59 protein-coding genes, 2 pseudogenes and 2 riboswitches (2 of these 63 running past the window's edge) are annotated in these 53750 nt (G+C 67.7%); of the genes and pseudogenes, 30 read left to right on the top strand and 31 right to left on the bottom strand.

The window, feature by feature from the left end; all coding sequences use genetic code 11:
* From SL003B_RS07510 to SL003B_RS07500, 3 genes are all read right to left on the bottom strand, one after another.
* Positions 1-185, bottom strand: the 5' portion of a protein-coding gene (locus SL003B_RS07510) for a threonine ammonia-lyase (RefSeq protein WP_013652232.1). The gene continues 799 nt to the left of window position 1, outside the view; 185 of the gene's 984 nt are visible here — the first part of the coding sequence; the start codon lies at positions 183-185; the stop codon falls past the left edge of the window.
* A 77-nt stretch (positions 186-262) separates the two neighbouring features.
* Positions 263-1297, bottom strand: coding sequence for a glycosyltransferase family 4 protein (locus SL003B_RS07505; protein WP_013652231.1), 1035 nt, complete (start codon positions 1295-1297; stop codon positions 263-265).
* Complete coding sequence (locus tag SL003B_RS07500) at positions 1294-2100, bottom strand: UDP-2,3-diacylglucosamine diphosphatase (RefSeq protein ID WP_013652230.1); 807 nt, start codon at positions 2098-2100, stop codon at positions 1294-1296. Before SL003B_RS07500 ends, SL003B_RS07505 begins: the two co-directional genes overlap by 4 nt.
* Before the next feature lie 194 nt (positions 2101-2294).
* Here SL003B_RS07500 and SL003B_RS07495 point away from each other — a divergent pair, with 194 nt between their 5' ends.
* Entirely contained in the window at positions 2295-3074 is a 780-nt protein-coding gene (locus SL003B_RS07495; protein ID WP_013652229.1) for an SDR family oxidoreductase, read from the top strand.
* Positions 3075-3378: 304 nt separating this feature from the next.
* Here SL003B_RS07495 and SL003B_RS07490 read toward each other — a convergent pair whose 3' ends face one another.
* Together SL003B_RS07490 and SL003B_RS23965 are read right to left on the bottom strand one after the other, a co-directional pair.
* Positions 3379-4428 carry an OmpP1/FadL family transporter gene (locus SL003B_RS07490; RefSeq protein WP_013652228.1) on the bottom strand — a complete coding sequence of 350 codons (1050 nt, stop codon included), beginning with the start codon at positions 4426-4428 and terminating at the stop codon, positions 3379-3381.
* The gene (locus SL003B_RS23965; RefSeq protein ID WP_277914619.1) at positions 4425-4805 is read right to left on the bottom strand and encodes an outer membrane protein transport protein; all 381 of its coding nucleotides are present in this window, start codon (positions 4803-4805) and stop codon (positions 4425-4427) included. The genes SL003B_RS07490 and SL003B_RS23965 overlap by 4 nt, the downstream gene beginning before the upstream one ends.
* A gap of 351 nt (positions 4806-5156) precedes the next feature.
* Between SL003B_RS23965 and SL003B_RS07485 the strand changes: the two genes are divergently transcribed.
* Positions 5157-5999 (top strand): fumarylacetoacetate hydrolase family protein, encoded by an 843-nt coding sequence (locus tag SL003B_RS07485; RefSeq protein ID WP_013652226.1) that lies wholly within the window; start codon positions 5157-5159, stop codon positions 5997-5999.
* A gap of 43 nt (positions 6000-6042) precedes the next feature.
* Here the strand turns inward: SL003B_RS07485 and SL003B_RS07480 are convergent, their stop codons facing one another.
* Genes SL003B_RS07480 through thiM form a run of 3 tightly spaced genes read right to left on the bottom strand, consistent with a single transcriptional unit; the run spans position 6043 to position 8762 of the window.
* Positions 6043-7167 carry a TRAP transporter substrate-binding protein gene (locus SL003B_RS07480; RefSeq protein WP_013652225.1) on the bottom strand — a complete coding sequence of 375 codons (1125 nt, stop codon included), beginning with the start codon at positions 7165-7167 and terminating at the stop codon, positions 6043-6045.
* The gene (gene thiD, locus SL003B_RS07475; protein WP_013652224.1) at positions 7160-7972 is read right to left on the bottom strand and encodes a bifunctional hydroxymethylpyrimidine kinase/phosphomethylpyrimidine kinase; all 813 of its coding nucleotides are present in this window, start codon (positions 7970-7972) and stop codon (positions 7160-7162) included. Before thiD ends, SL003B_RS07480 begins: the two co-directional genes overlap by 8 nt.
* 31 nt (positions 7973-8003) lie before the next feature.
* Complete coding sequence (gene thiM / locus SL003B_RS07470) at positions 8004-8762, bottom strand: hydroxyethylthiazole kinase (protein ID WP_013652223.1); 759 nt, start codon at positions 8760-8762, stop codon at positions 8004-8006.
* Positions 8763-8839: 77 nt separating this feature from the next.
* Positions 8840-8950: riboswitch (TPP riboswitch) on the bottom strand.
* 125 nt (positions 8951-9075) lie between these two features.
* On the opposite strand from thiM, the gene SL003B_RS07465 reads away from it, so the two are divergent.
* Both SL003B_RS07465 and SL003B_RS07460 read left to right on the top strand, forming a co-directional pair.
* A complete protein-coding gene (locus SL003B_RS07465; protein WP_041375938.1) occupies positions 9076-9312 on the top strand; it encodes an Lrp/AsnC ligand binding domain-containing protein in 237 nt (78 codons plus the stop codon).
* 17 nt (positions 9313-9329) lie between these two features.
* Positions 9330-9740, top strand: a complete 411-nt coding sequence (locus SL003B_RS07460; protein WP_013652221.1) for a hypothetical protein — start codon at positions 9330-9332, stop codon at positions 9738-9740.
* A gap of 10 nt (positions 9741-9750) precedes the next feature.
* On the opposite strand, the gene SL003B_RS07455 is transcribed toward SL003B_RS07460, so the two are convergent.
* Positions 9751-10764, bottom strand: coding sequence for a DMT family transporter (locus SL003B_RS07455; protein WP_013652220.1), 1014 nt, complete (start codon positions 10762-10764; stop codon positions 9751-9753).
* A 402-nt stretch (positions 10765-11166) separates the two neighbouring features.
* Between SL003B_RS07455 and sbmA the strand changes: the two genes are divergently transcribed.
* Positions 11167-12180, top strand: a complete 1014-nt coding sequence (sbmA, locus tag SL003B_RS07450) for a peptide antibiotic transporter SbmA (protein ID WP_013652219.1) — start codon at positions 11167-11169, stop codon at positions 12178-12180.
* Positions 12181-12270: 90 nt separating this feature from the next.
* Here sbmA and SL003B_RS07445 read toward each other — a convergent pair whose 3' ends face one another.
* Positions 12271-14565 (bottom strand): xanthine dehydrogenase family protein molybdopterin-binding subunit, encoded by a 2295-nt coding sequence (locus SL003B_RS07445; protein WP_242390347.1) that lies wholly within the window; start codon positions 14563-14565, stop codon positions 12271-12273.
* Positions 14566-14739: 174 nt separating this feature from the next.
* Complete coding sequence (locus SL003B_RS07440) at positions 14740-15387, bottom strand: TetR/AcrR family transcriptional regulator (RefSeq protein WP_013652217.1); 648 nt, start codon at positions 15385-15387, stop codon at positions 14740-14742.
* A gap of 201 nt (positions 15388-15588) precedes the next feature.
* On the opposite strand from SL003B_RS07440, the gene SL003B_RS07435 reads away from it, so the two are divergent.
* From SL003B_RS07435 to SL003B_RS07425, 3 genes are read left to right on the top strand one after another with little or no spacing between them, the layout of a single operon-like run.
* Entirely contained in the window at positions 15589-16749 is a 1161-nt protein-coding gene (locus SL003B_RS07435) for an HlyD family efflux transporter periplasmic adaptor subunit (RefSeq protein ID WP_013652216.1), read from the top strand.
* A 24-nt stretch (positions 16750-16773) separates the two neighbouring features.
* Entirely contained in the window at positions 16774-17949 is a 1176-nt protein-coding gene (gene devC / locus SL003B_RS07430; protein ID WP_013652215.1) for an ABC transporter permease DevC, read from the top strand.
* 11 nt (positions 17950-17960) lie between these two features.
* Positions 17961-18683: an ATP-binding cassette domain-containing protein gene (locus tag SL003B_RS07425; RefSeq protein ID WP_013652214.1), complete on the top strand. Its 723-nt coding sequence runs from the start codon at positions 17961-17963 to the stop codon at positions 18681-18683.
* On the opposite strand, the gene SL003B_RS07420 is transcribed toward SL003B_RS07425, so the two are convergent.
* From SL003B_RS07420 to SL003B_RS07395, 6 genes are all read right to left on the bottom strand, one after another.
* Positions 18655-19251, bottom strand: a complete 597-nt coding sequence (locus SL003B_RS07420) for a c-type cytochrome (protein ID WP_013652213.1) — start codon at positions 19249-19251, stop codon at positions 18655-18657. The genes SL003B_RS07425 and SL003B_RS07420 overlap by 29 nt on opposite strands.
* A complete protein-coding gene (locus tag SL003B_RS07415) occupies positions 19251-20510 on the bottom strand; it encodes a PQQ-dependent sugar dehydrogenase (protein WP_013652212.1) in 1260 nt (419 codons plus the stop codon). The genes SL003B_RS07420 and SL003B_RS07415 overlap by 1 nt, the downstream gene beginning before the upstream one ends.
* 88 nt (positions 20511-20598) lie before the next feature.
* Positions 20599-22170: a GMC family oxidoreductase gene (locus SL003B_RS07410; RefSeq protein ID WP_013652211.1), complete on the bottom strand. Its 1572-nt coding sequence runs from the start codon at positions 22168-22170 to the stop codon at positions 20599-20601.
* A gap of 13 nt (positions 22171-22183) precedes the next feature.
* Positions 22184-22708 (bottom strand): twin-arginine translocation pathway signal, encoded by a 525-nt coding sequence (locus tag SL003B_RS07405; protein ID WP_041375428.1) that lies wholly within the window; start codon positions 22706-22708, stop codon positions 22184-22186.
* 33 nt (positions 22709-22741) lie between these two features.
* Positions 22742-23137: a VOC family protein gene (locus SL003B_RS07400; protein WP_041375427.1), complete on the bottom strand. Its 396-nt coding sequence runs from the start codon at positions 23135-23137 to the stop codon at positions 22742-22744.
* A 94-nt stretch (positions 23138-23231) separates the two neighbouring features.
* Positions 23232-23522 (bottom strand): ribbon-helix-helix domain-containing protein, encoded by a 291-nt coding sequence (locus SL003B_RS07395; protein WP_013652208.1) that lies wholly within the window; start codon positions 23520-23522, stop codon positions 23232-23234.
* Between the two features lie 563 nt (positions 23523-24085).
* On the opposite strand from SL003B_RS07395, the pseudogene SL003B_RS22255 reads away from it, so the two are divergent.
* A pseudogene (locus tag SL003B_RS22255) lies at positions 24086-26068 on the top strand (HAMP domain-containing methyl-accepting chemotaxis protein); the annotation flags it as partial.
* A gap of 404 nt (positions 26069-26472) precedes the next feature.
* Positions 26473-27477 carry a DMT family transporter gene (locus SL003B_RS07385; protein ID WP_013652206.1) on the top strand — a complete coding sequence of 335 codons (1005 nt, stop codon included), beginning with the start codon at positions 26473-26475 and terminating at the stop codon, positions 27475-27477.
* Between the two features lie 40 nt (positions 27478-27517).
* Here SL003B_RS07385 and SL003B_RS07380 read toward each other — a convergent pair whose 3' ends face one another.
* Both SL003B_RS07380 and ade read right to left on the bottom strand, forming a co-directional pair.
* Positions 27518-29179 carry a long-chain-fatty-acid--CoA ligase gene (locus SL003B_RS07380; RefSeq protein ID WP_049792561.1) on the bottom strand — a complete coding sequence of 554 codons (1662 nt, stop codon included), beginning with the start codon at positions 29177-29179 and terminating at the stop codon, positions 27518-27520.
* A gap of 262 nt (positions 29180-29441) precedes the next feature.
* Complete coding sequence (gene ade, locus SL003B_RS07375) at positions 29442-31160, bottom strand: adenine deaminase (protein ID WP_013652204.1); 1719 nt, start codon at positions 31158-31160, stop codon at positions 29442-29444.
* A gap of 249 nt (positions 31161-31409) precedes the next feature.
* On the opposite strand from ade, the gene zwf reads away from it, so the two are divergent.
* From zwf to SL003B_RS07355, 4 genes are all read left to right on the top strand, one after another.
* Positions 31410-32882 carry a glucose-6-phosphate dehydrogenase gene (gene zwf, locus SL003B_RS07370; RefSeq protein ID WP_013652202.1) on the top strand — a complete coding sequence of 491 codons (1473 nt, stop codon included), beginning with the start codon at positions 31410-31412 and terminating at the stop codon, positions 32880-32882.
* Positions 32883-32924: 42 nt separating this feature from the next.
* Complete coding sequence (gene eda / locus SL003B_RS07365) at positions 32925-33563, top strand: bifunctional 4-hydroxy-2-oxoglutarate aldolase/2-dehydro-3-deoxy-phosphogluconate aldolase (RefSeq protein ID WP_013652201.1); 639 nt, start codon at positions 32925-32927, stop codon at positions 33561-33563.
* A 136-nt stretch (positions 33564-33699) separates the two neighbouring features.
* Positions 33700-33996 carry a hypothetical protein gene (locus SL003B_RS07360; protein ID WP_013652200.1) on the top strand — a complete coding sequence of 99 codons (297 nt, stop codon included), beginning with the start codon at positions 33700-33702 and terminating at the stop codon, positions 33994-33996.
* 54 nt (positions 33997-34050) lie between these two features.
* Positions 34051-34995, top strand: a complete 945-nt coding sequence (locus tag SL003B_RS07355) for a calcium/sodium antiporter (protein WP_013652199.1) — start codon at positions 34051-34053, stop codon at positions 34993-34995.
* A gap of 9 nt (positions 34996-35004) precedes the next feature.
* On the opposite strand, the gene SL003B_RS07350 is transcribed toward SL003B_RS07355, so the two are convergent.
* Positions 35005-35409, bottom strand: a complete 405-nt coding sequence (locus SL003B_RS07350; protein ID WP_013652198.1) for a rhodanese-like domain-containing protein — start codon at positions 35407-35409, stop codon at positions 35005-35007.
* Positions 35410-35617: 208 nt separating this feature from the next.
* Between SL003B_RS07350 and SL003B_RS07345 the strand changes: the two genes are divergently transcribed.
* Positions 35618-36211 (top strand): PhnA domain-containing protein, encoded by a 594-nt coding sequence (locus SL003B_RS07345; protein WP_013652197.1) that lies wholly within the window; start codon positions 35618-35620, stop codon positions 36209-36211.
* 11 nt (positions 36212-36222) lie between these two features.
* On the opposite strand, the gene SL003B_RS07340 is transcribed toward SL003B_RS07345, so the two are convergent.
* Complete coding sequence (locus tag SL003B_RS07340) at positions 36223-36660, bottom strand: YqaA family protein (protein ID WP_013652196.1); 438 nt, start codon at positions 36658-36660, stop codon at positions 36223-36225.
* A 187-nt stretch (positions 36661-36847) separates the two neighbouring features.
* A riboswitch (cobalamin riboswitch) is annotated at positions 36848-37056 on the top strand.
* 100 nt (positions 37057-37156) lie between these two features.
* On the opposite strand from SL003B_RS07340, the gene nrdH reads away from it, so the two are divergent.
* The 4 genes and pseudogenes from nrdH (at position 37157) to nrdF (ending at position 38894) form a co-directional block, all read left to right on the top strand.
* Complete coding sequence (gene nrdH, locus SL003B_RS07335) at positions 37157-37378, top strand: glutaredoxin-like protein NrdH (RefSeq protein ID WP_013652195.1); 222 nt, start codon at positions 37157-37159, stop codon at positions 37376-37378.
* Between the two features lie 3 nt (positions 37379-37381).
* A complete protein-coding gene (locus SL003B_RS22725) occupies positions 37382-37645 on the top strand; it encodes a class Ib ribonucleoside-diphosphate reductase assembly flavoprotein NrdI (RefSeq protein WP_083812067.1) in 264 nt (87 codons plus the stop codon).
* Positions 37570-37908, top strand: a pseudogene (locus SL003B_RS07330) (class 1b ribonucleoside-diphosphate reductase subunit alpha); the annotation flags it as partial. The gene SL003B_RS22725 and the pseudogene SL003B_RS07330, both read left to right, overlap by 76 nt.
* Positions 37909-37916: 8 nt before the next feature.
* Positions 37917-38894, top strand: a complete 978-nt coding sequence (gene nrdF / locus SL003B_RS07325) for a class 1b ribonucleoside-diphosphate reductase subunit beta (RefSeq protein WP_013652193.1) — start codon at positions 37917-37919, stop codon at positions 38892-38894.
* A gap of 10 nt (positions 38895-38904) precedes the next feature.
* On the opposite strand, the gene nikR is transcribed toward nrdF, so the two are convergent.
* A complete protein-coding gene (nikR, locus tag SL003B_RS07320) occupies positions 38905-39378 on the bottom strand; it encodes a nickel-responsive transcriptional regulator NikR (RefSeq protein WP_013652192.1) in 474 nt (157 codons plus the stop codon).
* Positions 39379-39539: 161 nt separating this feature from the next.
* Between nikR and SL003B_RS07315 the strand changes: the two genes are divergently transcribed.
* From SL003B_RS07315 to SL003B_RS07295, 5 genes are read left to right on the top strand one after another with little or no spacing between them, the layout of a single operon-like run.
* Positions 39540-40313 carry a DUF4198 domain-containing protein gene (locus tag SL003B_RS07315; protein WP_013652191.1) on the top strand — a complete coding sequence of 258 codons (774 nt, stop codon included), beginning with the start codon at positions 39540-39542 and terminating at the stop codon, positions 40311-40313.
* Positions 40314-40319: 6 nt separating this feature from the next.
* Complete coding sequence (gene cbiM, locus SL003B_RS07310; protein ID WP_013652190.1) at positions 40320-40934, top strand: cobalt transporter CbiM; 615 nt, start codon at positions 40320-40322, stop codon at positions 40932-40934.
* On the top strand, positions 40931-41554 hold the full coding sequence (locus tag SL003B_RS07305; RefSeq protein ID WP_013652189.1) for a hypothetical protein: 624 nt from the start codon (positions 40931-40933) through the stop codon (positions 41552-41554). The genes cbiM and SL003B_RS07305 overlap by 4 nt, the downstream gene beginning before the upstream one ends.
* Entirely contained in the window at positions 41551-42267 is a 717-nt protein-coding gene (gene cbiQ / locus SL003B_RS07300) for a cobalt ECF transporter T component CbiQ (protein WP_013652188.1), read from the top strand. Before SL003B_RS07305 ends, cbiQ begins: the two co-directional genes overlap by 4 nt.
* Entirely contained in the window at positions 42264-43016 is a 753-nt protein-coding gene (locus SL003B_RS07295; RefSeq protein WP_013652187.1) for an energy-coupling factor ABC transporter ATP-binding protein, read from the top strand. Before cbiQ ends, SL003B_RS07295 begins: the two co-directional genes overlap by 4 nt.
* A gap of 48 nt (positions 43017-43064) precedes the next feature.
* On the opposite strand, the gene SL003B_RS07290 is transcribed toward SL003B_RS07295, so the two are convergent.
* Genes SL003B_RS07290 through SL003B_RS07280 form a run of 3 tightly spaced genes read right to left on the bottom strand, consistent with a single transcriptional unit; the run spans position 43065 to position 44665 of the window.
* Entirely contained in the window at positions 43065-43784 is a 720-nt protein-coding gene (locus SL003B_RS07290) for a hypothetical protein (RefSeq protein ID WP_013652186.1), read from the bottom strand.
* A gap of 9 nt (positions 43785-43793) precedes the next feature.
* Positions 43794-44318 (bottom strand): hypothetical protein, encoded by a 525-nt coding sequence (locus SL003B_RS07285; RefSeq protein WP_013652185.1) that lies wholly within the window; start codon positions 44316-44318, stop codon positions 43794-43796.
* 20 nt (positions 44319-44338) lie between these two features.
* On the bottom strand, positions 44339-44665 hold the full coding sequence (locus tag SL003B_RS07280) for a hypothetical protein (RefSeq protein WP_013652184.1): 327 nt from the start codon (positions 44663-44665) through the stop codon (positions 44339-44341).
* Positions 44666-44900: 235 nt separating this feature from the next.
* Here SL003B_RS07280 and pgi point away from each other — a divergent pair, with 235 nt between their 5' ends.
* From pgi to SL003B_RS07260, 4 genes are all read left to right on the top strand, one after another.
* Positions 44901-46526, top strand: a complete 1626-nt coding sequence (gene pgi, locus SL003B_RS07275; protein WP_013652183.1) for a glucose-6-phosphate isomerase — start codon at positions 44901-44903, stop codon at positions 46524-46526.
* A 365-nt stretch (positions 46527-46891) separates the two neighbouring features.
* Positions 46892-47161 (top strand): glycine zipper domain-containing protein, encoded by a 270-nt coding sequence (locus SL003B_RS07270; protein WP_013652182.1) that lies wholly within the window; start codon positions 46892-46894, stop codon positions 47159-47161.
* Positions 47162-47227: 66 nt separating this feature from the next.
* Positions 47228-47497, top strand: coding sequence for a glycine zipper domain-containing protein (locus tag SL003B_RS07265; RefSeq protein WP_013652181.1), 270 nt, complete (start codon positions 47228-47230; stop codon positions 47495-47497).
* 76 nt (positions 47498-47573) lie between these two features.
* Positions 47574-47843, top strand: coding sequence for a glycine zipper domain-containing protein (locus SL003B_RS07260; RefSeq protein WP_013652180.1), 270 nt, complete (start codon positions 47574-47576; stop codon positions 47841-47843).
* A gap of 67 nt (positions 47844-47910) precedes the next feature.
* Here the strand turns inward: SL003B_RS07260 and ald are convergent, their stop codons facing one another.
* Entirely contained in the window at positions 47911-49029 is a 1119-nt protein-coding gene (ald, locus tag SL003B_RS07255; protein ID WP_013652179.1) for an alanine dehydrogenase, read from the bottom strand.
* A 153-nt stretch (positions 49030-49182) separates the two neighbouring features.
* On the opposite strand from ald, the gene SL003B_RS07250 reads away from it, so the two are divergent.
* Together SL003B_RS07250 and SL003B_RS07245 are read left to right on the top strand one after the other, a co-directional pair.
* The gene (locus tag SL003B_RS07250) at positions 49183-49665 is read left to right on the top strand and encodes an Lrp/AsnC family transcriptional regulator (RefSeq protein ID WP_013652178.1); all 483 of its coding nucleotides are present in this window, start codon (positions 49183-49185) and stop codon (positions 49663-49665) included.
* Positions 49666-49759: 94 nt separating this feature from the next.
* Positions 49760-50641 carry an SMP-30/gluconolactonase/LRE family protein gene (locus tag SL003B_RS07245; RefSeq protein WP_013652177.1) on the top strand — a complete coding sequence of 294 codons (882 nt, stop codon included), beginning with the start codon at positions 49760-49762 and terminating at the stop codon, positions 50639-50641.
* 24 nt (positions 50642-50665) lie between these two features.
* On the opposite strand, the gene SL003B_RS07240 is transcribed toward SL003B_RS07245, so the two are convergent.
* The 5 genes from SL003B_RS07240 to SL003B_RS07220 all read right to left on the bottom strand — a co-directional run.
* Positions 50666-51259, bottom strand: a complete 594-nt coding sequence (locus SL003B_RS07240) for a hypothetical protein (RefSeq protein WP_242390346.1) — start codon at positions 51257-51259, stop codon at positions 50666-50668.
* Positions 51260-51435: 176 nt separating this feature from the next.
* Positions 51436-52209 carry an oxygen-dependent tRNA uridine(34) hydroxylase TrhO gene (gene trhO / locus SL003B_RS07235; RefSeq protein ID WP_013652175.1) on the bottom strand — a complete coding sequence of 258 codons (774 nt, stop codon included), beginning with the start codon at positions 52207-52209 and terminating at the stop codon, positions 51436-51438.
* Positions 52210-52335: 126 nt separating this feature from the next.
* On the bottom strand, positions 52336-52641 hold the full coding sequence (locus SL003B_RS07230; RefSeq protein ID WP_013652174.1) for a RebB family R body protein: 306 nt from the start codon (positions 52639-52641) through the stop codon (positions 52336-52338).
* A gap of 344 nt (positions 52642-52985) precedes the next feature.
* A complete protein-coding gene (locus SL003B_RS07225) occupies positions 52986-53315 on the bottom strand; it encodes a RebB family R body protein (RefSeq protein WP_013652173.1) in 330 nt (109 codons plus the stop codon).
* Between the two features lie 131 nt (positions 53316-53446).
* A protein-coding gene (locus tag SL003B_RS07220) for a hypothetical protein (RefSeq protein WP_013652172.1) crosses the window boundary here: on the bottom strand, positions 53447-53750 show its 3' portion. 251 nt of this gene lie beyond the right edge of the window; the window shows 304 of its 555 coding nt (coding positions 252-555); its start codon lies off the right edge, out of view; it ends in the stop codon at positions 53447-53449.

Here is a 53750-nt window from a genome sequence, read left to right as displayed (position 1 = left end):
AGGCGGTTGAAGGCGCCGCGGAACTTGAACGAGCCGGTGCGCTGCAGGCATTCGGGCTTGACCAACACGCGTCGCCCTGACGCCTCGTCGAGGACGGGAAAGCTCAGCAACGGCGTGCGCACGGCCATGCCGCGCAGGCGTTCGCGCGCATTGAGGATGTCCTGCCGTGTAACCGCCTCTGCCATCGGGTGCCTCCGTGCCGTATCCTTCCGCACGTATCAGCGCCCGCAGAGCTTGGCAAGCAAGGCAACGGAGGCCGGTTTCAGGCCGCTCCGCGACAACCGGCCGCCTGCTGGGCGGCCAGGACATTGGACAGGAAAGCGTCGGCGCTGGCCGCCCAGGTGTAGTGCAAGGCGACCCGGCGGCAAGCCGCGCGCGAGACCTCAAGCGCATCCAGCGCCGCCTGGCGCAGGTCTTCCGACAGCACGCCCGCGTCGGTGCCGCCGATCACGTCGAGCGGCCCCATCACCGGGAACGCGGCGACCGGAATGCCGCAGGCCAATGCCTCCAGCAGCACGTTGCCGAACGTGTCGGTCAGCGACGGGAACACGAAGACGTCGGCGGAGGCGTAGTGGCGGGCGAGATCCTCGCCGACCTTGGGCCCGGTGAACAGCACGTCCGGGTAGGCCTTGCGCAAGCTGTCGAGTTGCGGTCCGGCGCCGACCACGACCTTGCTGCCCGGAAGATCCAGATCGAGAAAGGCGGTGATATTCTTTTCCACCGCCACGCGACCGACGTTCATGAACACCGGGCGGGGCAGGTCATCCGGGAGCACCGAGTCGTGGTAGGGCTTGAACAGCGTCTCGTCGACGCCGCGCGACCAGCGCATCAGGTGGGTGAAACCGCGTGCCCTGAGATCGTCTTCCAGCGAACGGGTCGCCACCATGCAGCCCTGGCCGGCGTTGTGGAACCGCCGCAGCCAGGCGTAGGACCACGACAGCGGGACCGGCAGCCGCGCGGACAGGTATTCCGGGAACCGTGTGTGATAGCTGGTGGTGAACACCCGGCCGGTCTTCAGCGCGGCTGCGCGCGCCATCATGCCGAGCGGCCCCTCCGTGGCGATGTGGAGATGGTCGCACGCCGCCGCCTCCACGCGCTGGAGCACCGTGGCGGCGGTGGTCAGGGACAGGCGGATTTCCGGATAGGTCGGGCACGGCAGGGTGCGGAACACCGCCGGCGTCAGGAACTCGATGCGCAGTCCGCGCGCGCGCAGTTCCTCAGCCGTCCGCTCGAGCGAGCGCACGACGCCGTTGATCTGGGGATGCCAGGCATCCGTGACGATCAGGATGGATGTCATGCCGCGACGGGGCGCTCCTGCACCGGCGCAGGCAGGCTCCCGGCAACCGTGCGGTCGCTCCATCGGATCACCTCGAAGGTCCCGTCGTGGTGTTCGGCAACGGCCGTGCAGCTTTCCACCCAGTCGCCGGTGTTGATGTAGTGGATGTCGTAGGCGTCGTGGCTGGCCGCATGATGGATGTGGCCGCAGATCACGCCGTCGGCGCCGCGCCGCCTGGCTTCCTCGGACAGCGTCTGTTCGAACCGGCCGATGAAGTTGACCGCGTTCTTGACCTTCAGCTTCGCCCAGGCCGACAACGACCAGTAGGTCAGGCCGACACGGCGGCGCATCGCATTCACGGTGGTGTTGAGCGCGAGCGCGGTTACATAGGCCCTGTCGCCGAAGAAGGCCAGCCACTTGGCATGGCGGATCACCACGTCGAACTGGTCGCCGTGTATGACCAGATACTGACGCTCGTCGGCCGAGGTGTGGATGATGCTGTCGGCGACCTCGACGCCGCCGAAATGCGTGCCGAGGAAGTCGCGCAGGAACTCGTCGTGATTGCCGGGGATGTAGACGACGCGGGCGCCCTTGCGCGCCTTGCGCAGGATCTTCTGGATGACATCGTTGTGCGACTGCGGCCAGTACCAGGCCCGCTTCAGCCGCCAGCCATCGACGATGTCGCCGACCAGATAGATCATCTCGGCATCGTTGTGCTTGAGAAAATCCAGAAGAAGATCTGCCTGACAGCCTCGGGTACCGAGGTGAATGTCGGAAAGGAACAGGGCCCGGTAGTGCCGCGCTTCGTCACGCGCCGTCATCATCTGCACTCCCACATCAGAATTGTGCGGGTTAGACGCGATTCAGGTTGCAGGAATATGACACTGCGCAGCGAACACCTGATTTCCGCAGCGTCCGCCGCCGCGGCCTGACCGAAGCGGACCGGGCCGGCCTTGCCCCCTCGCCGCCAGCGCGCCATTGTGCGCCCGCTTCCCCTCGACTGGAAAGGACCATTGCAATGGATTTGGGTATTTCCGGGCGCAAGGCCATCGTCTGCGCCTCCAGCCGCGGCCTCGGGCGCGGCTGCGCCTTGTCGCTCGCGGCGGCCGGATGCGACCTCGTCCTCAACGGGCGCGATCCGAACACCCTGGAACGGACCGCCGCGGAGATCCGCGCCGCCTACGGCGTGCGCGTCGACGCGGTGGCCGCCGACATCTCGACCCCCGACGGCCGAGCTGCCCTCATCGCTGCCTGCCCGGCTCCCGACATCCTGGTCAACAACAACGGCGGTCCGCCGCGCAAGGACTTCCGCGAGCTCGATCGGCAGGCGATGCTCGACGGTGTCGTCCAGAACATGGTGACGCCGATCGAACTGATCCAGGCGGTGGTCGACGGCATGACGGAGCGGGGCTTCGGCCGCATCGTCAACATCACCTCGATGTCGGTAAAGATGCCGATCGAGGGGCTCGACCTGTCCAGTGGCGCGCGCGCCGGCCTGACCGCCTTCCTCGCAGGGGTCTGCCGCACCATCGCCCACCGCAACGTGACCATCAACAACCTGCTGCCCGGTAAGATGGATACCGACCGGCTGCGCGGCGGCTTCGAGCGCACCGCCTCGCTGTCCGGATGCAGCGTCGATGCGGTACGTCAGGCGCAGGCGGACGAGATCCCGGCGCGCCGCTTCGGCACCGCGGAGGAATTCGGCGAGGTCTGTGCCTTCCTGTGCTCGCAGCAGGCCGGCTACATCACCGGCCAGAACATCCTCATCGACGGCGGCCTGTTCCCGGGCGCGTTCTGAACGCCGCGACGACCGAACGGCAAAGGCCGGCGCCCGCGCCGGCCTCCTGACTGCCGACAAACCTCCAAAGGCGTCATCCCGCACGCAGCGAAGCGCAGATGCGGGATCGGTGAGCCGGGGCCCTCTCGATCTCCTTCATCGAGACCATCGACACTGCGGCTCTCCGGTTCCGGCTGCAGCTCACGCTTGGCCGGAATGACACTGGAGAGGCCGCAAGTTTGTCAACAAGCTGAAGGCCGGCGCACGCGCCGGCCTCTTTCGAACCGCGGTCCGGCGGCAGCGCCCGGCGCGTCCGCAACCCCGCTCATTCCGCCGATCTGTGGGATCCGCCCCAGCGATAGCGCAGCGACGCGGTGAAGATATCGACCTGGCTCGACACGTTCGACACATAGGTGCCGATCGAGGCGTTGTAGTCCTGGTGACCCGGGACGATCCGCACTTTCGTGCTCTTGGGGATGATGTGGGTGTAGCCGAGGTCGAAGGACAGGTTATCCCTGACCGTGTAGCTGAGGCCTGCGGACAGCCACAGGCGATCGTTGTCCGGCAGGCGCGTGGAGCGGATGTCGAGGTCGATCGGCGACAGCTCGTAGGCAACGCCGGCGCGCAGCGTCAGCTTGTCGTTCCAGTCGTATTCGCCGCCGAGGGCGAAGAACCAGCCGTCATCGTAGTTGAATTTCAGGTCCGGCGTGCCGAGGACGGACACCGGCAGCGCAGTCGCCCCGGTCGGACGGGTATGGATCGTGCCGAGCCGGCTCCAGTTCGTCCATTCCACGGTGCCCGCGACGCGGAACGCCTCGCTCACGCGCTGGGAGATCGACAGCGTCACCATTTCCGGCGTCATCAGCTTTGCCTTGATGTCGGTCGAGGTCGCGCCGAAGGCGATCGGGCCGGGCAGGAAGCCCGACGGCAGGATGTACTGCCCATTGAGCTCATGTGACACCGCCGAGCGGAAGCCGAGGCCGATTTCCGTGCCTTCGATCGGCTTGAAGGTGACGCCGGCATTGAAGCCGAAGCCGATGTCGTCGCCCTTGACCTCGGCGGTGCTCGCCGTCGGCGACAGCGGATACGCCGATTTCAGGCGCACCTGGAAATACTGTACCTGCAGACCGACGCCGACCGAGATCATGTCGTTGATCTTGTAGCCGACCATCGGGTTGACGTTGATCGAGAATACTTCCGACGACCGGCCGTACCACTTCGCCGCCCAGTCGATGTCGGGCTTGGTGGCCAATCCGTAGGGCGCATTCACGGCCAGGCCGAAGAACAGGGAATCGCTGAACTTGTAGGCGGTGTAGCTCGCCGGAATGAAGGCATCCGACGCCATCTCGCCGCTCGCCGCCGTGCTCGAGGTCACCCAGGCCGGCGCCCCCCCGCCCGCGTGAACGTCCCATTCATCTTCGCCTGTGGAAGGATCAGGGAATTGTGCGCCTCGACGGTGAAGCCGTCGCCGGCTCCGGTGATGGTCGCCGGATTCCAGAACACCGACGAGATCGACGGGCCGGAAGTCGCATTTCCAGCAAACGACATCCCCTGGTAGTAGCTGCTCTGCTCGCGAAGCGCAAAGCCGCCTGCCGCTGCGTCATCATACGAAACAGAAAATATGATTGCCACACCGCAAAGCATTGCGGCGCCGTTTAAGCGCATCATTTTGAATTTTCCTCCCAGTCGTTCTTCAGATAAGCGGAAGTCGACTTCGTCAAAGACCGTCATCGAATTGGTCAGAAAGTTCAATTACCAAGATGCGCAACCAAAATTTTCTTGTGCACTGCAATATCCGCTCAGAGATCAGGAGATTTCCTAACGGCACCCCATCTTCGGAGTGCAGTCATTCGGACCGATGCAGGCAAAACGGGTCCGCTTTCGACACGGATTGCCTCATTTGCCTAAAATATAGGCAAAATGCGCGGAGCGATTTTAAGCTGAATTTTCAGATTGCCGTTGCTGATTTGCAACATCACTCCATAGTCCGCAGAAGCGAACCGACCCGGCCGCGACCGGCTTGCGCGCCTGCCGCCTACCACTCATGATCCGGCCCATTCGCTCAAGACCGATTGCCGGCCGCAACGGCCGGGGGAGGACCTCATGAAACTTTGCCGCTACGGCCCTGCCGGCTCCGAAAAGCCCGGACTCATCGACACGGACGGCCAGCTCCGGGATCTTTCCGCCCATGTCGCCGACCTCGACGCGGCGGCCTATGATATCGCCAATCTCGCCCGCCTCGCCGCGCTCGATCCGAAGTCGCTGCCGTCGGTCGAGGGCACGCCGCGCCTCGGCGCGCCGATCTCGCGGCCGGGCCATTTCATCGCCATCGGCCTGAATTACGCCGACCACGCGGCGGAAGCCGGCCTGCCGATCCCGGCCGAACCGGTGGTGTTCTCCAAGGCGCCGAGTTGCCTCAACGGCCCGAACGACGACGTGATCATCCCCAACGGCTCGACCAAGCTCGACTGGGAGGTGGAACTCGCGTTCGTCATCGGCAGGCGCGCCTGGCAGGTCGACGAGGCCGCCGCCCTGTCGCATGTCGCCGGCTACACCGTCTGCAACGACATTTCCGAGCGCGCCTGGCAGATCGAGGGCACGGGCCAGTGGATCAAGGGCAAGAGCGCGCCGACCTTCGGGCCCCTCGGTCCCTGGATCGTGACCGCCGACGAGATCGCGGACCCGCAGGCGCTCGACCTCTTCCTCGATCTCAACGGCCAGCGCATGCAGACCGGCAGCACGTCGACGATGATCTTCTCCGTCGCGACGATCGTCAGCTACCTGTCCAGGCTGATGGTGCTCGAGGTCGGCGACCTGATCACCACCGGAACGCCGCCCGGCGTCGGCATGGGCAGGAAGCCGCAGCTGTTCCTCAAGCCCGGCGACGTCATGCGGCTCGGCATTCCCGGCCTCGGCGAACAGGTCCAGACCGTAGCCGCCGGATAGCCCTCGTCGGAACGCCGCGTCGGCGCTCCGGCACGGCCGCCCGTCAGCCGCCGTCGCGCGCGATCAGGTAGCGGCGCACCGACACGTCGCTCCACGGCGCCAGGCGCTGGAGCGCGGCCCGGAAGCTGTCGTAGACCTTGCGGCTGAGCGGATCCTTGTCGGCGAACTCCGCCAGCACCTCCGCCGACGTCGTGCGCATGGCGTCGAGCACTGCGGACGGATAGAAACGGATCTCGACGCCGTCTTCCGTCCGCAGCGCCTTCAGGCTGACGGCGTTCATCCATTCGCTTTCCGCCAGCGCCCGGGCGTTCTCCGCCTGGCACGCCTCCAGCACGATCGCGCGGAGATCCTCCGGCAGGCCCTCCAGCGCGGTCTTGTTGAGCAGCGCCTCGCCGGTGCCGTTCGGCTCGTGGAAGCCGGGCGCGTAGTAGAGCTTGGTAACCTTGTGGAAGCCCATTGCCCGATCGCTCCACGGTCCGAGGAACTCCGTCGCGTCGATCAGGCCGGACTGCAGCGCCGGGAAGATCTCGCCCGGTGCCAGGCTGACCGGGGTCGCGCCGAGCCGGCGCAGCACCTCGCCGCCGAGCCCCGGCATGCGGATCTTCAGCCCCCGCAGGTCGTCGAGCGTCTCGACCGGGCGGGCGAACCAGCCGCCCATCTGAACGCCGGTGTTGCCGGCCATCACCGGCTTGATGCCGAACGGCGCATAGAGTTCGTCCCACAACGCCTGGCCGCTGCCCTGCTCGATCCAGGTGATGTGCTCCTGCGGCAGCAGGCCGAAGGGGATGGCGGTGAAGAACACCGCCGCCGGCATCTTGCCCTGCCAGAAGAACGAGGCCGAATGGCCGATCTGAGCGGTGCCGGAGGAAACCGCGTCGAACACGCCGAGGGCCGGCACCAGTTCGCCGGCGGCATAGAGGCGTACGCGCATCCGCCCGCCGGACAAGAGCCCGATGCGGTCGCAGATCCGCTGGGCGGTGACGCCGGGACCCGGCAGATCCTTCTGCCAGGAGGTGACCATCTTCCATTCGATCGTCGCCGCCGCCTGCACAACGGTCGGCGCGGCGAGGCCGCTGCCGAGCGCTGCGCCCGCCAGACACAGGGCCCCGCGCCGGCTGAGCCCGGTCGCCGTCGCCCGTTCGCCGGAAGTCGTGTCGTGCTCAGTCATCCGCCTTCTCCCAGATTGCGTGGAAATGATGCACCGGCCCGTGTCCGGCTCCGATCGACAGCCGGTCGGCAGCGCGGATCGCCGCCGTCACATAAGCCTTCGCCGCGCCGACGGCCTCCGTGAGGGCAAGTCCCCTGGCCAGGCCCGCCGCGATGGCCGAGGACAGCGTGCAGCCGGTGCCGTGGGTGTTGCGCGTCTCGTGCCGCGGCGCGCTGAACCAGGTCTCGCCGCCGTGGGTCGCCAGTAGGTCGACGCTCTCGCGGCCCGAGCCGTGGCCGCCCTTGAGCAGGACCGCGCGGGCGCCGAGTTGCAGCAGCGCGTTCGCCTGGCCCCGCATCGCGTCGCGGCTGTCGGCGATGTCGGTCTTCAGCATGCGCGCAGCCTCGGGCAGGTTGGGCGTGATCACCAGCGCCCGGGGTACCAGGTCGTCGATCAGCACGGCGACCGCCTCGGGCACCAGCAGCGGATCGCCGGATGCCGCCACCATGACCGGATCGAGAACGATGGTCTGCACCGCATGGGCGTCGAGGCCGTCGGCAACCGCGCGTATCACCTCCGGACGCGACAACATGCCGATCTTGACCGTATTGACCTTGATGTCGCCCAGCACCGCGTCCATCTGGGCGCGAACGAACTCCGGCGGCACGTCATGAATGGCGCTGACACCGAGCGTGTTCTGCGCCGTCAGCGCGGTGATCACGCTGGCGCCGTAGACGCCCAGCGCGGAGAACGTCTTCAGGTCCGCCTGGACGCCGGCGCCGCCGCCCGAATCCGAACCGGCGATGGTCAGGGCGATAGCAGTCATGGTCCTTCCTTCCTGGTCTTGCGCATCCGTCTCAGCCCGCCCTCAGCCGTGCGGCGATGATCTCGGCATCGAGCGCATGGAGCGCGTCGAGGAACGCCGGCACGAAGCTCCCTGGTCCCCGGGCCTGCGCACCGGCGATCTCTCCGGCGATGCCGAAGACGGCAAGACCCGCCGCCGCCGCCAGCAGCGGATCGGGCTCGACCGCGAGAAACGCGGCCAGTACGGCGCCGCCCGCACAGCCGGTCGCCGTCACCTTGCCCATCAGCGGGTGGCCGTTGTCGAGCCTCAGGGAGCGCCTCCCGTCTGAGACCTCGTCAACCGCCCCGGTCAGCGCGATCCTCGCCGCCAGCACTCGTCCCGCCGCACGCGCCTCCCTGCCTCCTGTCAGTGCCGCCAGTTCGGCCGCGTTGACCCGCAGCAGCGTCGGCGACCGGGCGAGAAGGTCGCGCGCCAGATCGCAACGCACGGGCGAGCGGTCGACGAACACCGGGTCCAGCACCCAGGGCTTGCCTGCCGCTGCGGCGACATCCAGCGCCAGCGGGATCGCCCGGCGACGCGTGTCGTCCAGGGTGCCGAGATTGACCAGCAGTGCGTCGGCGCCTGCCGTGAAGGCCGGCACCTCCTCGGGCGCAATGGTCATCGACGGGATTGCGCCGAGCGCCAGCAGCACGTTGGCGGTGAAGCTCTGGGCAACCGCATTGGTCAGGCAATGCACGCGCGGCACGCGTGCCCGCAGCCGGTCGAGCGCAGTCGCGGCGAAGGCCGCGTCAAAGCCCGGGGCGCCGTTCATCGGCTCCTCCCCCTGCGTTCGGTCAATCGGGAAACTGCCGCCGTGCGGCGCGTCCGGACGCTTGCGACGCCCATGCGACTGTCGATCATCCCAAATCCCTCCGCCGGCATGACCCGGATCAGGTTCAAGGAGTTGGCGGATCCGCCTCTCAGCCCGCGCATCGGCGCCGGGCACCCCCATGAGACGGCTCAAGAGCTAGCAAGCCGGCCGGGCAATTGCAAGCCTTGCCGGGCCGTCCGCGCCGCCGGCGTCATTGACTGCGCGCCCGGGATGCGCGATGTCCAAGGAAAGGCATGACCAGTCGGAGCGCGCCATGAAGCCGTTTTTCATCATGATCAAGTGCAACCTCGGCGAAACCTACAAGGTGGCCAATGCCATCGCCGATGCGGAGATCGCCTCGGAAATCTATTCGACCAGCGGCGACTACGACCTGCTGGTCAAGGTCTACATCGAGGACGAGTCCGACATCGGTCACTTCGTCAACGAGAAGCTGCACACCCTCGGCGGCATCCGCGACACCCGCACGATCATCACCTTCAAGGCCTTCTGATCGTCAAAGGACAGCCCATGGCCCGATCCCTGCTTCGATCCGCGCTGCTGGCGAGCGCCCTTCTCGCTGGTCCGGCCTGCGCCCAGGGCATGCCGCCCGAGCAGATCAAGCAAATCGTCGAAATGACCAGAGCCAACTGGGTCAGCTTCCGTGACTGGGACGGCCGGCTGCTGATCTATTTCACCCACCTCGAGGCCTGGAAATGCGGCATCGACGTCGTCTTCTACGGCTTCGACGACGGCCCGCTCGATCGCATGTGGGAGCTCGAGGCCTGCGATCCCGCCGCCCCCAATGCCGTGACCAGGGATATGCCCTATCTCTCCCTGCCGGCTGGCAGCGTGCGCAGCATCATGGTGCAGCTCATCTACAAGGACGGCACGAAGAGTTCCCCGGAAACCTTCGTCTACAATCCTGCCACGGCCCGCTGAGGCGACCCTCTCACACCTTCGACGGCGTCGAGGCTCGCCGGTCCCTGGTACGGTCGAACCCGAGCCGACGCTCACGGAAGATGACGAAGATACCGGCCGCGATCACGATTGCGGCGCCGATGATCACCTCGGCCACCGGAACCTCCGAGAACAGCAGCCAGCCGAGCAGGACGGCCCAGATCATGTTGGCATAGTCGAACGGTGCGATGGTCGAGGCGTCGGCGTAGCGGTAGCTCTGCGTCATGATGATCTGGCCGAGGCCGCCGGCCAGGCCGACGAACACCAACAGGCCTGCGGTCTCCCAGTCCGGCACCACCCACGCCCAGGTCGGGTCGATCCACCCGAACGGGATCGTCAGCAGCGCCAGCAGCGACGCCGTGCCGGAAAACCAGGTGACGATCGTCGCCGTCCGCTCGGTTTCGCACAGCTTGCGCACGAAGATCATCGCCAGGGCGGAGAAGAAGGCCGCCGCGGCCGCGCAAAGCGCCCCGAACCAGGTCGATCCGGAAATCGCGGTCGCGCCGATGTGTGGCGACAGGATGATCAGGATGCCGAGGAAGCCGACGCCGACCGCGCTCCAGCGGAACACGCGGACCCGCTCGCCCAGGAACAGGAAGGCCAGCACGACGACGAACAGCGGCGAGGCGAAGCCGATCGCCGTCGCGTCCGGCAGCGGCAGGAACTTGTAGGACGTGAAGGACGCCAGCATGGCCGTCATGCCGACCACGGCCCGGCCGACATGCCCCCACGGCTGACGGGTCCGGAACGCCACGATGAACTCGCCGCGCAGAATCACCATGATCAACACCGGGAAGATGCCGAAGAAATTGCGCGCGAACACCACCTCGCCGATCGGCACCCGCTCGGCGGCGATCTTCAGCGCCACGATCATGACGCTGAACACCAGCGTCGACAGCAGCTTGAGGCCGATGCCGAGCATCGGCCGCGGCAGCGTCAGGTCCGCCCCGGCGGCATGTTCGGATCCACCGGCGGTGGCCTTGCTGTCAGCGCCTGAAAGCGCCATGGATGCGTCCTTGCGGGGCCGACGCTGGGTGGTTGACGCTCCAGAGCGGGGCATCGGACCCCAGGGTCCGCTCTGGTCGGCGGCGCGTCCGCCGGCATCCGGCGCTGCTTCGGCGAGGAGCAGGAGCCGGTCCGCAACGGCACGGCGTGAGTCGTCCGGGACAAGCAGGACCGTCGCGCTCGACTGCCATCAGATATCTCAATCGTTAAGACTTTGCGACCCGCGGGATGCAAGCCCGTTTTAGCGACCGCACTCATGCTCCCCGCGCAGGTCTGGCGGAGAGATTGCATCGCCCCCGCCGCCCGTTGCGCTGAAGACCGGCGCACGCACAATCGCTGCGCCGGCCTGGGTGGCGGCGCCTATACTTTCCGGCAGCGCGAATCAGACGAGGGCGGTACAGTCATGTTTCGGTCGTTCTTCAGGAGCAAGCGATGGTTCTTCTGGGCCTGGGTCGGCTCGGTGCTGATCTTGGCCGTGACCTGGTACAAGGTCCAGCTCGACGTCCAGATCAACGAATGGTTCGGCACCTTCTACGACACCGTGCAGAAGGCGCTCGGCGAGCCGGGTAGCGTCACCTTCGGCCAGTACATGGCCGAGATGATGACCTTCCTGCGCATCGCCGGCATCTACATCTTCATTGCGGTGGTGCTGGACTTCTTCATCAAGCACTTCATCTTCCGCTGGCGCACGGCGATGAACGACTATTACATGGCGCACTGGCAGGCGGTGCGCCACATCGAGGGCGCCTCCCAGCGCGTGCAGGAAGACACCATGCGCTTCGCCCGCATCATGGAAGGGCTCGGCGTGTCCTTCATGCGCTCGGTGATGACCCTGTTCGCCTTCCTGCCGCTGCTGTGGGAACTGTCTACCAAGGTCACCGAACTGCCCTGGATCGGCGCCGTCTCGCACTCGCTGGTCTATGTCGCGATCCTCTCGGCCGCATCCGGCACGGTGCTCCTCGCCCTGGTCGGCTTCAAGCTGCCGGGCCTCGAGTTCGAGAACCAGAAAGTCGAGGCGGCCTACCGAAAGGAACTGGTCTACGGCGAGGACCACGGCGACCGGGCCAGCCCGCCGGCCGTGACGGAGCTGTTCGGCCATGTCCGGCGGAACTATTTCCGCCTGTTCTTCCACTACCTCTATTTCGATGTCGCCAAATGGTCCTACCTGCAGGCGACCGTGCTGGTACCCTATATCGCGCTCGGACCGACCATCGTCAGTGGCGCGGTCACCCTCGGTGTCATGCAGCAGATCGTGCGCGCCTTCAGCCGGGTGGAGAACTCGTTCCAGTATCTCGTCAATGCCTGGACGACGATCGTCGAGCTGATGTCCGTCTACAAGCGTCTGCGCGCCTTCGAGGCCAACATCTGGGATTATGAGAGAAACGGCGGCAAGCCGGTGCCCATGCCGGCGGAGTAGGATGCGGCCCAGAACTCGAAACTGATGTAAAAACGCCGCGCGAAGTGCGCGGCGTTTTCCGTTGGGTGGCCATTGGATAGCCAGAGGCGCTCAGCCCCGCGCCGCCCGGATCGCCTCCCACACGCGCAAAGGCGTCGCCGGCATGTCGATGTGCCCGACCCCGGCCCCGTCGCCGAGCGCCTTCTGCAGCGCGTTCATCACCGAGGCGCAACCGCCGATCGTGCCGGCCTCGCCCGCGCCCTTGATGCCGAGCGCGTTGGTCGTCGACGGCACGTTGCGGGTCTGGAAATTGAAGTCGGGCAGGTCTTCGGCGCGGATCAGCTGGTAGTCGAGCAGCGAAGCGGTCAGCAGCTGGCCCTCCTCGTCGTAGACGGTGCGTTCGCACAGCGCCTGGCTGATCGCCTGCGCCGTGCCGCCGTGCACCTGGCCGGCGAGCAGGATCGGGTTCACGGTGACGCCGAAGTCGTCAACGATGACATAGTTCAGGATCTCGACGTCGCCGGTGTCCGGATCGACTTCCAGTTCGCAGATGTGCGTGCCGTTCGGATAGGTCGCCTCCGCCTGCTTGACCTCCTCGCGGCCGGCCAGTGTCTCGGGCGCAGCCGCGGCGATCTCCGCCAGCGTCACCTGCCGGTCGGTGCCGACCACGCGCACGCTGCCATCGACCAGTTCCAGGTCCTCCGGCCCCGCCTCGAGCCGGTCCGCGGCCAGTTCCTTGATCTTTCTGACCAGACTCTTGGACGCTTCATTGACCGACGGCAGGCCGAGCGGGATCGAGCGCGAGCCGCCCGTGCCGCCGCCCTTGCGCACCCGGTCGGTGTCGCCCTGGATCACTTCGATACGATCGAGATCGAGCCCTAGGTGCTCGGCGATGACCTGGCCGTAGGCCGTGGCGTGGCCCTGCCCGTTGGTCTGGGTGCCGATCAGCAGCGTCACAGTGCCGTCGCCGTTCAGTTCGACGGTCGCCTCCTCGCCGCCCGGAAAGGCGCAGGCCTCGATGTAGCAGCACATGCCGATGCCGCGGTACCGACCCACCGCCGCACTCTGCTTCTGCCGCTCGGCGAAGCCGGCCCAGTCGGCGACCTCCATGGCCTTGTCCATGTGCCCGGCGAAGTCACCGGTGTCGTACATGCGGCCCGTGGCGGTGGTGTAGGGCAGCCTGTCGGAGGCCACGAAGTTGCGCCGGCGGATCTCGGCGGAGCCGAGGCCGGTCTCCAGGCCCGCCTTCTCGATCAGCCGTTCGATCAGATAGGCCGCTTCCGGCCGGCCGGCGCCGCGATAGGCATCAGTCGGCACCGTGTTGGCATAGACGCCCGTCGCCGTGACGGCGAGCGCCGACACGTCGTAGAGCCCGGTCGACATGGACGTGCCGACGAACGGAATGAAGGGCGCGTACTGATGCAGATAGGCCCCCATGGCCGCCAGCACGTCGATCTTCAGGCCGAGGATCCGGCCATCGCTGTCGAGCGCCAGTTCCGCCGTCGTGACGTTGTCGCGGCCGTGAGCGTCGGTGACGAAATGCTCCATGCGCTCGCCGGTCCACTTCACCGGCTTGCCCAGCCGCTGCGCGGCGACGAGGCACAGCGGATACTCGCGATAGACGAAGATCTTGGTGCCGAACCCGCCTCCGACGTCAGGCGTGATGACCCGCAGCCGCGCCGGATCGATGTCGAGAATGTCCTTGGCAATCACGTCGCGCGCGCCGTGACCGCCCTGGGTGCCTGCGGTCAGCGTATAGCGGCCGCTGTCCTCGTCGTACTCTCCGACGCAGGCCCGCACCTCCATGTAGTTGGAGACGAGGCGGTTGTTGACGACTCGGATCGACGTCACATGCGCCGCCTTGGCGAAGGCTGCCTCGGTCTTCGCTGCATCTCCGTGGCCGAGCACGAAGGCCTTGTTGGTGCCGAATTCCGGCCAGATCAGGGTTGCGCCGGGCTCCAGCGCTTTCTCGATGTCAACGACGACCGGAAGCGGCTCGTAGTCCACCTCGATCAGTTCGGCCGCCGACTTGGCGGTGTTGACGTCCTTGGCAACGATGAAAGCGATGGCATCGCCGACATGGCGCACGGTGTCGCCGCACAGCACTGGCCGCGGCGGCACCTTGTGCGGTGTGCCGTCGATCTGCGGCATCACCGCCTTGGTCGGCATCGGCTTGAGATCGTCGATGTCCTCGGCAGTGAGCACCAGCGCAACGCCGGGGTGGTCCCGCGCCGCCTCGACATTCGACAGCGAGATGCGCGCATGAGCCATCGACGAGCGCAGCACATAGGCGTGCAGGCAGCCCTCCGGCGTGTAGTCGTCGGTGTAGCGGCCATGGCCGGTCACGAGTGCCGCGTCTTCCTTACGTCGGATCGGCGCGCCGATGCCGAACTTGCTAGGAGCCATCTGGTTCATCTGGAAACGACCTTGTTTTTTGACGGGAAACCGGCCGAGGAAGGATGCTCCGGATCGAAGCAGGCCAGTCGTTGGCCCCGACAATAACGGCTCGATCCGCCCCCGGCCAGACCCCTCGTTCCTCCGGTCGCAAGTCCGAGTCCACGCACGGCCTCCGCCTCACGCCTATTCGGGCCGCGCCTCGCGCGCGTCTGAAACCAGAAAGCCGTTCAGCACCAGGTCGACATGCGCCTCCAGGAAGCGCTCCAGGGCGATCGGCGCATGCACGTCGAAGGTCAGCTTCCAGATCGCCGCGAGGAGGCCCGGACCGAGAATCACGAAGGGCAAGTCGGCCGCCGCGCCGGCGCGCACCTCGCCGCGCGCGATGCCGCGCTCGACGATCCGGGTCAGGATGGCGATACCCTTGGAGATCGTCTCGCGATAGTAGAAGCCGGTGATGTCGGGAAAGCGGTTGCCTTCGGCGATCATGATGCGGATCAGGACCTTGGCGTCGGTATCGACGATCCGGGCGTAGAAATCGGCGATCACGGCACGCAGCAGCTCGCGCGTCGGCCCGGCAAAGCCGGCGGCGAGGTCCTCGATCCGGTCAAGCGTCGGCGTGATGCGCGAGCGCACGACCGCCTCGAACAACGCCTCCTTGCTGGCGAAGTAGCGGTAGATCGTGCCCTTGGCGATACCCGCCCGCCGAGCGACGTCATCGAGCCGGGTGGCCGCATAGCCGTTCTCGGCAAATTCCCGGAACGCCGCCTCGATGATCTCGCCCGGACGGGCGTCGCGGCGCCTGCGGCGCGGCTTTTGCGTTCGATCTGTCATGGTCCCTTGCACGGTCCGGACGTCCGGAGTATTAATGACCAACGGGTCATTAACTGTCCATCCATTTCGGCCCTGGGCCGGCAGGCGGATCGCTCCATGACGTCACCTGTAGACGACCTTCCGAGGGAACCGGGCCGGACGTCCGCCTCCGGCACTGCGACCGATCTGCCGCTCGTGGTAGTCGATCGCTCGGCACCCCGTATGCGACGCAGGTCCGGCCTGGCGACCACGTTGCGCAAGATCCGTTACGTTCCCGCGCTGATGGCCCTGATGGCGACCGGAGGCCTCATCGGCATGTATTTCCAGCCGCCGGGCCTCAAGTTCCTGATGCGCACCCTCGACCTGCAGCCGGGTGGCGGCACCACCGAACCGATCGCGGTGCCCGCCGCGCCGAACCCTCCCACCCCTGCGGCGGAAGCAGCAGCGAGGTCCGCGGCCGTGCTCGGCCTCGGCCGCCTGGTGCCTGCCGGCAAGGTGATCACCCTGGCCCTGCCTTCCGCGGCCGGGGACGCCAAGATCGTCCGCCTCGACGTGGCGGAAGGCCAGCGCGTGGCGCAAGGACAGATCCTCGCCGTGTTGGACACGGAACCGCGCCTGCGCAATGCGATCGACCTCGCCGCGGCCACCGTCGCCGTGCGCGAGGCCGATCTGAACCATGCCCGCGAAACCGTCCGCGCCAGCCTTGATCAGGCGCGCGCCGCCGTTGCCCGCCAGGAAGCGGCCGCGCTCACCGCACGCCAGGAACTGGAGCGCACGAAGACGCTGCGCGCGCGCAACATCGTCTCCGAGGCCGTTCTGGAACGGGCGCAGGGCGCCGCAGACCAGGCCGAGCGCAACGTCGAGGAGGCGCGCGCGGCCCTGTCGCGATACCTCTCCGAAGCCCCGGACAGCCAGAGCGACGTGGTCGTCGCCCTGCGCAACCTCGCCTCCGCCGAGGCGCAACTCAGGGCGGCCGAGCAGGACCTTGAGGAGGCCTATGTCCGCGCGCCGATCGCCGGCACGGTCCTGGAGATCCATGCCCGCCCGGGCGAGAAACCCGGCGCGGCGGGCGTGCTCGACATCGCTGACACCGATGACATGACCGTCGAAGTCGAGATCTACCAGGCCCAGATCGCCCGGGTCGCCGTCGGCGCGCCGGTCGAAATCACCGGCGACGCCCTGCCCGCGCCGCTGTCGGGCACCGTGTCGCGGATCGGGCTGATGGTGAAGCGCCAATCGATCATCGACAAGGACCCCGCAGCCAACACCGATGCCCGCGTCTTCGAGGTCCAGGTACGTCTCGACAGGCCCTCGTCGGCGATCGCCTCGCGTTTCGTCGACCTCCAGGTCCGTGCCCGCATCGAGGCCGGACCGCGCTCGTGAGGCTGCGCCGATGAGACCGATCCCGTGACCACGCTCCTCACGCTCCTGCTCGGGCGCCTGCCGATCGGCTGGCTGCAGCTGGTCCACAGCCCGCCGCGGCTCGCCGCCGCGGTTGCCGGCGTCGCCTTCGCCAACATCCTGGTGTTGATGCAGATCGGCTTCCTGACCGCGCTTCTGCACACCATCGTCCTGCCCTACCGGATGATGTCGGCGGACATCCTGCTCTCGGCCTCCGACGCCAACACCCTGTCGGACGGCAGCAACCTGCCGCGCCAGCGCATGTTCCAGGCCCTTGCCGTTCCCGGCGTCGCCGGCGCGCGCGAATGGTATGTCGCCAAGCTCGACTGGGAAGCCGAGCCAGGCAAGAAGGTGACCCTGCACGTTTACGGCTTCGATCCGACCAGCCGCCCTCTCGTCCTGGCCGATGGCGACCGGCTTATGGAACTGCTGGAAGTTCCAGACACCGCGGTCATCGACACCAGGACCAGGACCATCGACACCGGTATCTTCGCCGGCGCCGCCCCTTCGTCGCCGTTCCAGATGGAAGCGCGCGGTCGCACCCTGTCCGTCGTCGGCACCTTCGCGCTCGGCGGCGGTTTCGACGCGGACGGTTACATGATCGTCTCCGACCAGACCTTCCTGCGCCTGTTCCCTGATCGGATCGCCGGCGCGCCGAACCACATTCTGCTCGACGTCGAGCCCGGAGCGGACGTCGCCGCCGTCGTCTCGGCCCTGCGCACCCGGCTGCCGGCCAGCGACACCCGCGTCAACGCGCTCGCCGAGGCCGCGGCGAAGGACCAGTCCTACCAGACCACCAAGCGACCGATCGGCATCGTCTTCGGCTTCGGCCTCGTCATCGGCATCCTGGTCGGCATCATCATCGTCTATCAGGTGCTGTCGACCGACGTCGCCGATCATCTGTCGGAATATGCGACGCTGAAGGCGATCGGATATCGCCAGCGTTTCTTTCTCGGCATCGTCTTCGAGGAGGCGATCCTGCTTGCCCTGCTCGGCTTCGTGCCCGGCCTGCTGATCTCCATCGGCCTCTACCACGCCGTCACCCTGAAGACCGGCCTGCCGCTTGAGATGGACGCGCCCCGCGCCGCCGCCGTCCTCCTCGGCACCATTGCCATGTGCGCCCTGTCCGGCGCCGTCGCCACCCGGCGCCTGACCGGCGCCGATCCGGCCGAACTGTTCTAGGGAGACCCGCGATGGATGCCCCGATCGCGGTCCGCGGCCTCAATCACTGGTTTGGCAGCGGCGAGGCGCGCAAGCAGGCGCTCTTCGACATCGATCTGACGATAGACCCGGGCGAACTGGTCGTGCTGCTGGGCGCGTCCGGCTCCGGCAAGACCACGCTGCTGACCCTCGTCGGCTGCCTGCGGGAGGTGCAGGACGGCAGCGTCCTGCTGTTCGGCAACGAGCTGCGCGGCGCCCCGGAAGACCTGCTGGTCGAAAGCCGCCGCCGGCTCGGCTTCATCTTCCAGGCCCACAACCTGCACGAAAGCCTGACCGCGCTGCAGAACGTGCGCATGGGCCTGGAGGTGCATGGCCGCGCTGCCATGGCGCATTGGCGTCAGGCTGCCGCCCACATGCTCGGCCTCGTCGGGCTCGGCGACCGCATGCACTACCTGCCCGCCAACCTGTCCGGCGGCCAGAAGCAGCGCGTGGCTGTCGCCCGCGCTCTGGTCGGCAATCCGCAGGTCGTCTTCGCCGACGAGCCGACCGCTGCCCTGGACAAGGACAGCGGCCTGCAGGTGGTCCGCTTGCTCAAGCGGTTGGGCGCGGAGCGCGGCACCACGACCCTGATGGTGACCCACGACAACCGCATCCTCGATCTCGCCGACCGCATCGTCACCATGGAAGATGGCCGGATCGTCCGCGACGAACGCTGCCGGGCAGGCCCTATTCCGCCTGCCGGATCTCCAGCCTGATCGCCGCGTACCAGTCGGCGACGGCGCGGATCTCCTCGTCGCTCAGCTCCGCCGCGATCGGCGACATGATCTCGTGCGTGCGCTTGCCGAGGCGAAACGCTTTCAACTGCGTGTCGATGTAGATCGCGGTCTCCCCGGCGAGGTTAGGCGCGTCCTCGGCCTGCGACAGGCCGGTGACGCCGTGGCAGGCGACGCATTGCGCCGGCGCGTCGTCCTCGCTCGCCCCCCCCGGCAACGTCGCCGAGGCCTCGTGCGAGGCATACCAGGCAGCGAGATCGGCGATGGACTGGTCGTCGAGCGCCTTGGCGACCACGCTCATCATCTCGTGCACGCGCGTGCCGTTGCGGAACGCGGTCAGCTGGTGAACGATATAGGACGCCGGCTCGCCGCCGATGTGCGGCGCGATCGGGATCCGGGCGAAGCCGTCGAGGCCGTGGCAGGTCCGGCACTGACCGGCCTTCTGGCGCCCGGCGACAGGGTCGCCGGCGGACGCTTCTGTCGCGCCGTTGGCGAGGACGGCCTGGGCGAGGAAAACCCCGCCCAGGCCCAGGACTGCGGCACGCAGCATCAGTTGCCCTCGTACCAGATGCGATACAGTGCGCCCGCCAGGTCGTCGGAGACCAGGATGGAGCCGTCGCGCAGCTGGGCGACGTCGACCGGCCGGCCGAGATACTCGCCGTTCTCGTCGATCCAGCCCTCCGCGAAGGGCTCGGACCTGGCGTTGCCCTCGTCGTCGATGAAGGTCACCATGACCCGCGCGCCGACCGGCGTGGTGCGGTTCCACGAACCGTGCTGCGCCGAGAAGATGGCGTTCTTGTACTTCGCCGGGAACATGCTGCCGGTGTAGAAGGTCATGCCGAGGTCGGCCGCGTGGGCGACCATTTCCACCGCCGGCATCACCACGTCGACCGGCACCTCCTGGCCGGCATATTCGTTGGTCCGCACGCTGCCGCCGCCGTACCAAGGCGCACCGAAATGCTGGCCCGGAGCGGTCTGGCGGTTGATCTCGCCCGGCGGGATGTCGTCGCCCATGCCGTCGACCTGGTTGTCGGTGAACCACAGCTCGCCGGTCACCGGATGGAAGTCGTGCCCGACCGAGTTGCGGATACCATAGGTATAGACCTCGCGCCCCGTGCCGTCGGTGTTGATGCGGATCATGCCGCCGATGCCCCACTGGTTGTAGAGATCGAGTTTCTCCGGCGGCGCGACGTTGAACGGCTGGCCGAGCGAGATGTAGAGCTTGCCGTCCGGTCCGAGCTTGCACACGCGGGCGGTGTGGTTGTAGCTCTCTTCAGACGGCGGGATCAGCTCGCCCTGCTTGACGACGTTGAAGGCCGCCACGTCCGGGCTCTCGTAGAAGAATTCGGCCGCCGGATAGACCAGCACCCGGTTCTGCTCGGCGATGTAGAGGAAGCCGTCCTTGGAGAAGCACGGTCCGTTCGGGATCGCGAATTTCAGCGATGGCGCGAAATCCTTCACCTCGTCTGCGACGCGGTCCTTGTTGCGGTCCGTCACCGACCAGACCTTGTCCTTGCGGGTGCCTACGAAGGTCACGATGCCCTGCGGCCCGACCGCCATGTGGCGCGCGTCCGGCACGACGGCATAGAGCGCGATCTTGAAGCCCTCCGGCATCTTGATGCGCTCGAGGTTCTTCTTGATGCCGTCGGCGTAGTCGCCGGTCTGCGGGACGTAGGTGAATTCCGTGACGCCGGTCGACTGGAAGCTCGACAGCTTCTCCAGGTTGTCCGGCACCGGAGCCTGCGCCTGGGCATGCGCCAGGACGGTTCCTGCCAGAAAGGCCGCACTGGCCAGCAGATAGTTCCTCATTCCTTCCTCCCGATACACGTTGACGTGCTTTTGGGGCGGCCTCCGAAGAGACCACCCCGGTTTCAAGCAAACGCAATGCAGCCGGCTGCTAGAGATTGCCTTTGCCCATTTCTCCCGCGATGTGATCGGCCTGCCGGATGGCGAGGGCGACGATCGTCAGCGTGGGATTCTCCGCGGCGCCGGTGGTGAACTGGCTGCCGTCCGATACGAACAGGTTCGGTATGTCGTGGCTCTGCCCCCATTTGTTGACGACGCCGTCGCGCGGCTTTTCCGACATGCGGTTGGTGCCGAGGTTGTGGGTCGAGGGATAGGGCGGCGTCGGGAAGGTTCGCGTCGCGCCGACCGCCTCGTAGATCGCCTGGCCCTGCCGGTAGGCGTGGGTCCGCATGGCGACGTCGTTGGGGTGATCGTCGAAATGCACGTTCGGCGCCGGCAGGCCGTAGGCGTCCTTGACGTCGTGGTTGAGCGTGACCCGGTTGGTCTCCTGCGGCATGTCCTCGCCGACGATCCACATCCCTGCCATGTTCTCGTAGCGGTCGAGCGCCGAGGTGAACTCGCGCCCCCAGGCGCCCGGATCAAGGAACGCCGCCATGAACGGCAGCCCGAGCGCCAGCGTCTCCAGCTCGTAGCCGCCGACGAAGCCGCGCGACGGGTCGTGCCGCGCCTCGTCCTGGATGATGCCGGCCATGGTCGTGCCGCGCCACATGCGCACCGGCTTGTCGAACACCGCATAGACCGAGCCGGTCATGTGGCGCATGTAGTTGCGCCCGACCTGGCCGGAGGAATTGGCCAGTCCGTCCGGGAACATCGACGACGCCGAGTTGAGCAGCAGGCGCGGGCTCTCGATCGAGTTGCCGGCCACGCACACCAGCCGGGCCTTCTGCCTGTGCTGGGCGCCATCCTTGTCCGCATAGACGACGCCGGTAACCTTGCCGGCGGCGTCGTGCTCGATCCTGAGCACGTGGCAGCGGTCGCGCACCTCGAGGTTTCCGGTCGCCTCGCCGCGCGGGATGTCGGTATAGGCGGCCGACCACTTGGCGCCCCACTTGCAGCCCTGGAAGCAGAAGCCGGTCTGCTGGCAGGCCATGCGCTCGTCGTAGTCGACGCTGTTGATCGCCATCCGGCCGGTATGGACCTCCTTGTAGCCGAGCGCCCTCGCGCCGGCCTCGAAAACCTTGAAGTTGTTGTTGCCGGGCAGGCCGGCGCGGTCGCCGGTTCTGGTCACGCCGAGTTTCGCCTCGGCCTTCTCGTACCAGGGCTCCATCTCGGCAAGATCGAGGGGCCAGTCGAGCAGGTTGGCGCCGGCAACCTCGCCGTATGTCGTCCTCGTCTTGAACTCATGGGCCTGGAAGCGCAGCGAGGCACCCGCCCAGTGGATCGTGGTGCCGCCGACCGCCTTGACGATCCAGGCTGGCAGGCCGGAAAAGTCCTTGGCCACCCGCCAGTCGCCCGAGGTGGTGCGCGGATCGAGCCAGGCGAGCTGGCCGAAGCTGTCCCATTCGTCGTTGATGTAGTCATCCGGCAGGTAGCGCCCGCCCGCCTCCAGCGCGACCACCTTGACGCCCTTCTGCGCCAGTTCGTTCGACAGCACCCCGCCGCCGGCGCCGGTGCCGATCACCACGACGACGCTGTCGTCGCTCAGGTCGAATTTCGCAACCATCGCCCGCGCTCCCTCAGATCCACTTGATGTCGTCGAAGCCGCGGGTGATGTAGCCACCCTTGGAGTAGCTCTCGCCTTCGTAGCCGAACAGTGGCCAGACGTCCTTCTGATTGTAGAGCCCGGTCACCAGCCCGCCGCGCACTGTCTGGAAGAACGGGCTCCGTTCCAGCGCACGCAGCAACTCGACACGCTCGCGCTCCCAGCCGATGGCGAGATAGCCGCCGTGGCCCAGCCCTTCGGCGACCGCGTCCAGCGCCGCGACCCCGGCCTCGACCATCGCGGCCTGGTCGGCGTTGTCGTAGCCCTTGACCGCTGCGGCGTAGTAGCTGTCGGCGACGTGATCGTGCGGATAGATGTCGCGCGCCATCTGGATCAGCGTCGCCATCGTCGCCGGCCTCACGTGGCTCACCTCCATTGCCCAGGCCGCCGTCCTGCCGGCGACGAAGCCGGGGCCGACGACGAAAGCCGCACCCAGCACGGCGCTGCGTGCCAACAGCTCGCGTCGCGTCATCCTGTGACGCTCCAGGGTCACGGTCATGTTTTCCTCCCTCCCGTGATGCGCGCGTGACGGTCAGCGATACCGGCCGTGGCGCTGCAGCAGTTCGATCTGGTAGCCGTCGGGGTCCTGGACGAAGAAGAACCGCGCCATCAGGACACCGTCGCGCTTGAATTCGACGATCTTACGGGGGGAGTAGCCGGCCGCATCGAAGCGGGCGTGTTCGGCGTCGAGGTCGTCGACGCAGAACGCCATGTGGCCGTAGCCGTCGCCGGGCACATAGGGCTCGGTCCGGCCCTTGTTCACGGTCAGCTCAACCTCGAAATCGGCCTCGCCATTGCGCAGGTAGATCAGCGTAAAGTCGTCAAAGTCGAACCGGTCGGCAACCTCGAGTCCGAACGCATTTCGATAGAAGTTTACTGAGCGATCTTCATCGATCACGCGAATCATCGCGTGTATAAACTTGGCCACGTCTTCTCTCCCAAATGACCGTCTTCGCGATCATTGGGGAAGATTGGCATCTTCTGAAGCGTGCGTGGTAGTATTACACTACTACAACGCGTTTTTATTCCGCTGCCAGCGCAAGCGGTCGCAAGGCGGTTTGGCGTGTGCGGATCAGGCAGGCGCATCTAAGCAGCGACGTGAAGTTCGGCGCCTCGCCCCGCAGTTCCAGCACCTCGCTGTGCAGGCGGGACACGAAGGCGGGCGTGGACAGGCCCTCGCTGGCGGCGATCTCGTCGAGAATGTCCCAGAACGAGCGCTCCAGCCGGATGCTCGTGCTCTGGCCGTTCAGCCGCAGCCGACGCGTCTCGGGCTCGTAGTCCGCGGGATCCTGCCCGGCAAAAATCTGACACATGATCAGTCCTCCCCGGTTTTTATTGTTCTTGTCCCTTCAGCTTTGTGCGCGTCGGGCGAAAACTCAAGAGACTTTGAGCGGGACTTTTGTCGCGATCCGTCTTGCGGTGCCGTCATCGGCAAAATCTGCAAGATAAATCTTGTACATTTTAGAGCAGGCGAAAAAGCAGTTATTCCGAAATCGCAAAGGAAGCCCCTCGTTCGCAGCGCGCGCGGACGGTGGCTCGGCCGCGCCGCCGGACCGGGGAGATCATCCGGTATCGCTGATATGAACTATATCGGAAACTACATTCAAAGTTTTGAAAGCAATTCCGTCACAAATCAGGGGTAAAATTGACGTAACGTCAGCAACAAAAGGTGGCAGAAGCGTAATTCTTCGTTAAAATATTTCAACGAGCCTGCGCTTGCAACTTTCGTCTAGTAGGCGGGCATGCAGCAAGTCTGACGAGTCCTCCCTCCCGGGATCCTCCCATCCCACCGACTCGCCCTGCCCAACCGCCCGTCTCCCTTGCCCCGTCGTCTCAAGCGAGAGGCCGCGCCATGCTGAAACGCATCTCGATTTCGACCAAGATTTTTGGCGGATTCGGACTTGTCCTGATCCTGCTGCTGGCCATCAGTGCCACTGGCGCCTTCAACCTGCAGACCGGCAACAGCGACTTCCAACGCTACCGCCATGTAGCAAATCAAACCACCCTGGCGGCAGAAGCACAGACCCGGATGCTGGAAACCCGCCGCGCCGTGCTGAGTTTCATGAACGAGCCGACACGCGAGAGTGTCGCCGACCTCTCCCGCGCCGGCCAGGAGACCCTCGCCCTGCTCGAGCGCCTGGCCTCCACGGTCAACGATGCTGACAAGCAAGCGCTCATTTCTGAGGCGCAGGCGGGTATGCGCAGCTATCTGGCCGGCTTCAACGAGATGACCCGGATCGAGCAGGCGGCCAGGGCGGTCAGCGTCGAGACGCTCGCGCCGGTCGGGCCTGAGATCGAGGAACGTCTGACCCGCGTCATGGACATGTCGAACCAGGCTCAGGAAGCGACTGACACGTTCCACGGCGCCAATGCGCTGCGCAGCGTCCTGTTGATGCGTGTCGCCGTCGCCCGCTTCGCGCAATCCAAGGACGAAGGCTCCTTCGTTGAGGCCATGGACCATTCGGCCAATGTCCGCGAAAAGCTGAAGATCCTCCAGGCTGTCATCTTCGATGCCGACAGGGCCGACCTCGTCAACGAGACCGCCGCCCTGCACGAAACGTATGAGAAGGCGTTCGAGGACCTTCATGCGCTCGCCCAGCGCGAGCACGCCATTTTCGGTGACATCCTCGGCAGGCATGGTCCCAGGATCGGCGAGCTGCTGGAAGATCTCAAGGGGGCCGCGCGCGACGAGCAGGACGCCCTCGGACCGCAGATAGGCGTCTCGATGCAATGGGCCGTGACCCTGATGATCGCCGTCGCCGCCGCCGCGCTCGCCGTCGGCCTCCTTGCCGCCTGGCTGATCGGCACCGGCATCTCGCGTCCGATCCAGGCGATCACGATGGCCATGAAGCGCCTTGCCGACGGCGACAAGTCCGTCGCCATCCCCGGCCAGGATCATCGCGACGAGATCGGCGCCATGGCCGCCGCGGTCGGCGTGTTCAGGGACAACATGATCAAGGCCGACGAGATGGCCGCCCGCGAGGCGGAGGAAACCCGCCTGCGCGCGGAGCGTGCCCGGCGCATCGAGGACCTGACCAAGGACTTCGATCTCGGCGTCTCCGAACTGCTCGGCGCCGTCGCCGGGGCTGCCACGGAGATGGAGAGCACCGCCACCTCCATGTCCGGCATCGCCAACAACACCAACAGCCGCGCGACTTCGGTGGCGAGCGCGGCCGAACAGGCCTCGGCCAACGTCCAGACCGTCGCCACGGCGACCGAGGAACTGTCCAGCTCGATCCAGGAGATCGCCCGCCAGGTCGCCCAGTCGTCTGAGATCGCCGGCCGCGCCGTCGAACAGGCCAGCAAGACCGACGGTCAGGTCCAGGGCCTCGCCCTCGCCGCCCAGAAGATCGGCGAGGTCGTCAGCCTGATCTCCGCCATCGCCGAGCAGACCAACCTGCTGGCGCTCAACGCCACCATCGAGGCGGCACGCGCCGGCGACGCCGGCAAGGGCTTCGCGGTCGTCGCCGCCGAGGTCAAGGAACTGGCCAACCAGACCGCCAAGGCGACCGACGAGATCGGCCAGCAGATCGGCGCGATCCAGTCTGAGACCCACGAGGCGGTCGCCGCGATCCAGTCGATCGGCGCCACCATCGCCGAGATCAACGAGATCGCTTCCAGCATCGCCTCGGCGGTCGAGGAGCAGAGCGCGGCCACCGGCGAGATCGCCCGCAACGTCGAGCAGGCCGCCAGCGGCACCCAGGAGGTCACCACCAACATCCTGGAGGTCACTCGCGCGGCCAGCGAGACCGGCACTGCGGCGACCCAGGTGACGGCGGTGGCCGGCGAGCTTAGCGACAAGTCGGAGCAGCTCAAGGCCCAGGTCGAGCGCTTCCTGATGGACGTGCGCGCCGCCTGACGCACCGGACGCGCCGGATACAAGAACCCTGGAGGCGGGCCGCCCGTGCGGCCTGCCTCTCAGACTGCTGACACCCCTCCAAGCGCGTCCTCCCGCACGCAGCGAAGCGCAGATACGGGATCGGTGAGCCGGGGGCCTCTCGGTCTCCGTCATTGACATCATCGACACCTTGGCTCTCCGGTTCCGGCTCGCAGCTTACGTTTGGCCGCAATGACGCCGGAGAGGCTGCGGGTTTGTCATCAAGCTGGGAGGCGGGCCGCCGGTGTGGCCACCTCTTTTCCTGTCCGGTTCGGGGGCTGGCCAAGGCCGGCCGGGCCGACTAGACTTCGCAGCCACCAGCCCCTCCCGCCTCGAGCCGCCGCCAGTCGCGCCGGCTCCGCACCCGGCAGCAAGGACACGCCCCGATGGACAAGGCGCAAGACCCGGCGCCGGACGGCGCTCCCGCTCCGGTCGACCCGCCGGCTCCGGCCGGAGCCGAAGGCGTCCCGCCTCGCGGCGGGTTCTGGCGCGACCTGCCGCCCAACACCGTCGGCGCGCTGTGGATCCTCGCCGCCGCCTTCCTGTTCACGGTGATGGCGGCGCTGATCAAGCTCGCCGGCGAGCGCCTGTCCGTGTTCCAGATCCTGCTGGTGCGCCAGAGCGTGATGATCCTCGTCGTCGCGCCGGTGATCCTGCGCGGCCTGCCCGGCTCGCTCTACACGAAGCGCCCGTCGCTCCAGGCGCTGCGGGTGATCTGTGCCGCCACCGCGATGATCTGCGGCTTCACCGCGGTCATCCACATGCCGCTCGCCGACGCCACCGCGATCAGTTTTTCCAAGACCTTCTTCATCACCGTCTTCGCCATCCTGTTCCTCGGCGAGACTGTCGGCCGGCATCGCTGGGCCGCCACGATCGTCGGTTTCCTCGGCGTGCTGCTGATGCTGCGCCCGCAGGGCGACGGCTTCGTCGACATCTATGCCGTGCTCGCCCTGGTCGGCGCCGCCGGCGCCGGCATGGTCATGATCATCCTGCGCATCCTGACGCGCACCGACCAGCCCTCGACAATCCTGACCTACCAGGCGCTGTTCGTCGGCCTGATCGCGCTCGGACCCGCCCTCTATCTCTGGATCCCGCCGACGCCGCAGGAATGGGCTCTGCTCATCGTCACTGGGCTGGTGTCCTGGGCCGGGCAGATGTGCAACATCCGCGCCTTCCGGGCCGGCGAGGCGACCGCGATCGCCTCCCTCGACTACACCCGCCTGCTCTATGCCACCGCCATCGGCATCGTGGTGTTCGGCGACTGGCCGGCGTCGGTGACGCTGGCCGGTGCGGCACTCATTATCGCCGCCTCGCTCTACACGGTGCGCCGCGAGGCGCTGCGCGGGCGCGCGCTCGCCCGCGCGCCGGAAGGCCGCGGCTACAACACCTGACCAGCTCCTTCGGCAGCTGCCGCGCGGCCCGGGCTGCGGATCAGACCGCCGGCGCCGCGGCGCGCCTGGCCGCCTCCTCCTCGATCAGTTCCTTCTTGGACAGCTTGCCCACCATGGTCTTGGGCAGGGCATCACGGAACTCGATCTCGCGCGGCATCTCGATCGCCGACAGGTGGTCCTTGAGAAACTCCTTCAGCTCCTCCGCGGTCAGCACCGCGCCGGCGCGCAGCTTGACGAACGCCTTCGGCGCCTGGCCGCGATAGGTGTCCGGTATGGCGATGACGATCGCTTCTTCGACCGCGTCGTGCTGGTACAGCGCCTCCTCGATCATGCGCGGATAGACGTTGTAGCCCGAACACAGGATCAGGTCCTTGATGCGGTCGACCAGATAGATGAAGCCGTCGGCGTCCTGGTAGCCGACGTCGCCGGTGTGCAGCCAGCCGTCCTTGATGGTCTGGGCCGTCTCGTCGGGCCGCTTCCAGTAACCGAGCATGACCTGCGGCCCGCGCACGCACAACTCGCCCTTCTCGCCCAGGACGACCGCCGTGTGCCGGTCCTCCAGGCTGCGGAATTCCGCCCGCGTGCCCGGCGCCAGCCGGCCGATCGAGCCGGCCCGACGCGTGTCGTCGAACGGGTTCACCGCCACCACCGGCGAGGACTCGGTCAGCCCGTAGCCCTCGACCAGCATGCAGCCGGTCAGCGCCTCGAACGTCTCCTTCACCTCGACCGGCAGCGGCGCGCCGCCGGAGATGCACAGCTTGATGCTCGTCAGGTCGTATTTCGGCGTCATCGGCGAGTTGTTGATCGCCGTGTAGATCGTCGGCACGCCCGGGAACAGGGTCGGCTTCGTCCGCCTGATCGTGTCGAGCAGCATCTTCAGCTCGAAGCGCGGCATCAGCACCATTTCCGCGCCCAGGATGACGGCGAGGTTCTGCGCCACCGTCATCGCGAAGACGTGGAAGAACGGCAGCACGCACAGCATCCGCTCCTCGCCGGGCCTGGCCGAGTGGAAGATGTCGCGCATCTGCTCGATGTTGGCCGACAGGTTGCGATGCGTCAGCATCGCTCCCTTCGGCACGCCGGTCGTGCCGCCGGTATACTGCAGCACCGCGACGTCGGTGTCCGGATCGATCGTCACCGCCTTCGGCGCGCCGCCCCTGGCGACGAGGCCGGCGAAGCGCACATGCGCCGCGTCCTCAGCCACCTTCGCCCGCTCCTTGCCCTTGAACAGGGTGAACAGCGCCTTCTTCGGCTGCGGCAGGATGTCGGCCATCGGGCAGACGATGATGCGGTCGAACACGCCTTCGCGGCGCACCGCCTCGACCTTGTCGTAGATCACCTTCAGATCCAGCGTGACCATGATCCGCACCTCGGCGTCGCGCGCCTGGAAGGCGATCTCGCGCTCGACGTAGAGCGGATTGAAGTTCACCACCGTGCCGCCGATTTTGAGCACGGCGAAATAGAAGATCGTGTAATAAGGCGTGTTCGGCAGGCACAGGCCGACCTTGGTGCCCTTGCCGATGCCGAGGCCCTGAAGCCCGGCGGCGGTCCGGTTCACCAGCTCGCCGATCTCGCGATAGGTCCAGGCCTTGCCCAGGAAGTCGACCGCGGGCCGGCCGGGAAAAGACCGGACAGCGTCCTCCAGATATTCATGGGTGGCGCGGGCCGTGAAGGCGGCGCACCATTCCTCCGCTGTCGTCATGGCGGTCTCCAATCAAGACGTTTCCCCGCCATCCGACCCGACAGTCCGCCTCGACGCCGGCAAACCGCCGGCCGCCCGCACGATGTGCGCCTCTCCCCGTCGAACCGCCTGTCGTCAGGCGTCGTCCCTTGTCCCGGGACGATCGGTCCAGCTTTGCGCCGCCCTTCCGTTTGCGTCAACCGGCAACGTAGCGGCACCCCGCCAAAAACACGGGGCGCAAGTCCCGTCGGCCTGCGGACCTGCGCCTAGGTCCTCGCAACGGCTACGCATCGACGAGCGTGAAGCGGTCGACGTCGAACAGGCCGAGGTCGGTGATCTTGAGATGCGGGATGACAGGCAGCGGCAGGAACGCCACCTGCAGGAACGGCTCCGGCAGCACGCAGCCGATCGTCTTCGCCGCCGCGCGCAGCCGCTCCAGCGCCGCATGCACGGTCTCGAACGGCTCCAGACTCATCAGCCCGGCCAGCGGCAGCGCCAACTCGGCCAGCACCTCGCTGCCGTCGGCGACCGCGAAGCCGCCCTTCAGCGCGATCACCCGGTTGACCGCCGTCGCCATGGCCTCGTCGCTGGCGCCGACGACGCAGATGTTGTGGCTGTCGTGGCCGACCGACGAGGCGATGGCGCCGCGCGTCAGTCCGAAGCCGTGCACGAAGCCGCGGCCGATGTTGCCCGTGCCCCGGTGCCGTTCGACCACGGCGACCTTGAGCGCGTCCTGCTCGATGTCCGCCTGCGCCAACCCGTCGCGATGCGGCAGGCTCATGGTCAGGTGCTCGGTGATGATCCGCCCCGGCACGACGCCGATCACCGGCGTCTGCCGGTCGGAAGCGGGCATCACGAAGGCCGCCGCCGTGACCTTGGCCGCGTGCACGCTGTCCAGCCCGACCGGCGCGACCGGCCGACGTGCCGCGAAGGCCTCCGCATCCGCCGGCCGGCCGGCAGCGATCACCGTGGCGACGAGGCAGTCCTCCAGGTCGTCGAGCAGGGCGATGTCGGCGCGCCAGCCCGGAGCGATCTGGCCCCGGTCCCTGAGGCCGAAGGCATTGGCCGCCGACCAGCTCGCCGCCCGGTAGGCGTCGAGCGGCCGGTTCCCCTTGGCGATAAGGCGCCGGATCATGCTGTCGAGATGACCCTCCTCGGCGATGTCGAGCGGATTGCGGTCGTCGGTGCACAGGGCGACGAAGGAAGACGTGTCGGGCGTCAGGATCGGTGCCAGCGCGTTCAGGTCCTTGGACACCGAGCCCTCGCGGATCAGGATGGTCATGCCCTTGGCGAGCTTCTCGCGCGCCTCCGCCGCGCTGGTCGCCTCGTGGTCGGTACGGATGCGCGCCGCCAGGTAGCCGTTCAGCGCCATCCCCGTCAGCAGCGGCGCATGGCCGTCGATATGGCCATCCTGGAACGCGGCGAGCTTGGCCAGCACCGCCGGGTCGCGGGCGAGTACGCCGGGAAAGTTCATAAACTCGGCCAACCCGATCACCTTGGGATGGCTGCGCAGCGGCGCGAGGTCGGCGATCTCCAGCCGCGCGCCGGCGGTCTCGAAGGCGGTCGCCGGCACGCAGGACGACAGGTTGACCCGGATGTCCATCACCGTTTCCAGCGCGCAGTCAAGGAAATAGCGGATGCCTTGCGCACCGAGCACATTGGCGATCTCGTGCGGATCGCAGATCGCCGTTGTCACCCCGTGCGGCAGCACGCAGCGGTCGAACTCGAATGGCGTGACCAGCGACGATTCGATGTGCAGGTGGGTGTCGATGAAGCCCGGCACGGCGATCCTCCCGCCGGCATCGATCGTCCGCGCCCCCTCGTAGCGGCCGTGGGTGCCGACGATCCGGTCGCCGACGATGGCGATGTCGGTCTCCGTGATCGAACCGTCGAGCACGCTGAACAGGCGCGCGTTGCGGATCACCAGGTCCGCCGGCCGCGCGCCGGCGCCGGCCGCGATCGCCCGCTCCAGAAAGGCCGCGTCGTGATCCAGGTCCTTCATGGACGTCTCCCGCTGTCGAATCCTGCGCCGGCCCGGCTGGCCGGCCTCACGCCCAGCCTGCCGCGCCCGCCGCCGCCTGTCGACCCCTCCCGACACCCCGCCGCTCGCGTCGTTATCGCAATGACAAGGTTTCGCACCGATAGTTTCGGCAACGACGGTCCTGGCGTTGCGCGATGCCGGGACCTCCTTTATTAAATCGATTGAAATGACCGGCTCCGGCGGGGCCGGCCGAACAGGAGATGCGTGCCGATGGCCGTTCGCGTGATCGAGGTGGATGAGTTTGACCTGGTGGTCTTCGGCGGTACCGGCGACCTCGCTCATCGCAAGCTGCTGCCCGCGCTCTACCACCGCGACCTCGACCGCCAGTTGCCCGCCGGCGCGCGCATCGTCGTCACCGCCCGCCGCCGCTACGCCGACGCCGACTATCGCGACTGGGCGGCGGCCGCCCTCGGCGAGCACGTCGCCGACCTGGACGAGGCGGCGCTGAAGCGCTTCCTCGCCCGCATCCGCTACGTCCCCCTCGACGTCGACGCCGGAACCGGCTGGTCGGAGCTTGCCGCCGTCCTTGAGGAACGACCCGACGTCGTGCGCGTGTTCTATCTCGCCGTCGCGCCGGACTTCTTCGGCCCGATCTGCGAGGGCATCGGCGGCGAAGGCCTCGTCAACGCCACCACCCGGGTCGTCATCGAGAAGCCGATCGGCAAGGACGGCGCCTCGGCCAGGGCGCTCAACGCAACCATCGGCGCGGTCTTCGACGAGCACCAGATCTTCCGCATCGACCACTATCTCGGCAAGGAGACGGTGCAGAACCTGATGGCGCTGCGCTTCGCCAACGCCCTGTTCGAGCCGCTGTGGAACGCCGCCCATGTCGACCATGTCCAGATCACCGTCGCCGAAAGCCTCGGCGTCGGCGGCCGCGCCGGCTATTACGACGCCGCCGGCGCGCTGCGCGACATGGTGCAGAACCACCTGCTTCAGCTGCTGTGCCTGGCCGCCATGGAGCCGCCGGAATCGATGGATGCCGACAGCGTGCGCGACGAGAAGCTGAAGGTGCTCAAGGCGCTCGCCCCGATCACCGGCGACAGCGTCGACCGGCTGACCGTGCGCGGCCAGTACCGCGCCGGCGCCTCTGCCGGCGGCGCCGTGCCCGGCTATCTTGAGGAACTCGGTCGCGACGACAGCCGGACCGAGACCTTCGTCGCCCTCAAGGTGCAGATCGCCAACTGGCGCTGGGCCGGCGTGCCGTTCTACCTGCGCACCGGCAAGCGTCTCGCCACCCGCGTCTCGGAGATCGTCGTCCAGTTCCGCCCGATCCCGCATTCGATCTTCGACCCGGAGGCCGGCCCGATCGCGGCCAACCGCCTGATCCTGCGCCTGCAGCCCGACGAGGGCGTCACGATGCAGGTGATGATCAAGGACCCGGGCCCCGGCGGCATGCGCCTGCGCCAGGTGCCGCTCGACATGAGCTTCGCCGAGGCCTTCAAGGTGCGCAATCCGGACGCCTACGAGCGCCTGCTGATGGATGTCATCCGCGGCAACCAGACCCTGTTCATGCGCCGCGACGAGGTCGACGCCGCCTGGTCCTGGATCGACCCGATCCTCGACGCCTGGGCCGCCGGCGCCGGCCACCCCAAGCCCTACACCTCCGGAACCTGGGGTCCTTCGGCCGCCATTGCCCTGATCGAGCGCGACGGCCGCACCTGGGCCGAGGACGGCCTCTAGGCACCACAGCGACCGGCCGACCCCGAACGGAAAGGGACCAACATGCCCCAGGATACAGCCCGCATCGAGGCGGTCATGACCGCCGCCCCCGTCATTCCCGTCCTGGTCGTCGACGATCCGAAAAAGGCCGTCCCGATGGCCGAAGCGTTGGTGCGCGGCGGCCTGCCGGCGATCGAGATCACCCTGCGCACGCCGCGCGCGCTGGAGGCGATCAGGGCCGTCGCAGACGGCGTCGAGGGTGCCATCCCCGGCGCCGGCACCGTGCTTGACGCCGCACAGTACGAGGCAGCGGTGAAGGCCGGTGCGCGCTTCGTCGTCTCGCCCGGCGCGACGACGCGACTGCTCGACGCCGCCGAAGGCTTCGACGTGCCGCTGCTGCCGGGGGCCGCCACCGCCTCGGAAGTCATGGCCCTGCTGGAGCGCGGCTACAGCCGGTTGAAGTTCTTCCCCGCCGAACAGGCCGGCGGCGCCGGCTTTCTCAGGTCCCTCGCCTCGCCGCTTGCCGCGGCCAGGTTCTGCCCCACGGGCGGCATCTCCGCTGACAAGGCGCCAGCCTATCTCGCCCTGCCCAACGTCCTGTGCGTCGGCGGCTCCTGGATCGCCGACGCACGCGCGATCGAGACCGCCGACTGGGCCGGCATCAAGGCGCGCGCGCGCGCCGCCGCCGCCCTGGCACGCTGACGGGCACCGCGCGACCGGCCGCGCGGATTTATTTTTGCCCGCCGGCCGCCGCCGCCTTGACAAGACGAGGCGGCATGCTCACTTGGCCGGAGCGGCGGACATCACGTCCGCCTGCGGTCCCACGGGTCAAGCCATCATGTCCCAGTCTCCGGCCGGCGAGACGCCCGCTGCTGCTAAGCCGGCAGCTTCCGTCCGCTACGACGTCTCCTTCTTCGCCACCGTCATCGGCGCCACCGTGCTTGCCGCTGTCGCCATCTGGATCTTCGACCTCGGCGTGCTGTGGGCCCTTGCCGGCCTGCTCGGCCTGCGCGTCGTCGGCCTGACCATCGCCGCGCTCGTACTGGTGCCGCCGGCCATCTGGGCGACCGGTGCCGTCGCGGTGCTCGCGTGGAAGGCCGAACGCACCCTGCGCGAGCAGGCGCCGCAGACCTGACCCGATCGTCATCGCCGCCTTCCCGCTCCGCACCGCTTCGGAGAACGACCCATCATGCTCGCTGAAACCGCCTTTCTCGTTCTCGGCCTCGTGCTGCTCTTCGCCGGCGGCGAGGGCCTGGTGCGCGGCGCCGTCTCGCTCGCTGCCCGCCTCGGCATGCCGCCGCTCATCATCGGCCTGACCGTCGTCGGCTTCGGCACATCGATGCCCGAACTGGTGGTCTCGGTGAAGGCCGCCTTCCAGAGCTCGCCCGACATCGCCGTCGGCAACGTGGTCGGTTCCAACACCGCCAACATCCTGCTCATCCTCGGCGCCGCGGCGCTGATCTCGCCGATTCCGACCGCCATACCCGGCATCCGGCGCGACCTCGCCGTCATGCTCGCCGCCGCCCTGGTCATGCTCGCCCTCGGCCTGCTCGGCCATGTCGGACGCGGCACCGGTCTCGTCATGGCCGCCACGCTCGCCCTCTATGTCGGCTATGCTGCTTGGTCGGCCCGCACGGACCACACGGGCGAGGACGCCGCTCATGCCGCCGTGCTGCCGCTGTGGAAGGAACTCGCGGCCCTACTCGCCGGGCTCGTCGCCCTGGTTGCCGGCGCCGACTTCCTGGTCGGCTCGGCCTCGGCCATCGCCCGCAGCCTCGGCATCTCGGAGGCCGTCATCGGCCTGACCGTCGTCGCCGTCGGCACCAGCCTGCCGGAACTGGCGACCTCGGTCGTCGCCGCCTTTCGCCGCCATTCGGAAATCGCCATCGGCAACGTCGTCGGATCCAACGTCTTCAACGTGCTCGGCATTCTCGGCGTCGCCGCGGCCCTGCATCCGCTCCACATCGCCCCGCAGATGGCGCGCTTCGACATCCCGCTGATGCTCGCCGTCAGCCTCGGCCTGGTCGGCCTGCTCCTCGCGCTCGGCCGCCTGTCGCGGCCCGTCGGCGCCGGTTTCCTTGCCTCCTACGGTGCCTATTGCGCCTGGCTGTTCGCCACCACGCCTGGCATCTAGCCGCCCGGATCAGCGCTTCTCGACCGTCTCGATCGCCCCGCCGGCCTCCTTCCAGGCGCCGAAGCCGCCGTCCAGGTGCACGACCGGGGCGAGCCCCATCTCCATCGCCGTCTTCGCCGCCAGCGCCGAGCGCAGGCCGCCGGCGCAGTAAAACAGGAAGGTCTTGTCCTCGGCGAACATCGGCTTGTGGTAGGGGCTCGCCGGGTCGATCCAGAACTCCAGCATGCCGCGCGGGCACGAGAAGGCTCCGGGGATCTTACCCTCGCGCTGGATCTCGCGCACGTCCCTCAGGTCGACGAAGACATAACCGTCGCGCCCCAGCAGATGCTTCGCCTCCTCCGCGCTCACCGCCGCCACCACCGCATTGGCCTCCGCCAGCAGCGTGTCGATGCCCTTGACGATCGTCTGCGCCATGTCCCGTTGCCTCCCGCTCCGCGTCCTCCGCATTTCAACATCTGAAGTATTGTAGTGTCGAGCAAGCGGTTCCGCTTGATCGGAAAGCGTCCTGGCGCGCCGCGCCGCCGGTCCAAGTCCTTTCGCCGCAGCACAAACCGCTCGTCTGACGGTCGGCGATGGTCTACACCGCGCATCACATCCCCTGCCCCGGACGAAGGACCCGCCCATGACCCTGCTCGACGCCCTGACCGCCCGTGCCGGCGGAGCCTGCGAACTCTGCGGCGCCGGCGCAGGTCTCACCGCCTTCCTGCTTGCCCCGCGCGCCGACGGCAGCGCCGAAACGGCGGTACTGGTCTGCGAGACCTGCCGCGCGGGCCTCGAAGGCGGCGATCTCGATCCCACGCACTGGCGCTGCCTCGCCGAGAGCGCCTGGAGCCAGGAGCCCGCCGTGCAGGTCGCCGCCTGGCGCCTGCTCACGAGACTGCCGGCCGAACCCTGGGCGCGCGACCTGCTCGACCAGATCTATCTCGACGACGAAACCCGCGCCTGGGCCGAGGCCGGAGCCGACTCCGAAACCGCCTCGGCCGCCGATGGCGAGGAAAGCGTCGTCCACAAGGACACTCATGGTGCCGTCCTGTCGGCCGGCGACACCGTCACCCTGATCAAGGACCTCAAGGTCAAGGGCGCCAATTTCACCGCCAAGCGCGGCACCGCCGTGCGCAACATCGCCCTGGTGCCGGACAATCCCGCCCAGATCGAGGGCCGCGTCAACGACCAGCGCATCGTCATCCTGACCGAGTTCGTGAAGAAGGCGACCTGAGTCGCAGCCCCCTACACCGCGCCGAGCGTGATCGCCGCGACGACCAGGTAGCGCCCGGTCTTGGCCACGGCGACCAGGATCAGGAACGGCCAGAACGGCTCGCGCAGCACGCCGGCGGCCACCGTCAGCGGATCGCCGATGAACGGCGCCCAGCTCAGCAGCAGGCTCCACTTGCCGTAGCGCTGATACCAGCGCGACGCCCGGTCGAGTTGCGCCGTCGTGACCGGGAACCAGCGCCGGTCGCTGAACCGCTCGACGCCGCGCCCGAGCAGCCAGTTGACCACCGACCCGAGCGTGTTGCCGATGCTGGCGACCACGATCAGCAGCGCCGGCGAATAGGCGCCCGACAGCAGCAGCCCGACAAGCCCGACCTCCGACTGCGCCGGCAACACGGTCGCCGCCAGGAACGACAGCAGGAACAATCCACCATAGGCGCCGACGTCAGCCACGCCGCCATCCGGCACACGCGTCCGCACCGTCCGCCTGCCGGCGCTTCGCTCTGCTTGTCGCTGCTGTCGGATCTGCCTGCCGCCTCATGCTCCCCTGTCTGCGGTGGTCCCCTGCCGCTGTCAACAGGCCTGACGCGGTCTGCCCCGTCGCCATCATCAATTTGTTGACATCCGGGGCCCGCCGCATACCCTATCTTGTGTTCAAGGTCCTTCGATTCGGGAGTCTCGAAGGCTAAGAGGGAAGCTGGTGAGACTGGAGAACGGTCGAATCCGGCGCTGCCCCCGCAACTGTGAACGGCGAGCTTCTGTCCGAAAGCGCCACTGGGATGTCCCGGGAAGGCGGACAGGTGGTGATGACCCGTGAGCCAGGAGACCTGCCTTGTTCGGAAAACGTCATCGGGCGGCGGGCCCGGGGACGCGGAACGGGCATGCCTTGTGCCGTCTCCGACCGTCTTTCGCCTGCCTCCCTTCACACTTTCGGGGCGAAAGGACCAAAATGACCGTTACCGTCTATTCCAAGCCGGCCTGCGTCCAGTGCGACGCCACCACACGCACGCTGACCGCACGCGGCGTGGCCTTCGACATCATCGACCTGACCGAGGATGACGCCGCCATGGAAGCCGTCCAGTCGATGGGCTATCGCCAGGTGCCGGTGGTCGTCGCCGGCGACGACCATTGGGCCGGCTTCCGCCCGGACAAGATCGGCGCGCTTGGCTGAACCTTGGGCCTGCTCGTCTATTTTTCGAGCGCGTCCGGCAACACGCACCGGCTGATCGACCGGCTGGACCTGCCGGCCCGGCGCATCCCCACATGCGCGTCGGAACCGGTGCCGGCGGTGCGCGAACCGTTCGTCCTGGTCGTGCCGACCTACGCGGACGGCGAGGGCCGGGGCGCGGTGCCCAAGCAGGTCATCCGATCGTCTCGAAGATCGAGATCCGCAAGGAGGGTAAGATCGGCCGCGTCTACTACCCGGCGCCATTCATGACCAACGACAATCTCGACTACTACCGCGACGCCTACGAGATCGGCCCGGAGAAGATCATCGACACCTATGCCGCCGCCACCCGGCACGTCGACCAGGGCCTGTCGCTGACCCTGTTCTTCCGCGACAGCGCCACCACGCGCGACATCAACCGTGCTCAGATCCACGCCTGGAAGAAGGGCATCAAGACCATCTACTACATCCGCCTGCGCCAGATGGCCCTTGAGGGGACCGAGGTGCAGGGCTGCGTGTCCTGTTCCCTGTGAGGCCACCCATGACCGTGCATGCAAAGATCCGATCCGTTCCGGACGCCGTGAACTGGAACCGCCTGCGGGATCCCAAGGACCTGGAGATCTGGAACCGGCTGACCGTGAATTTCTGGCTGCCCGAGAAGGTGCCGCTCTCCAACGACATTCCGAGCTGGGCGACGCTGACGGCGGCCGAACAGCAGCTGACCATCCGCGTCTTCACCGGCCTGACCCTGCTCGACACGATCCAGAACATGATCGGCGCGCCGGCACTGATGGCCGACGCCATTACCCCGCACGAGGAAGCGGTGCTGACCAACATCGCCTTCATGGAGGCGGTGCATGCGCGCAGCTATTCCAGCGTCTTTTCCACCCTGTGCCGTACGGCGGAGGTCGACGACGCCTTCCGCTGGTCGGCGGAAAACCCGCAGCTGCAGGCGAAATCGCGGCTGATCCTGAACGAGTACGACGCCTCCGGCACGCCGCTGAAGAAGAAGATCGCCAGCGTCTTCCTGGAAAGCTTCCTGTTCTATTCCGGCTTCTATCTGCCGATGCACTGGTCGAGCCGGGCCAAGCTGACGAACACCGCCGATCTGATCCGCCTGATCATCCGCGACGAGGCCGTGCATGGCTATTACATCGGCTACAAGTTCCAGCGCGGCCTGGAGACCGTGAGCGAGGCGGAACGGCAGGAGATCAAGGACTTCGCCTTCTCGCTGATGTTCGACCTCTACGCCATCGAGGCGAAATACACCGAGAGTCTCTGCGACGGCGTCGGCTTGACCGAGGACGTCAAGCACTTCCTGCATTACAACGCCAACAAGGCGCTGATGAACCTCGGCTACGAGGCGCTGTTTCCCGACGCCGTCTGCGCGGTCAATCCGGCGATCATGGCGGCGTTGTCGCCCAATGCCGACGAGAATCACGACTTCTTCTCCGGCTCCGGCTCGTCCTATGTCATAGGCAAGGCGGTCGCCACCGAGGACGAGGACTGGGACTTCTGAGGACGCCGTGTCAAAAGCTGCTGCGGACCTTCAGGTGGGTGTGCTCGCGCGGAGGTCCGTCATTGTGGACATGCCGGGTGGTGTCCTCGGCCACCGGGATCAGCCCGACCGTGCCGTGCATCACGCCGCGCTCCAGGAACAGGGCTTCCGCATAGGACGTCACGTCGGCGACCCGTCCGCGCATGACCACCACGTCGAGCGAGGTGGAATGGTCGAGCGGCACCGACAGCGCGGCCACGGTCTGGTCGTGGCGGTCGAGCCGGCTCTGCGGCACCCGCGCGGCCAGGTTGCGCACCGACTGGTCGATCGTGCAGCTGATGACGCCGAAGCAGCCGGCCTCGGCCGGGCCGCCGGCAACGGTCGACAGGCCGCGCCGCACCAGGTCGCGGATCGTTTCGGAGCGGCTAGTCGCGCCGGTCGCCGCCATGTGGGCATCGAGCTCGGCGGCCAGCGCGTCGTCGAGCGTGATCGTCGTGCGTTGCATCGTGTCTCCTTGCAGCCGTCCGCGCCACAGGGTAGCCCGGCGCGGCGGCGCCCGAAAGGCGCAAGGATCTCGACATCCCTATTGCGCTGCAACAGCAAGTATGATCTTTTTTTTATTAATTCACACAATCGGGTTAATTCTGACAATCAGGAGATCGTTTCATGCGCCTCTTCCCCCTCGGCCTTGCCGGCCTCGCCGGCCTGATCGGCCTCGCCTCGCCGGCGACGGCGCATTTCCAGCAACTCCTGCCCTCCGCCGACGTGCTGCCCGAAGGCGGCTCGGTCACGCTCGACATGGTCTTCACCCACCCCTTCGAGGGCGGCCCGGTGATGGAGATGGCCAGGCCCGCGCGGGTCGGCGTCCTCGCCGCCGGCCAGGCGGTCGACCTGATGCCGGCCCTGGTCGAGACCCCGGTCGACGGCAAGAGCGCCTGGACCGTGACGCACGACCTGTCCGAGCCGGGTGCGGCGGTCTTCTTCGTCGAGCCGCAGCCCTACTGGGAGCCGGCCGAGGGCAAGTTCATCGTGCATTACGCCAAGGTCGTGGTCGACAGCTATGCCTCGGGCGAAGGCTGGGACGACCTGGTCGGACTTCCCGTCGAGATCCGGCCGCTGACCCGGCCGACGGGCGTCTGGAGCGGCAACCTGTTCTCCGGCGTCGTCCTCAAGGATGGCACGCCTGTGCCCTTCGCCGAGATCGAGGTCGAGTTCGTCAACGACGGCTCCGTCGAGCCCCCCAACGACGCCTTCGTCACCCAGGTGATCCGGGCGGACGCCAACGGTACCTTCGCCTATGCCATGCCGCGCGCCGGCTGGTGGGGCTTCGCCGCCCTGGTCGAGGCCGACGACACTATGGCCTCTCCGGACGGCAGTCAGGTGCCGGTCGAACTCGGCGCCCTGATGTGGGTCAGGGCGACCACCATGGACGGGAAATGACCTGACATGGCGCACATCCCAGACGGCGTCCTGTCCGCCCCGGTCCTGATCGGCGGCGCCGTCGTCACGGCGGCAGGCGTTGCCCTCGGCCTGCGCCGCCTGCAAGACCGCGCCATTCCGCGGGCGGCGATCCTGTCGGCGGTCTTCTTCGCCGGCTCGCTGATCGCCATCCCGGTCGGCCCGTCGAGCGTACACCTGCTGCTGTCCGGACTGATGGGGCTGATGCTCGGCGCCGGCACGTTTCCGGCCGTGGCCGTGGCGCTGCTGCTGCAGGCGCTGCTGTTCGGCTTCGGCGGCCTGACGACGCTCGGCGTCAACGTCGTGAACCTGGCCCTGCCGGGCGTCCTGCTCGCCCTCGCCTTCGGCCCGGCCATCCGGACGACCGCCTCGCCGGCGCTGCGCGCGGCACTGGCGGCCCTCGTCGGTGCGCTCGCGGTGCTCGGCACCGGCGGCCTCGTCGCGGCGTCGCTTGCCCTGTCGTCGTCCGACTACACGCCGGTGGCCGCCATCCTGCTCGCCACCTACCTGCCGCTGGCCGTGGCCGAGGCCTTCGTCGCCGCCGCGATCGTGACGTTCCTTGCCCGTGTCGATCCGCAAGCCCTGAGGCCAACCCTGCCATGACCAGGTTCGTCATCGCCCTGATCCTGCTGTCCGCCCTGACCGGCCCGGCGGCCGCCCACAAGCTCAAGGTGTTTGCCACCGTCGACGGCGATGCCGTAACGGGATACGCCTTCTTCGTCGGCGGTGGGCGGGCCAAGGCCACGCCCTGGATCGCCCGGGACGCCGGCGGAACGGTGATCGCGACCGGCGAGACCGATGCCGAGGGCGCCTATCGCTTCGTCCTGCCCCGGCCCGTGACCACCGACATCACCGTCACGGTCGACACCCGCGAGGGCCATGTCGGCCGGGCCGTCGTCGCCGCAGCACGCTTTGGCGGCGCAGCGCCGACGGCAGCGGCCGAACCAAACACGGCGGCCACGACGACGGCCGGAATGCCCGCCGCCTCCGCATCGGGCCAGGCCGGGACCGGGTCCCCAACCCTGACCGAGACGGAGGTCGCCGCCCTGGTCGAGGCCGCGGTCCAGCGCCAGGTCGAGCCGCTGCTCGAGCGGATCGAGCAGATGGACAGCAGGCTGCGCTTCACCGACATCCTGTCCGGCCTCTTCCTCATTGCCGGCCTCGCCGGGCTGGGCCTTTGGGCCCGCGGGCGCTCCGGTGAACGCCCCGGCGAGCGCCAATGACGATCCTGCCCCAGGACCTGCGCCTGCGCCTCGTCGCGACCTTCGTCGCCGTTGCCGCCCTGTCGCAGCTTCGCGACCTGGCGACCGCCGCCCTTGCGCTCGCCGGCGTCTGCCTGCTCGCGCTGGCCTGCGGCATCGAGCGGCGCCTGTGGCGGCGACTCCTCCATGTCGAGGGCTTCGTGCTGCTGCTGTTCCTGATCTTGCCGTTCACGATCGCCGGCCGGCCGGTGCTCGTCCTCGGCCCCGTCTCGGCAAGCGCGGAAGGCATCGCCCGCGCGGGCCTGATCGCCTGCAAGGTGTCGGTCTCCGTCCTCCTGCTCACGACCCTGCTCGGCAGCGTCGAGCCCGCCCGGCTCGGGGCCGCGCTGCAGGCCCTGCGCGTGCCCGAACCGGTCGTGAGGCTGTTCGTGTTGACGGTGCGCTACCTGTCGCTGATCCGCGCCGAAGCACTCAGGCTCCATGACGCGATGCGTGCGCGCGCCTTCCGCCCGGGCTCGAACCGCCACACCTGGCGCAGCTACGGCTACCTGATTGGCATGCTGCTGGTGCGCGCGCTCGACCGGGCGCAGCGGGTGGACGAAGCCATGCTGTGCCGCGGATACGCCGGGCGCTTTCCCCATGCTGCCCTGCCGGCGCCGTCCGCGCGCGACTGGACGGCCTCCGCCGGACTGGCTGGCCTCGCGGTCGCAACGCTGCTATTCGACCGGCTATGAGCGACCTCGTTGCCCTCGCCGATGTCACCGTGAGCCGCGACGGCACCCCGGTTCTGCGCGACGTGTCGCTCGTCCTGTCGGCCGGGGAGCGGCTGGCGATCGTCGGGCCGAACGGCGCCGGCAAGACCACGCTGCTGCGCACCGTCGTCGGCCTGCAACGCCCGGATCGCGGCAGCGTGCGCCTGTTCGGCGTCGACTGCGCGCACGAGAAGCAGTTCCGCCTCCTGCGCCCGCGGATCGGCTTCCTGTTCCAGGACAGCGACGACCAGCTCTTCTGCCCGACCGTGATCGAGGACGTCGCCTTCGGTCCGCTCAACATCGGCTGCACCCAGGCGGAGGCGACGGCGCGCGCGCAGCGCGCGCTCGACGAACTCGGCGTCGGCCACCTCGCCAACCGCGTCAGCCACAGGTTGTCGGGTGGCGAGAAGCGGCTCGTCTGCCTCGCCGGCCTGGTCGCCATGCGCCCCGACGTGCTGCTGCTGGACGAACCGACCAACGGCATCGACGAAGCCAACGGCCAGCGCCTGCGCACGGCACTGAAGGACTTCGCCGGGGCGATAATCCTCGTCTCCCATGACGCTGCCTTCGTCGCCGACTTCGCCAGCCGGGCGATGATCCTGGAGGCCGGCCGGCTCGCCCCCGCGCAGATCCACAGCCACCCCCATGTCCACACCCACGCCCATGTCCACCCGCACCCCGCCGACGCCGCAGCGCCCGACCGCCCGCGGCCGCCGCCCGGCCGGGATTGACTGCGGACGCGGCTCTGCCGAACACCTGCCGACGGCCGCTTCTCAGGGTCAAAGAGGCACGAAGCCGGCGTCGAACAGGTCGATCCGCGTGTTCCAGTCCAGGATCCGCACATTCGAGAACAGACTCTCGGCGCCGTCGCGGCTGACCGCCGTCACCGCATAGCGGTGGTTGTACGGCATGGGCGGCTGCACATCGGCGACCTGCGCTCGTCGTCCCTGTTGCGGCACCCCGTTCAGCACCTGCAACTGGATGGGCCGGTCGCCCTCGTAGACGGACCGGTAGACGTTGTAGCCGAGCAATGCCCCCTTGCCCTCCTCCGGATGACGCCATTCGAGAAAGACCGCAGAGTCGGACGGCTTCTGGTTCGGTGCGAACAGGGGTCTCGGCCTGACCGGCCGGAACTGCGCCAGGAACAGGACCGGCTGCGCGGGGATGACGACCGCCGGCGGGCGCGGCAGGATGGTCAACTGGTCGCCCGGCGCGACGACCAGGTCGTGGAAGCCGGTCACCGCGATCTGGCCCTTGTTCGCGTGACCCGACCTGGTTTCGTGGGTCAGGTCGACCGGCCAGGGCGAGTGGTTGAACAGCCGAAGGTGCCCCGACGCCTCCGGCGCGGTCACCGTCAGCCGGTCGAAACGATCGAAGCGCTGGCGCGCGCCGCCCGCGATATGGACCGTGCCGACGCTGTCGGACGAAACCTCGAACCGGGCGACGATGACGCCGCCCGCTCCGGTGCCGTTCTCGATCTCGACCGAGGCGTGGTCCATGGCAGGCTGCTACTGTGCCTCGCGCATGCGCCGGTCTTCTCCGGGTGCCTGCCATCGAATGTGGTTGGCGTGGCGCAGGTAATACTGGGTCATCGACACCGGGACGACGATCAGCCGGTCGTTGACGTCGAGACCGTAGACAGCCGTCGCCCCAGCATGCGGGTTGATGAACTGCTGCTGCACGTTGTGCCCGTTGGTCATCAGCCGATTGACCTCGTAGAAGCACACGTTGTTGGCCTGGTTGGTCAGCCGCACCGGCGGGTCGACGTGGATCTGGATGAACCACATGGTCAGGAAGCTGAAGTTCTGGACCGTCTGGTTACCGCCCGGCGGGATGTTGATGCGCGCTTCCTTACCCGAATAGTCGATGTTCAGGCCGAGCAGATGCCCGCCCGTGTCGAGGTTGCGGATGTTGAGCGAATTGTTCAGCATCCGCTTGGGATCGGACATCCTGGCCAGCGCCTCAATGTCCAGCTTCGCGATCCCGCGCTCGAGCTGGTCGAAGATCTCGTCGAGTTTCACGTCTCCGCTCATGGGCTTCCTCCCGTCTTCATTCAGGATTTGAACGTACCGACCGGCAGCACGACGAGGTCTTCGTCGCCGCCAAGATGAAGGCCGCGCCCCTGCCGCGGCCACAGCCCGCGCAGGCGCTTCGTTTCCGCCGGACTCGTATGGTAGAGGTCTAGTCTGAGCGCATCGGATCGGTTTTCGATCGCAAGCTCCACGGCACCGCCTTCCGCGGAGCGCAGCGCGATCAGACGCGCCTCCGCCACCGTCAGGCTCTCGCCCGGCGCCAGATACTGCGTCGCGCTCGCTCCGGGGGTGCGGATCTGCAGTTCCGCCGCCGCCACGCCGGTGTTCTCGATATGAAGAATGGTCATGCTCCCACCCCGGTTTTTAACGCTCCGGAATTCGGTCGAGTGTAACCCTGAATAGAGATGTTCAATTGATTTCAATCAACCGAAGATAGCATTCTCGCAACGTCAGGACCGGTCGCCGCGCGCGCCCCTTCGCCCGCTTATGCCTCTAGGCCGGAACCGCCCCCCTCCCGAAGCGTTTGCCGCCGTGCTATGCCTCTGCGCACCCGTCGTTTCAGGAAGTCGCCCAGGAGCCCCCATGCCGACCGCGTCCCTCTGGCTGAAGCTGAAGGCCCATGCCGACGCGCTGCGGGCCACGCCCCTTAGCCGGATGTTCGCCGCCGACCCGCAGCGCTTCGACCGGTTCTCCTTCCGTCTCGACGACCTGCTGGTCGACTTTTCCAAGAGCCGCATCGACGGCGCCGCGCTCGCGCTGCTGCTCGACCTCGCCCGCGCCGCCGGGCTCGAGGCGCGTCGCGACGCGATGCTGTCGGGCCGGCCCATCAACGCGACCGAGCGCCGCGCGGTCCTGCACACCGCGCTCCGCAATCCTCCGGACGCGTCTGTGCTGGTCGACGGCGCCGACGTCATGCCCACCGTCGGCGCCGTGCTCGCCGCCATGGCCGACTTCGCCGAGGCCGTGCGCGCCGGCGACCTGCTCGGCGCCACCGGCCAGCCGTTTTCCGACGTCGTCAACATCGGCATCGGCGGCTCCGACCTCGGCCCGGACATGGTGACCCGGGCGCTGTTCCCCTACTGCGACGGTCCGCGCCTGCATTACGTCTCCAACGTCGACGGCGCCCACATCGCCGACACGCTGAAGGATCTCGACCCGGCCACCACGCTCGTCGTCGTCGCCTCCAAGACCTTCACCACCGTCGAGACCATGACCAACGCCGCTACGGCGCGCGCCTGGATCGCCGGCGCGCTTGGCGAGGAAGCCGTCGGCGCCCATTTCGCCGCCGTCTCGACCGCCCTCGACAAGGTCGCTGCCTTCGGCATCGACGAAACCCGCGTGTTCGGCTTCTGGGACTGGGTCGGCGGGCGCTACTCGGTGTGGTCGGCGATCGGCCTGCCGGTGATGATCGCCGTCGGCCCGGACGCCTTCGCCGACTTCCTCGACGGCGCCCATGCCATGGACGAGCATTTCAGCACCGCCCCGCTGGAAGCCAACATACCGGTCCTGATGGGCCTCGTCGGCGTGTGGAACCGCGACGCCCTCGGCTATCCGGCCCGCGCCGTGCTGCCCTACGACCAGCGCCTCGCCCGCCTGCCCGCCTACCTGCAGCAGCTCGACATGGAATCGAACGGCAAGCGCGTCCGCCTCGACGGCAGCCCGGTCGAGGTGCCGACCGGCCCGCTCGTCTTCGGCGAGCCCGGCACCAACGGCCAGCACGCCTTCTTTCAGCTGCTGCACCAGGGCACCGACGTCGTGCCCTGCGAATTCATCGTCGCCGCGCAGGGCCACGAACCTGAGCTTGCCCACCACCATGCCCTGCTCCTCGCCAACTGCCTCGCCCAGTCCGAGGCGCTGATGCGCGGCCGCACCCTGGAGGAGGCGACGGCGCAGCTTGAGGCCGCCGGCCTCGCCGCCGAAGAGGTCGCCCGCCTTGCCCCGCACAAGGTCTTTCCCGGCGACCGGCCGTCGGTCACCATCCTGCATCGCCGGCTCACCCCTTTCGCCCTCGGCCGCCTGATCGCGCTCTACGAGCACCGGGTCTTCGTCGAGGGCGCGATCTGGGGCATCAACTCCTTCGACCAGTGGGGCGTCGAGCTCGGCAAGGAACTCGCCACGGCCCTGCTGCCGATGCTACGCGGCGAGCGGGAGGCGGGGAATAAGGATTCCTCCACCCGCGGTCTGCTGGCCGCGATTCGCGACGCCTGAGCCAGGTCAGGGCACGGCCGGATCGGGCCCCGCGCCGCTACGTCCGGACTTTGACAGCGATCCGGCAGTTTTCCGGAGGCATGCCGGAGCAAGGCAGGACCGTCCGGGAACCACTCGAAAGGTGTCGCGTTGAGCCTGCGTGGATCCGGCTCCCCCGACCGGATGTCCAGGGCGAACCCGGCGCGATCGGTGCCGTGCGCCGGGTTCGCCCCCCGGAGCCGGAAATTGCCTGGGCTGTGAAAGCGGTCTACCCTCGCGTCGCCAAGGAGATTTGATTCAGCGCAATCCTGCCACTTTTTAATATTGTATAGTGGTTTAAGGAGATCCGACGGCCGGTCCGTCGACCAGAACACGGGAGACCCTCCATGAAGAAATTCGCCCTTCTCGCCGCGACCGGCCTGCTGCTCGCGGCGTGCCAGTCCGATAGCCAGCGCGACCGCGCCCTCGTCGGCGGCGGTCTCGGCGCCGCCACCGGTGCCGCCATCGGCGCCGCTGCCACCGGCGATCTCGGCGGCGCCCTCGTCGGCGGCGCGATCGGTGCGGCCGGCGGCGCTATCGTCGGCTCCGCGACCACCCCGCAGAACTGCGTGGCCTACGACCGCTATGGCAACCCCTACCGCGTTGCCTGCCCGTAAGCCGTTCGGATTTCACGACAATCGGCGCCGATCTCCGGCGCCGAACCGGATACCTGAGGACCTGAAATGAAGAAACTTGCGATCCTGGCCGCTGTCGCCCTGCTCGCTGCCGGCTGCCAGGCCGACAGCCAGCGCGACCGCGCCCTCGTCGGCGGCGGCCTTGGTGCCGCCACTGGTGCCGCCATCGGTGCGGCCACCGGCCACGGTGCCGGCGCCGCCCTTGCCGGTGCGGCCATCGGCGGCGCCAGCGGCGCCATCGTCGGTGCGGCGACCACGCCGAGGAACTGCGTCGCCTACGACCGCTACGGCAACCCCTACCGGGTCGCCTGCCCGTAACAAATCGCAAGGCCGACACGGATGCTATCCGCCTGTAGACTCAAGGTGATTCGAAACCCTGGTCGGAGCGGAACGGATGAAGAGGATCGTCGGCGTCGCGATTGCGGCTTTGGTGCTGGCAGGTTGCTCGAGTGACAGCCAGCGTGATCGGACTCTGGTCGGCGGCGGCCTCGGCGCCGCCACCGGTGCAGCCATCGGCGCTGCGGCCGGTTCCTCGGCCGGAGCGGCACTGGCCGGAGCCGCACTCGGTGCGGTCGGTGGCGGCCTCATCGGCGCGATGACCGCGCCGAAGAACTGCATCGCCCGCGATCCCAAGGGCAATCCCTACCGGGTCGCCTGCCCGTAACGGCGGAAAAGCCCCGGGATTTCCGACAATCCCGGGGCTTTTTCCTTTCCCGATCCGGCCGACCAGCTTAGGCGCCGAGCGCCTCGCGCGGCGCGACATAGGCATAGCCGAGCGCGTCGGCGACCGCCTTGCAGGTCACCTTGCCCTGGTAGACGTTGAGCCCGGGCAGGAAATTCGGATTGTCCAGCAGCGCCTTCTTCGCGCCCTGGGCGGCCAGCGCAAGCGTATAGGGCAGCGTCACGTTGTTCAGCGCGAAGGTCGACGTGCGCGGCACCGCGCCCGGCATGTTGGCGACACAGTAGTGCACTACCCCGTCGACGACATAGGTCGGCTCGGAATGCGTCGTCGGCCGCGCCGTTTCCACGCAACCGCCCTGATCGATCGCCACGTCGACGATCACCGACCCCGCTTTCATCCGCCGCACCATGTCGGCACTCACCAGTTTCGGCGCCGCCGCGCCCGGCACCAGCACGGCCCCCACGACCAGGTCGGCATTGAGGACGTAGTGCTCAAGGCTCGCCCTGGTCGAATAGACGGTGCGCAGCGCCGAACCGAAACTGCGCGCCAGGGTCGCCAGCACGTCGACGTTGCGGTCGAGCACGGTGACATCCGCGCCGAGGCCCAGCGCCATAGTGATCGCATGGGCGCCGACGACGCCTCCGCCGATGACCACCACGTTGGCCGCCGGCACGCCCGGCACGCCGCCGACCAGGATCCCGGAGCCGCCGTGTTCCTTCTGCAAGGCATTGGCGCCGGCGGTGATCGACAGCCGTCCGGCGACCTGCGACATGGGTGCCAGCAGCGGCAGACCGCCGCGTCCGTCGGTCACTGTCTCGTAGGCAATGCAGGTCGCACCGGAAGCGATCAGGTCCTTCGTCTGCTCCGGATCCGGCGCCAGGTGGAGATAGGTGAACAGGATATGGTCCGGCCGCAGCATCGCGCGTTCGCCCGCCTGCGGCTCCTTCACCTTGACGATCATCTCGGCCGCGCCAAACACCTCCTCCGCCGTCGCGCAGATCGTCGCACCGGCGGCGGCATAGGCCTGGTCATCGGCGCCGATGCCGGCGCCGGCCTTGGTCTCGACGAACACCTGGTGGCCGTTTGCGACGACCTCCATCACGCTATCCGGCGTCAGGCCGACCCGGTACTCGTGATTCTTGATCTCTTTCGGAACACCGATACGCATTGGTCTATCCCTCTCTGGCAGGATTTTTATCGATGGAACAATAGCCGATATGGCGTCGAATAGGCTTGCGTTCTGGCCATCTCCCGGGCAAAGCTCGCTTCATTCTTCGAAAAATCGCCCGTTTGACGGCAGAAAATTCGAAAGCGGCGTTTCTTGAAGCTCGACCGGATCGACAAGCGCATTCTCAACCTCCTGCAGGAGAACGGCCGCATCGCCAATGCCGACCTGGCGGAACGGGTCGGCCTGTCCCAGTCGGCCTGCCTGCGCCGCGTGCGCGCGCTGGAGGAGGCAGGCGTGATCGACCGCTATGTCGCGCTGCTCGACCAGCGCCGGATCGGCCGGCGCATGGACGTGTTCGTCGAGATCTCCCTGGTCGGCCAGTCGAACGAGGTGCTGAACGCGTTCGAGCAGGCCGTCGGCCAATCGCCCGAGATCATGGAGTGTTACCTGATGGCCGGCGACGCCGATTACCTGCTGCGCCTGACCGCCGAAGATCCGAACGACTTCGAGCGCATCCACCGCGAACATCTCGCCCGTCTTCCCGGCGTCTCGCGCATGAAATCGTCCTTCGCCATCCGACCGATCGTGCGCAAGACCGCGTTCTGGCTGGGCGGCTCAGGACGATCCCTCGATTGAGCCGGGCAGAGGACGTCGACGTAGCCCCGGCGGCGCGATAGAGTGGCCCCGTCCGAACCGTTTGAAGCACGTTGCCAGCCCGGGAGCCCTGCCTTTGCCGACACCGGTCACCTGCCTGGTTGATGGCCGCTACGCGCTCGCCGAATGCCCGACCTGGGACGAGCGGACGCAGACCCTGTTTTGGGCCGATATCCGCGGCTGCGCCGTCCACGCCATGGACTGGGCGACCCGGGAACTTCGCTCCTGGACATTCGAGAACCAGGTCGGCTCCTTCGGCCTGACCGGAGACGGCCGGCTCGTCGTTGCCGTCTGGGACCGCATTCTCCTGTTCGACCCCCAGTCCGGGGACCGGAGGTTTCTCGCCGAGGTCGAGGCCGACCTGGCGCAGACCCGGTTGAACGACGGCAAGGTCGGCCCCGATGGTGCCTTCTGGGTCGGCACCATGGATACCAGCAGGATCCGCCAACCGATCGGTGCCCTCTATCGGGTGTCCGGCGACGGTGCCGTGCGCAAGATCACGGGCGGTCTCCATGTCTCCAACGGTCTCGCCTGGGCGCCGGACGGGCGCACCCTCTACCACGCCGACAGCACGCCGGGTTGGATCGACGCCTGGGACTTCGACCCGCGCACCGGCGCAGTCGGTGGCCGCCGCCGCGTCGCCGAGATGACTGGCGACCTCGGCCGGCCCGACGGCGCCACCGTCGATGTCGACGGCAACTACTGGAGCGCCGGCGTTTCGGCCGGCGTCCTCAACGTCCTGTCGCCGGTCGGCGCGATCCTGCGCCGGATCGCCCTGCCCGTGCCGCGTCCGACCATGCCCTGCTTCTGCGGTCCCGACCTGGACGACCTGGTCGTCACCAGCCTGAGGCCAGACGACGAGGCAGCATTGGCCGCCGCCCCGCACTCCGGCAGTCTTTTCCATCTCAGGCCGGATGTCCGCGGTCTGCCCGGGTACCGGTTTCACGCCGGCGGGTGAGCGGACCAGACTGACGTCCCTTCGTCAGCGGCACTGCCCGCCGAGCGCCACCGGCTGCCAGACGGTGCGCGCCTCGCTGACCTTCACCGTGCGTGCCACCGTGCGGTATTCGGCCGGGATCGTGACGACCTGTCGCCGCCCCGGCTGCATCAGCACCTGCCGCTGTCGGGTGCCGTAGATCGCAGGCACGGTCACCGCCACCTGACCGCCGGGCTTGAGCAGCACCTGCTCGTGCACGGTTCGGTAGAGCGGCGGATGCTGCACCTTGCACAGCACCTGCTCGCCCTTGATCGTGCGGTATTCCCAGCCGACGCTTGCAGGTCGCACCAGCACCTGGCGGGCGCGCGTGTCGTAGATCGGGGCAATCTTGCGATAGCTGATCCGCTCGGGCTGCAGCACCACCCGTTCCGTCACCGTGCGATAGACCGGCGGATGCTCGACTACCCGGCTCGAGGCAGGTCGCACCAGCACGGTCTCGTGCACCGTGCGATACTCCGCCGGCACCACGACCTGGCGATAGCAGGACAGCGGCTTGCCGCCGGCAAGCGCGCCGGACGAAGCCCCTGCAACCGAGGCAACAGCAATCGCAAAAGCAATGAACCTTGTGAAAGTACGCACCGTTCCCCCCATTGCGCGGGACGATCCCGCTCCCTGTGGTTTCGGATGCCTCCGGCCTCTCGAGAGCATCCCCTGAGCTTGCAGGCCGATCTTCATCCACGCCCCCGCACGGGCCGGACCCGAAGAAGCTTAAGCCACGAATTCCGCGAAGGAAAGCCCGCCCGGCGCGGCGCCGATTAATCCTCCGGCGACGGCAGGACGCCGCGGGCCGCCTCCGGAATGCTCCGTCCCCAGCAGGCCTTGAGGTCGTGGTCGACCGAGATGCGCTCGTCGAAGACGAAACACTCGCCGCGCCACAGGCTCTCGTCAGCCGGGACCTTCTCCAGATAGTTCAGGATGCCGCCTTGCAGGTGATAGACGTCGTTGAACCCCTCAGCCAGCAGCAGGGCGGTCGCCTTCTCGCAGCGGATGCCGCCGGTGCAGAACATCGCCACCCGCGGCTTGCGCTCCAGCGCCGCCTGGGCGCGGAGCCAGTCCGGAAACTGGCGGAACGATCGGGTCCGCGGATTGACCGCCCCCTCGAAGCTGCCGAAGGCAAATTCATAGTCGTTACGGGTGTCGATCACGATCACGTCGGGATCGCTGATCAGGGCATTCCAGTCCTGCGGCGGCACATGGGTGCCGACCTGGGCGCGCGGATCGATGCCCTCGACGCCCAGGCTGACGATCTCCCGCTTCAGCCGCACCTTCATGCGCCTGAACGGCTGCCGTTCTGCACGCGCCTCCTTGTGCTCCAGATCTTCCAGGCGGGGATCGGCACGCAGGAAGGCGAGCACGGACCGCACGCCATCCTCGGACCCGGCGATGGTGCCGTTGATGCCTTCTCCGGCCAGCAGCAGGCTGCCGCGCACCCCGCTGTCCAGACACAGGCGGAGCAGCGGCTCGCGCATGTCCCGATGGTCGGCGAGCGGAACGAACTTGTACAGGGCGGCAACAAGGCAATCGGACATGGCGCGGCTTCGGCTCGAGGCTTCGATCGGCGCCTTATAGCCGGTCGCGGACGCTCATGAGAAGCCGCTCTTGCCCGACGCCGCCCGCAGCGGCGCCCGCAGCGGCGCCAGGACACCAGGCGCCGGTCAGCGGCCGCGGCCGAACCGCGAAAGGATCGTCTCGAACGCCGCCAGATCCGCGGAACCCCGGATCTTGTCGGCCGCCGAGGCGGACTGCGGCGAGAGGCCGTTCATCTGCTGGATACCTTCCAAGACGGCCAGATCGGCCAGCAGCGTCTGCTGTCTCTGAGTCGCGACGGCGTTTTCGAACAGCACGGCCATCGAATGGGCCATTGCGCCGTAGACGGCCGACATCGCCAGAGCAGGGGAATAGTCGGGCAGCATCGCGATGAGGTCGGCAGGAGGTGCCGAAGGCTTTGCGGCTTTGGGCATGTCGTTCCCTTTCCTTGCCGGTACGGAAGCGACCGGCCTGTCGGAGCGTATCGAACGACGACCACCCTGTTGGGATGCACAGCGGTTCTGGATCGGTGCCGGAACCGCATCTCGTTGGTGTGCCGCCGGCATAGAACCAAGCCGGCCGATCCGGATCACAGGGATCCGGGCGGCTCACCAGAGGATATTCACGCAAAGATTGTTAAAGAGAGATTTATATCTCTTGATTGCATTTATTCCTAGGTAACCATTGCCTGACGACAAGCGGCCCGAAAGGGGAACGCTCCGTCCCGGATGCCCGGGAAGAAGCGTTCCAGGGACTCGGCGGTCTGCCGAGGGGAGGATCAGCGGCCGCCGCTGAAGGCGTTGAGCACCGTCAGCAGGCTGGTCAGGTTGTCGGCGACGCCGGTCTGGGCGACCTTCTCGCTCGCCCCGGCCGCTGCCGTCGTGTCGAGGCTGTAGATCTGCATGATGCCCTGGTTGACCGCGGCCTGGGCCAGCGAGTTCTGCTGCTGCTGGGCAGCCACCGCGTTCTCGAACAGGATGCCCGTGGAATGGGCCATCGCCTGGTAGAGCGTGCTGATCGCCATGGCCGGCGCTTCGCCGACGACCTTGACGTTCGACTGGGTCACGGCATCGGTGACCATCGGGTTGACGGTAACGGGATCGGGCATTGTCCATTCTCCTTTGACTGAGACCGGCTCGTTCCGGCCTCTGACACTCTCAAGGACGCCCGCACCAGATTGATGTGAAGAAATAACCTTTTATTTTCATTGAATTATTCGAAGCCTTCAGGGGGCTGCAGCTATCGCACGCGCGCCTGCATGCGGCGCAGCCGCTCGCCCATCTCGGCCAGCTTCAGACCGATCTGGCGCTCGACCTCCTGGGTCAGCGCGGCTTTCAGCGCACCCATGGTGGCGTTCAGCTGGCCGGCGGCGGAGGTCCCCGCCCCTGCCTGGCCCCCCCCTGCCCGGCCCACCCCTGCCTGGCCCGATGCAGCAGGCCCGGTCTGCGCCGCCGCGCTCGCGATCTGCCCGAGAAGCGCCTCGTCCTTCACCAGCTTCAGCAACGTGGCGTGTTCCGCCTGCATCGAGGCAGCCAGCTGACCG

The sequence above is a fragment of the Polymorphum gilvum SL003B-26A1 genome (assembly GCF_000192745.1).
Taxonomy (GTDB): Bacteria; Pseudomonadota; Alphaproteobacteria; order Rhizobiales; family Stappiaceae; genus Polymorphum; species Polymorphum gilvum.
Note: the sequence above shows the minus strand (reverse complement) of the source record. Positions and strands in the feature narration are given on the sequence as shown.

Coding starts and splice junctions, on each gene's coding strand:
- SL003B_RS07505 (WP_013652231.1), bottom strand. CDS start 1,297: ATGACATCCATCCTGATCGTCACGGATGCCTGGCATCCCCAGATCAAC.
- SL003B_RS07500 (WP_013652230.1), bottom strand. CDS start 2,100: ATGATGACGGCGCGTGACGAAGCGCGGCACTACCGGGCCCTGTTCCTT.
- SL003B_RS07495 (WP_013652229.1), top strand. CDS start 2,295: ATGGATTTGGGTATTTCCGGGCGCAAGGCCATCGTCTGCGCCTCCAGC.
- SL003B_RS07485 (WP_013652226.1), top strand. CDS start 5,157: ATGAAACTTTGCCGCTACGGCCCTGCCGGCTCCGAAAAGCCCGGACTC.
- SL003B_RS07480 (WP_013652225.1), bottom strand. CDS start 7,167: ATGACTGAGCACGACACGACTTCCGGCGAACGGGCGACGGCGACCGGG.
- thiD (WP_013652224.1), bottom strand. CDS start 7,972: ATGACTGCTATCGCCCTGACCATCGCCGGTTCGGATTCGGGCGGCGGC.
- thiM (WP_013652223.1), bottom strand. CDS start 8,762: ATGAACGGCGCCCCGGGCTTTGACGCGGCCTTCGCCGCGACTGCGCTC.
- SL003B_RS07465 (WP_041375938.1), top strand. CDS start 9,076: ATGAAGCCGTTTTTCATCATGATCAAGTGCAACCTCGGCGAAACCTAC.
- SL003B_RS07460 (WP_013652221.1), top strand. CDS start 9,330: ATGGCCCGATCCCTGCTTCGATCCGCGCTGCTGGCGAGCGCCCTTCTC.
- SL003B_RS07455 (WP_013652220.1), bottom strand. CDS start 10,764: ATGGCGCTTTCAGGCGCTGACAGCAAGGCCACCGCCGGTGGATCCGAA.
- sbmA (WP_013652219.1), top strand. CDS start 11,167: ATGTTTCGGTCGTTCTTCAGGAGCAAGCGATGGTTCTTCTGGGCCTGG.
- SL003B_RS07445 (WP_242390347.1), bottom strand. CDS start 14,565: ATGGCTCCTAGCAAGTTCGGCATCGGCGCGCCGATCCGACGTAAGGAA.
- SL003B_RS07440 (WP_013652217.1), bottom strand. CDS start 15,387: ATGACAGATCGAACGCAAAAGCCGCGCCGCAGGCGCCGCGACGCCCGT.
- SL003B_RS07435 (WP_013652216.1), top strand. CDS start 15,589: ATGCGACGCAGGTCCGGCCTGGCGACCACGTTGCGCAAGATCCGTTAC.
- SL003B_RS07425 (WP_013652214.1), top strand. CDS start 17,961: ATGGATGCCCCGATCGCGGTCCGCGGCCTCAATCACTGGTTTGGCAGC.
- SL003B_RS07420 (WP_013652213.1), bottom strand. CDS start 19,251: ATGCTGCGTGCCGCAGTCCTGGGCCTGGGCGGGGTTTTCCTCGCCCAG.
- SL003B_RS07415 (WP_013652212.1), bottom strand. CDS start 20,510: ATGAGGAACTATCTGCTGGCCAGTGCGGCCTTTCTGGCAGGAACCGTC.
- SL003B_RS07410 (WP_013652211.1), bottom strand. CDS start 22,170: ATGGTTGCGAAATTCGACCTGAGCGACGACAGCGTCGTCGTGGTGATC.
- SL003B_RS07405 (WP_041375428.1), bottom strand. CDS start 22,708: ATGACCGTGACCCTGGAGCGTCACAGGATGACGCGACGCGAGCTGTTG.
- SL003B_RS07395 (WP_013652208.1), bottom strand. CDS start 23,522: ATGTGTCAGATTTTTGCCGGGCAGGATCCCGCGGACTACGAGCCCGAG.
- SL003B_RS07385 (WP_013652206.1), top strand. CDS start 26,473: ATGGACAAGGCGCAAGACCCGGCGCCGGACGGCGCTCCCGCTCCGGTC.
- SL003B_RS07380 (WP_049792561.1), bottom strand. CDS start 29,179: ATGACGACAGCGGAGGAATGGTGCGCCGCCTTCACGGCCCGCGCCACC.
- ade (WP_013652204.1), bottom strand. CDS start 31,160: ATGAAGGACCTGGATCACGACGCGGCCTTTCTGGAGCGGGCGATCGCG.
- zwf (WP_013652202.1), top strand. CDS start 31,410: ATGGCCGTTCGCGTGATCGAGGTGGATGAGTTTGACCTGGTGGTCTTC.
- eda (WP_013652201.1), top strand. CDS start 32,925: ATGCCCCAGGATACAGCCCGCATCGAGGCGGTCATGACCGCCGCCCCC.
- SL003B_RS07360 (WP_013652200.1), top strand. CDS start 33,700: ATGTCCCAGTCTCCGGCCGGCGAGACGCCCGCTGCTGCTAAGCCGGCA.
- SL003B_RS07355 (WP_013652199.1), top strand. CDS start 34,051: ATGCTCGCTGAAACCGCCTTTCTCGTTCTCGGCCTCGTGCTGCTCTTC.
- SL003B_RS07350 (WP_013652198.1), bottom strand. CDS start 35,409: ATGGCGCAGACGATCGTCAAGGGCATCGACACGCTGCTGGCGGAGGCC.
- SL003B_RS07345 (WP_013652197.1), top strand. CDS start 35,618: ATGACCCTGCTCGACGCCCTGACCGCCCGTGCCGGCGGAGCCTGCGAA.
- nrdH (WP_013652195.1), top strand. CDS start 37,157: ATGACCGTTACCGTCTATTCCAAGCCGGCCTGCGTCCAGTGCGACGCC.
- nrdF (WP_013652193.1), top strand. CDS start 37,917: ATGACCGTGCATGCAAAGATCCGATCCGTTCCGGACGCCGTGAACTGG.
- nikR (WP_013652192.1), bottom strand. CDS start 39,378: ATGCAACGCACGACGATCACGCTCGACGACGCGCTGGCCGCCGAGCTC.
- SL003B_RS07315 (WP_013652191.1), top strand. CDS start 39,540: ATGCGCCTCTTCCCCCTCGGCCTTGCCGGCCTCGCCGGCCTGATCGGC.
- cbiM (WP_013652190.1), top strand. CDS start 40,320: ATGGCGCACATCCCAGACGGCGTCCTGTCCGCCCCGGTCCTGATCGGC.
- SL003B_RS07305 (WP_013652189.1), top strand. CDS start 40,931: ATGACCAGGTTCGTCATCGCCCTGATCCTGCTGTCCGCCCTGACCGGC.
- cbiQ (WP_013652188.1), top strand. CDS start 41,551: ATGACGATCCTGCCCCAGGACCTGCGCCTGCGCCTCGTCGCGACCTTC.
- SL003B_RS07295 (WP_013652187.1), top strand. CDS start 42,264: ATGAGCGACCTCGTTGCCCTCGCCGATGTCACCGTGAGCCGCGACGGC.
- SL003B_RS07290 (WP_013652186.1), bottom strand. CDS start 43,784: ATGGACCACGCCTCGGTCGAGATCGAGAACGGCACCGGAGCGGGCGGC.
- SL003B_RS07285 (WP_013652185.1), bottom strand. CDS start 44,318: ATGAGCGGAGACGTGAAACTCGACGAGATCTTCGACCAGCTCGAGCGC.
- SL003B_RS07280 (WP_013652184.1), bottom strand. CDS start 44,665: ATGACCATTCTTCATATCGAGAACACCGGCGTGGCGGCGGCGGAACTG.
- pgi (WP_013652183.1), top strand. CDS start 44,901: ATGCCGACCGCGTCCCTCTGGCTGAAGCTGAAGGCCCATGCCGACGCG.
- SL003B_RS07270 (WP_013652182.1), top strand. CDS start 46,892: ATGAAGAAATTCGCCCTTCTCGCCGCGACCGGCCTGCTGCTCGCGGCG.
- SL003B_RS07265 (WP_013652181.1), top strand. CDS start 47,228: ATGAAGAAACTTGCGATCCTGGCCGCTGTCGCCCTGCTCGCTGCCGGC.
- SL003B_RS07260 (WP_013652180.1), top strand. CDS start 47,574: ATGAAGAGGATCGTCGGCGTCGCGATTGCGGCTTTGGTGCTGGCAGGT.
- ald (WP_013652179.1), bottom strand. CDS start 49,029: ATGCGTATCGGTGTTCCGAAAGAGATCAAGAATCACGAGTACCGGGTC.
- trhO (WP_013652175.1), bottom strand. CDS start 52,209: ATGTCCGATTGCCTTGTTGCCGCCCTGTACAAGTTCGTTCCGCTCGCC.
- SL003B_RS07230 (WP_013652174.1), bottom strand. CDS start 52,641: ATGCCCAAAGCCGCAAAGCCTTCGGCACCTCCTGCCGACCTCATCGCG.
- SL003B_RS07225 (WP_013652173.1), bottom strand. CDS start 53,315: ATGCCCGATCCCGTTACCGTCAACCCGATGGTCACCGATGCCGTGACC.